The 57,671-nt window shown below is 63.2% G+C and carries 48 protein-coding genes (1 of these 48 running past the window's edge); 25 read left to right on the forward strand and 23 right to left on the reverse strand.

The window, feature by feature from the left end:
• Positions 1-185: 185 nt before the first annotated feature.
• Positions 186-1,250 (reverse strand): 23S rRNA (cytidine(2498)-2'-O)-methyltransferase RlmM, encoded by a 1,065-nt coding sequence (gene rlmM, locus JOY50_RS22010; RefSeq protein WP_197899409.1) that lies wholly within the window; start codon positions 1,248-1,250, stop codon positions 186-188.
• Between the two features lie 224 nt (positions 1,251-1,474).
• On the opposite strand from rlmM, the gene acnA reads away from it, so the two are divergent.
• Positions 1,475-4,216, forward strand: coding sequence for an aconitate hydratase AcnA (gene acnA / locus JOY50_RS22015; protein WP_132846556.1), 2,742 nt, complete (start codon positions 1,475-1,477; stop codon positions 4,214-4,216).
• Between the two features lie 179 nt (positions 4,217-4,395).
• Positions 4,396-5,961: a PAS domain-containing methyl-accepting chemotaxis protein gene (locus JOY50_RS22020; protein WP_028614034.1), complete on the forward strand. Its 1,566-nt coding sequence runs from the start codon at positions 4,396-4,398 to the stop codon at positions 5,959-5,961.
• 83 nt (positions 5,962-6,044) lie between these two features.
• Here JOY50_RS22020 and JOY50_RS22025 read toward each other — a convergent pair whose 3' ends face one another.
• From JOY50_RS22025 to JOY50_RS22045, 5 genes are all read right to left on the reverse strand, one after another.
• Positions 6,045-6,929 carry a pseudouridine synthase gene (locus JOY50_RS22025; protein ID WP_243055853.1) on the reverse strand — a complete coding sequence of 295 codons (885 nt, stop codon included), beginning with the start codon at positions 6,927-6,929 and terminating at the stop codon, positions 6,045-6,047.
• 51 nt (positions 6,930-6,980) lie between these two features.
• Complete coding sequence (locus tag JOY50_RS22030; RefSeq protein WP_016485613.1) at positions 6,981-7,289, reverse strand: hypothetical protein; 309 nt, start codon at positions 7,287-7,289, stop codon at positions 6,981-6,983.
• A gap of 65 nt (positions 7,290-7,354) precedes the next feature.
• Positions 7,355-7,786: a D-Ala-D-Ala carboxypeptidase family metallohydrolase gene (locus JOY50_RS22035; protein WP_132846558.1), complete on the reverse strand. Its 432-nt coding sequence runs from the start codon at positions 7,784-7,786 to the stop codon at positions 7,355-7,357.
• 109 nt (positions 7,787-7,895) lie between these two features.
• Complete coding sequence (locus tag JOY50_RS22040; RefSeq protein WP_019473185.1) at positions 7,896-8,135, reverse strand: glutaredoxin family protein; 240 nt, start codon at positions 8,133-8,135, stop codon at positions 7,896-7,898.
• Positions 8,136-8,208: 73 nt separating this feature from the next.
• On the reverse strand, positions 8,209-9,417 hold the full coding sequence (locus tag JOY50_RS22045) for an ammonium transporter (protein ID WP_026034646.1): 1,209 nt from the start codon (positions 9,415-9,417) through the stop codon (positions 8,209-8,211).
• A 312-nt stretch (positions 9,418-9,729) separates the two neighbouring features.
• On the opposite strand from JOY50_RS22045, the gene JOY50_RS22050 reads away from it, so the two are divergent.
• The 8 genes from JOY50_RS22050 (at position 9,730) to dacB (ending at position 18,803) form a co-directional block, all read left to right on the forward strand.
• On the forward strand, positions 9,730-10,044 hold the full coding sequence (locus tag JOY50_RS22050; RefSeq protein ID WP_019473187.1) for a YqjD family protein: 315 nt from the start codon (positions 9,730-9,732) through the stop codon (positions 10,042-10,044).
• Between the two features lie 9 nt (positions 10,045-10,053).
• Complete coding sequence (locus JOY50_RS22055; protein WP_019473188.1) at positions 10,054-10,428, forward strand: phage holin family protein; 375 nt, start codon at positions 10,054-10,056, stop codon at positions 10,426-10,428.
• Positions 10,425-10,754: a hypothetical protein gene (locus JOY50_RS22060; protein ID WP_019473189.1), complete on the forward strand. Its 330-nt coding sequence runs from the start codon at positions 10,425-10,427 to the stop codon at positions 10,752-10,754. The genes JOY50_RS22055 and JOY50_RS22060 overlap by 4 nt, the downstream gene beginning before the upstream one ends.
• Positions 10,755-10,901: 147 nt before the next feature.
• Positions 10,902-12,233, forward strand: a complete 1,332-nt coding sequence (locus tag JOY50_RS22065; protein WP_132846559.1) for a deoxyguanosinetriphosphate triphosphohydrolase — start codon at positions 10,902-10,904, stop codon at positions 12,231-12,233.
• 284 nt (positions 12,234-12,517) lie between these two features.
• Complete coding sequence (locus JOY50_RS22070; protein WP_019473191.1) at positions 12,518-13,135, forward strand: response regulator transcription factor; 618 nt, start codon at positions 12,518-12,520, stop codon at positions 13,133-13,135.
• 8 nt (positions 13,136-13,143) lie between these two features.
• Positions 13,144-16,773, forward strand: coding sequence for an ATP-binding protein (locus tag JOY50_RS22075; RefSeq protein ID WP_243055855.1), 3,630 nt, complete (start codon positions 13,144-13,146; stop codon positions 16,771-16,773).
• A 41-nt stretch (positions 16,774-16,814) separates the two neighbouring features.
• Positions 16,815-17,159 carry a YggL family protein gene (locus tag JOY50_RS22080; RefSeq protein WP_016500779.1) on the forward strand — a complete coding sequence of 115 codons (345 nt, stop codon included), beginning with the start codon at positions 16,815-16,817 and terminating at the stop codon, positions 17,157-17,159.
• Between the two features lie 186 nt (positions 17,160-17,345).
• The gene (gene dacB / locus JOY50_RS22085; RefSeq protein ID WP_132846561.1) at positions 17,346-18,803 is read left to right on the forward strand and encodes a D-alanyl-D-alanine carboxypeptidase/D-alanyl-D-alanine-endopeptidase; all 1,458 of its coding nucleotides are present in this window, start codon (positions 17,346-17,348) and stop codon (positions 18,801-18,803) included.
• Between the two features lie 127 nt (positions 18,804-18,930).
• On the opposite strand, the gene JOY50_RS22090 is transcribed toward dacB, so the two are convergent.
• Both JOY50_RS22090 and rlmKL read right to left on the reverse strand, forming a co-directional pair.
• Complete coding sequence (locus tag JOY50_RS22090; protein WP_243055857.1) at positions 18,931-21,324, reverse strand: diguanylate cyclase; 2,394 nt, start codon at positions 21,322-21,324, stop codon at positions 18,931-18,933.
• A gap of 94 nt (positions 21,325-21,418) precedes the next feature.
• The gene (gene rlmKL, locus JOY50_RS22095) at positions 21,419-23,611 is read right to left on the reverse strand and encodes a bifunctional 23S rRNA (guanine(2069)-N(7))-methyltransferase RlmK/23S rRNA (guanine(2445)-N(2))-methyltransferase RlmL (RefSeq protein WP_019472916.1); all 2,193 of its coding nucleotides are present in this window, start codon (positions 23,609-23,611) and stop codon (positions 21,419-21,421) included.
• A gap of 561 nt (positions 23,612-24,172) precedes the next feature.
• Here rlmKL and rmf point away from each other — a divergent pair.
• Positions 24,173-24,388: a ribosome modulation factor gene (rmf, locus tag JOY50_RS22100; protein ID WP_003248687.1), complete on the forward strand. Its 216-nt coding sequence runs from the start codon at positions 24,173-24,175 to the stop codon at positions 24,386-24,388.
• Between the two features lie 96 nt (positions 24,389-24,484).
• On the opposite strand, the gene JOY50_RS22105 is transcribed toward rmf, so the two are convergent.
• Positions 24,485-25,510, reverse strand: a complete 1,026-nt coding sequence (locus tag JOY50_RS22105; RefSeq protein WP_016500784.1) for a quinone-dependent dihydroorotate dehydrogenase — start codon at positions 25,508-25,510, stop codon at positions 24,485-24,487.
• 145 nt (positions 25,511-25,655) lie between these two features.
• Here JOY50_RS22105 and JOY50_RS22110 point away from each other — a divergent pair, with 145 nt between their 5' ends.
• From JOY50_RS22110 to cobA, 5 genes are all read left to right on the forward strand, one after another.
• Entirely contained in the window at positions 25,656-26,870 is a 1,215-nt protein-coding gene (locus JOY50_RS22110) for a CmpA/NrtA family ABC transporter substrate-binding protein (protein WP_138737357.1), read from the forward strand.
• Positions 26,871-26,881: 11 nt separating this feature from the next.
• Positions 26,882-27,457, forward strand: coding sequence for an ANTAR domain-containing response regulator (locus tag JOY50_RS22115; RefSeq protein ID WP_016714854.1), 576 nt, complete (start codon positions 26,882-26,884; stop codon positions 27,455-27,457).
• A gap of 252 nt (positions 27,458-27,709) precedes the next feature.
• Entirely contained in the window at positions 27,710-28,921 is a 1,212-nt protein-coding gene (locus JOY50_RS22120) for a NarK/NasA family nitrate transporter (protein WP_132846564.1), read from the forward strand.
• A gap of 9 nt (positions 28,922-28,930) precedes the next feature.
• Positions 28,931-30,601: a bifunctional protein-serine/threonine kinase/phosphatase gene (locus JOY50_RS22125; protein WP_132846565.1), complete on the forward strand. Its 1,671-nt coding sequence runs from the start codon at positions 28,931-28,933 to the stop codon at positions 30,599-30,601.
• Between the two features lie 27 nt (positions 30,602-30,628).
• On the forward strand, positions 30,629-31,369 hold the full coding sequence (gene cobA / locus JOY50_RS22130) for a uroporphyrinogen-III C-methyltransferase (RefSeq protein WP_138737358.1): 741 nt from the start codon (positions 30,629-30,631) through the stop codon (positions 31,367-31,369).
• Positions 31,370-31,550: 181 nt separating this feature from the next.
• On the opposite strand, the gene JOY50_RS22135 is transcribed toward cobA, so the two are convergent.
• The 8 genes from JOY50_RS22135 to ppsA all read right to left on the reverse strand — a co-directional run bounded on the left by JOY50_RS22135 (position 31,551) and on the right by ppsA (position 39,767).
• Positions 31,551-32,585: an OmpA family protein gene (locus tag JOY50_RS22135; RefSeq protein WP_019472922.1), complete on the reverse strand. Its 1,035-nt coding sequence runs from the start codon at positions 32,583-32,585 to the stop codon at positions 31,551-31,553.
• 111 nt (positions 32,586-32,696) lie between these two features.
• Positions 32,697-33,263, reverse strand: a complete 567-nt coding sequence (sigX, locus tag JOY50_RS22140; RefSeq protein ID WP_003248665.1) for an RNA polymerase sigma factor SigX — start codon at positions 33,261-33,263, stop codon at positions 32,697-32,699.
• Between the two features lie 113 nt (positions 33,264-33,376).
• Positions 33,377-34,201, reverse strand: coding sequence for a mechanosensitive ion channel family protein (locus JOY50_RS22145; RefSeq protein ID WP_016485593.1), 825 nt, complete (start codon positions 34,199-34,201; stop codon positions 33,377-33,379).
• 2 nt (positions 34,202-34,203) lie between these two features.
• A complete protein-coding gene (locus tag JOY50_RS22150; RefSeq protein WP_012271268.1) occupies positions 34,204-34,476 on the reverse strand; it encodes a hypothetical protein in 273 nt (90 codons plus the stop codon).
• An 87-nt stretch (positions 34,477-34,563) separates the two neighbouring features.
• A complete protein-coding gene (locus JOY50_RS22155) occupies positions 34,564-35,559 on the reverse strand; it encodes a zinc transporter ZntB (RefSeq protein ID WP_019472923.1) in 996 nt (331 codons plus the stop codon).
• Between the two features lie 27 nt (positions 35,560-35,586).
• The gene (rraA, locus tag JOY50_RS22160; protein WP_003248652.1) at positions 35,587-36,078 is read right to left on the reverse strand and encodes a ribonuclease E activity regulator RraA; all 492 of its coding nucleotides are present in this window, start codon (positions 36,076-36,078) and stop codon (positions 35,587-35,589) included.
• A 219-nt stretch (positions 36,079-36,297) separates the two neighbouring features.
• Positions 36,298-37,290, reverse strand: a complete 993-nt coding sequence (locus tag JOY50_RS22165) for an alpha/beta fold hydrolase (protein WP_243055858.1) — start codon at positions 37,288-37,290, stop codon at positions 36,298-36,300.
• 101 nt (positions 37,291-37,391) lie between these two features.
• Positions 37,392-39,767, reverse strand: a complete 2,376-nt coding sequence (gene ppsA / locus JOY50_RS22170) for a phosphoenolpyruvate synthase (protein WP_132846569.1) — start codon at positions 39,765-39,767, stop codon at positions 37,392-37,394.
• Positions 39,768-39,946: 179 nt separating this feature from the next.
• Here ppsA and JOY50_RS22175 point away from each other — a divergent pair, with 179 nt between their 5' ends.
• Complete coding sequence (locus tag JOY50_RS22175) at positions 39,947-40,765, forward strand: pyruvate, water dikinase regulatory protein (RefSeq protein ID WP_012271263.1); 819 nt, start codon at positions 39,947-39,949, stop codon at positions 40,763-40,765.
• Positions 40,766-40,932: 167 nt separating this feature from the next.
• Here JOY50_RS22175 and JOY50_RS22180 read toward each other — a convergent pair whose 3' ends face one another.
• The gene (locus JOY50_RS22180; RefSeq protein ID WP_243055859.1) at positions 40,933-45,798 is read right to left on the reverse strand and encodes an NAD-glutamate dehydrogenase; all 4,866 of its coding nucleotides are present in this window, start codon (positions 45,796-45,798) and stop codon (positions 40,933-40,935) included.
• A 273-nt stretch (positions 45,799-46,071) separates the two neighbouring features.
• Between JOY50_RS22180 and JOY50_RS22185 the strand changes: the two genes are divergently transcribed.
• Positions 46,072-46,425 carry a hypothetical protein gene (locus JOY50_RS22185; protein WP_132846571.1) on the forward strand — a complete coding sequence of 118 codons (354 nt, stop codon included), beginning with the start codon at positions 46,072-46,074 and terminating at the stop codon, positions 46,423-46,425.
• A gap of 173 nt (positions 46,426-46,598) precedes the next feature.
• Here JOY50_RS22185 and JOY50_RS22190 read toward each other — a convergent pair whose 3' ends face one another.
• Positions 46,599-47,504 carry a LysR family transcriptional regulator gene (locus tag JOY50_RS22190; RefSeq protein WP_132846572.1) on the reverse strand — a complete coding sequence of 302 codons (906 nt, stop codon included), beginning with the start codon at positions 47,502-47,504 and terminating at the stop codon, positions 46,599-46,601.
• A gap of 123 nt (positions 47,505-47,627) precedes the next feature.
• Here JOY50_RS22190 and lysA point away from each other — a divergent pair, with 123 nt between their 5' ends.
• The 4 genes from lysA to JOY50_RS22210 all read left to right on the forward strand — a co-directional run bounded on the left by lysA (position 47,628) and on the right by JOY50_RS22210 (position 53,112).
• Entirely contained in the window at positions 47,628-48,860 is a 1,233-nt protein-coding gene (lysA, locus tag JOY50_RS22195; protein ID WP_138737360.1) for a diaminopimelate decarboxylase, read from the forward strand.
• Between the two features lie 213 nt (positions 48,861-49,073).
• A complete protein-coding gene (locus JOY50_RS22200) occupies positions 49,074-49,574 on the forward strand; it encodes a sigma-70 family RNA polymerase sigma factor (RefSeq protein WP_016500801.1) in 501 nt (166 codons plus the stop codon).
• Between the two features lie 5 nt (positions 49,575-49,579).
• Positions 49,580-50,515, forward strand: coding sequence for a FecR domain-containing protein (locus JOY50_RS22205; protein ID WP_138737361.1), 936 nt, complete (start codon positions 49,580-49,582; stop codon positions 50,513-50,515).
• Positions 50,516-50,625: 110 nt separating this feature from the next.
• Positions 50,626-53,112 carry a TonB-dependent receptor gene (locus tag JOY50_RS22210; RefSeq protein ID WP_138737362.1) on the forward strand — a complete coding sequence of 829 codons (2,487 nt, stop codon included), beginning with the start codon at positions 50,626-50,628 and terminating at the stop codon, positions 53,110-53,112.
• A gap of 61 nt (positions 53,113-53,173) precedes the next feature.
• Here the strand turns inward: JOY50_RS22210 and JOY50_RS22215 are convergent, their stop codons facing one another.
• Complete coding sequence (locus tag JOY50_RS22215) at positions 53,174-53,437, reverse strand: hypothetical protein (RefSeq protein WP_132846576.1); 264 nt, start codon at positions 53,435-53,437, stop codon at positions 53,174-53,176.
• A 216-nt stretch (positions 53,438-53,653) separates the two neighbouring features.
• On the opposite strand from JOY50_RS22215, the gene JOY50_RS22220 reads away from it, so the two are divergent.
• Positions 53,654-54,082: an NUDIX domain-containing protein gene (locus tag JOY50_RS22220; RefSeq protein ID WP_132846577.1), complete on the forward strand. Its 429-nt coding sequence runs from the start codon at positions 53,654-53,656 to the stop codon at positions 54,080-54,082.
• Here JOY50_RS22220 and JOY50_RS22225 read toward each other — a convergent pair.
• The 3 genes from JOY50_RS22225 to JOY50_RS22235 form a co-directional block, all read right to left on the reverse strand.
• Complete coding sequence (locus JOY50_RS22225) at positions 54,079-55,005, reverse strand: LysR substrate-binding domain-containing protein (protein WP_138737363.1); 927 nt, start codon at positions 55,003-55,005, stop codon at positions 54,079-54,081. The genes JOY50_RS22220 and JOY50_RS22225 overlap by 4 nt on opposite strands.
• A 126-nt stretch (positions 55,006-55,131) precedes the next feature.
• Complete coding sequence (locus tag JOY50_RS22230; protein WP_138737364.1) at positions 55,132-55,404, reverse strand: DUF3077 domain-containing protein; 273 nt, start codon at positions 55,402-55,404, stop codon at positions 55,132-55,134.
• 4 nt (positions 55,405-55,408) lie between these two features.
• Positions 55,409-55,666, reverse strand: a complete 258-nt coding sequence (locus JOY50_RS22235) for a hypothetical protein (RefSeq protein WP_138737365.1) — start codon at positions 55,664-55,666, stop codon at positions 55,409-55,411.
• Between the two features lie 521 nt (positions 55,667-56,187).
• Between JOY50_RS22235 and JOY50_RS22240 the strand changes: the two genes are divergently transcribed.
• Both JOY50_RS22240 and JOY50_RS22245 read left to right on the forward strand, forming a co-directional pair.
• Positions 56,188-56,898: a helix-turn-helix transcriptional regulator gene (locus tag JOY50_RS22240; RefSeq protein WP_138737366.1), complete on the forward strand. Its 711-nt coding sequence runs from the start codon at positions 56,188-56,190 to the stop codon at positions 56,896-56,898.
• Positions 56,899-57,001: 103 nt separating this feature from the next.
• Positions 57,002-57,671, forward strand: partial view of an efflux transporter outer membrane subunit gene (locus JOY50_RS22245; protein WP_138737367.1) — the 5' end (the start) only. Its footprint extends 746 nt past the window's final position; the window shows 670 of its 1,416 coding nt (coding positions 1-670); the start codon lies at positions 57,002-57,004; its stop codon lies off the right edge, out of view.

A 57,671-nucleotide genomic window follows, 5' to 3' on the forward strand; every position in this document is an offset into this window, starting at 1 on the left:
CTTGCTCCCGGGAGGACCGCGCTGCAGGCCCCATCCTGGGGCCCAGCGCTTGACGGGCATCCATGCCCGTCACCTCCCTTCGCAAGCCCTGCGCTCGGCCTCCTGAAGTCGCAATCTGCGTCGCCTGGACTATCGCGCGTTCAGAAGCAAAAGCCGAAGCAAGAGCAAAGCGATAGGCGCGCTGATCAGCGCGGTTTCAGATCGAGCCGGCGCAGGTGGCAAGTCACTTCCTCACGGTCGTGGTACAGCTGCTTGCAGGCAATCGACACCCTGATCTTGCGCGCCTTGAACGTCGCCTCCATGCGGTCGAGCAGCCGGCGCACTTCGGCATAGCGCTGCTTCATCGGCAGTTTCAGGTTGACCACTGCCTCGCGGCACAACCCCTCGCCCAACCAGGTTTCGATCAGCGAGGTGGTGCGCGCCGGCTTCTCGACAATGTCGCACACCATCCAGTCCACCGGCTGCTTTGGCTGCCAGGTAAAACCATCAGCCATCAGGTGCTGAACCAGGCCGGTGTCCATCAGACTTTCGGCCATCGGGCCGTTGTCGATGGCGGTCACCAGCATGCCACGGCGCACCAACTGGTAAGTCCAGCCACCCGGCGAAGCGCCCAGATCAACGCCGGTCATGTCATCGCCCAGGCGCTGGTCCCACTGCTCGCGCGGGATGAACTGGTGCCATGCTTCTTCCAGCTTGAGCGTCGAGCGGCTGGGTGCCTCGCGGGGGAATTTCAGGCGCGGAATGCCCATGGGCCACAGGGCACTGTTGTTGGCCGGGGCAACGCCGGCGAACACCCGCCGGCCGCTGATGAAGGTGAGCAGCAGGCGTGGGCGGCTGGCGTCGTCAACCAGGCGGCCGGCCTTTTCCAGCGCCTTGCGCAGCGGCACTTCGAACTTGCGGCAAAAGGTAGACAATTCCTTGCCTTCGTTACTGTCCAGCACTTCCAGCCACAGGCTGCCGAACACAGGCAAATCGGCCAGCTCCGCCAGCAGCACACTGATGCGGTCAGTTTCCGGCAGTTCGACATAACCGCCCCGGGCCCACTGGCGCGGGAAAATCAGCTCGTTGAAACGCAGCGCCCCCATCAGCCGCTCGGCGCCGCCTTCTTCGGTACAGACAAACTCGGCGCTGGCACTGTGCGGCTTGCCTTTGGCATAGCCCGCAATGCCCAGGCGGGCGGCATGTTCGCTGATTTCGGCGCACACCTCGCCCTCGAAACCGGGCCGGCAATGCATGAACAGGGTATTCATCTCTCACTCCACTACGGCTGGCGCGCAACAGGCGCCGGCAGGGCGGCGATAATAAAGGAAGTTCGGAACCTGCGACACGCCCCGCCGGTCCAGAAAAGGGTCAGGGGCCGCAAAGCGGTCTAACCTGACCACTCAGCCAGGTCCGTACCGTGCGGATCGACACAGAGCGGTGACACCGGCAGACCTTGAGTATTTGCCGGGCACCGGCGCAGAAGGAGTTGGCAATGCCCTCGCTCGATAGCCTGAACACCCTCAAGCCCCTCCAGGTCGGGAACCAGACCTACCACTATTTCAGCCTTACCGAGGCCGCCCGCCAGTTGGGTGACCTGCAACGCCTGCCCATGTCGCTGAAGGTGCTGCTGGAAAACCTGCTGCGCTGGGAGGACGGCCATACCGTCACCGGCGACGACTTGCGCGCCATCGCCCAGTGGCTGAGCGAGCGGCGCTCTGACCGCGAGATCCAGTACCGCCCGGCGCGTGTGCTGATGCAGGACTTCACCGGCGTGCCGGCCGTGGTCGACCTGGCCGCCATGCGCGCGGCAATGGCCAAGGCCGGCGGCGACCCGCAGCGGATCAACCCGTTGTCACCGGTGGACCTGGTGATCGACCACTCGGTAATGGTCGACCATTACGGCACCCCAAAAGCCTTCGGCGAGAACGTGGATATCGAAATGCAGCGCAACGGCGAGCGCTATGCCTTCCTGCGCTGGGGCCAGAGCGCCTTCGACAACTTCCGCGTAGTACCGCCGGGCACCGGCATCTGCCACCAGGTCAACCTGGAGTACCTGGGCCGCACGGTGTGGACCCGTGAAGCCGATGGCCGCACCTACGCCTTCCCCGACACCCTGGTCGGTACCGACTCGCACACCACCATGATCAATGGCCTGGGCGTGCTCGGCTGGGGTGTCGGCGGCATTGAAGCAGAGGCGGCCATGCTCGGCCAACCCGTGTCGATGCTGATCCCCGAGGTAATCGGCTTCAAACTGACCGGCAAGCTGCGCGAAGGCATTACCGCCACCGACCTGGTGCTGACGGTAACGCAGATGCTGCGCAAGAAGGGTGTGGTGGGCAAGTTCGTCGAGTTCTATGGCGACGGCCTGGCCGAACTGCCCCTGGCTGACCGTGCGACCATCGCCAACATGGCACCGGAATATGGCGCCACCTGCGGTTTCTTCCCGGTTGACCAGGTGACGCTGGACTACCTGCGCCTGTCGGGCCGACCAGACGCGACTGTGCAACTGGTCGAGCAGTACTGCAAGGCCCAGGGCCTGTGGCGCCTGCCGGGGCAGGAGCCGTTGTTCAGCGACAGCCTGGAACTGGACATGCACGAGGTCGAAGCAAGCCTGGCCGGGCCGAAACGGCCGCAGGACCGCGTGGCGCTGGGCCAGGTCAGCCAGGCCTTTGACCATTTCATCGAACTGCAGCCCAAACCGCTGGCCAAGGAAGTCGGCCGCCTGGAAAGCGAGGGCGGCGGCGGCGTGGCGGTGGGCAACGCCGACCAGGCTGGCGAGATCGACTACAGCCATGGAGGCCAGACTCACACCCTGCGCGATGGCGCCGTGGTGATTGCCGCGATCACCTCGTGCACCAACACCTCCAACCCCAGTGTGATGATGGCGGCCGGGCTGGTGGCGAAAAAGGCCCTGGAAAAAGGCCTGCAACGCAAACCCTGGGTCAAGAGCTCTCTGGCGCCGGGCTCCAAGGTGGTCACCGACTACTTCAAGGCAGCCGGGCTCACCCCCTACCTCGACCAACTGGGCTTCGACCTGGTCGGCTATGGCTGCACCACCTGCATCGGCAACTCCGGCCCGCTGGACGAAGCGATCGAGCAAGCCATCGGCAGCGCTGACCTCACCGTGGCCTCGGTGCTGTCGGGCAACCGCAACTTCGAAGGCCGCGTGCACCCGCTGGTCAAGACCAACTGGCTGGCCTCGCCACCGCTGGTAGTGGCTTACGCGCTGGCCGGCAGCGTGCGCCTGGACCTGACCCGCGACCCGCTGGGCACAGGCAAGGACGGCCAACCGGTGTACCTGAAGGATATCTGGCCAAGCCAGCAGGAAATTGCTGCGGCCGTGGCCAAGGTCGATACCGCGATGTTCCACAAGGAATACGCTGAAGTGTTTACCGGCGATGCGCAGTGGCAGGCCATCGAGGTGCCACAGGCTGCCACCTACGTATGGCAGGCCGACTCAACCTATATCCAGCATCCGCCGTTCTTCGACGACATCGGCGGGCCGCCGCCACAGATTGCCGACATCCACGGTGCGCGGGTACTGGCGCTGTTGGGCGACTCGGTGACCACCGACCATATCTCACCGGCTGGCAACATCAAGGCCGACAGCCCTGCCGGGCGCTATCTGCGCGAGAAAGGCGTGGAGCCACGCGATTTCAACTCCTATGGCTCGCGGCGTGGCAACCATGAAGTGATGATGCGCGGCACCTTCGCCAACATCCGTATCCGCAACGAAATGCTGGGCGGTGAGGAAGGCGGCAACACCTTGCACGTGCCCACGGGCGAGAAGATGTCGATCTACGACGCGGCCATGCGCTACCAGCAGGAAGGCACCCCGCTGGTGGTGATTGCCGGCCAGGAGTATGGCACCGGCTCGAGCCGCGACTGGGCGGCCAAGGGTACCAACCTGCTGGGCATCAAAGCGGTGCTGGCGGAGAGTTTCGAGCGCATTCACCGCTCCAACCTGGTGGGCATGGGCGTGCTGCCGCTGCAGTTCAAGGCCGGCCACGACCGCAAGCAACTGGTGCTGACCGGCAAAGAGCGGATAGATGTGCTGGGCTTGGACGGCGCGCAGATCCGCCCGGGCATGAGCCTGCCGTTGCGCATTACCCGCGAAGATGGGCAGCAGGAACAGATCGAGGTGCTGTGCCGGATCGATACCCTGAATGAGGTGGAGTACTTCAAGGCCGGTGGAATTCTGCACTATGTGTTGCGACAGATGATCGCTGGCTGAGGCTGGGAGATTCGGCTGCAGATTTGCGGCGCTCTCGAGACCGAGCGCCGCCCGCGCGGCGCTCGATTTCACAGGCGCCAGAGCTCCAACGACGAACCAACCCCAGCCCCATTAAATAATCATTCAATAAAACCAGTGGCTTGCCGATACCTGTCCAAAGCCCTGCGGACTATCACCCCATGCGTAACAACCAGCCGATTACCCAGAGAGAACGGACTTTCCCTGCCCAGCAGCGGTTGATCTCCACCACCAACGCCAAGGGCGTGATCACCTACTGTAACGATGCCTTCATCGACATCAGTGGTTTCACCCGCGAAGAGTTGACCGGCGCGCCGCATAACCTGGTACGCCACCCCGACGTGCCGCCTGCCGTGTTTGCCCATATGTGGCAAACCCTGAAGCAGGGCCAGCCGTGGATGGGCATCGTCAAGAACCGCTGCAAGTCCGGCGACCACTACTGGGTCAACGCCTATGTCACACCGATTTACGACAACAACCAGGTTGTCGGTTTCGAGTCGGTGCGGGTCAAGCCAACCGCTGAGCAGATTCGCCGCGCCGAAGCACTCTACCAGCGCATCAACCAGGGCAAGCCAGCGGTACCTCGCAGGGACAAGTGGCTGCCGGTGCTGCAGGACTGGTTGCCTTTCATCCTGATCAGCCAGGTGGGCTTCCTGATCGGCAACTGGCTGGGCCATTCCTGGGGCTTTGCCTTGGCTGCCGGGCTATCCGTACCCCTGGGCCTGCTGGGCTTGAGCTGGCAGCAGCGCGGCCTCAAGCGCCTGTTGCGCCTGGCCGAACAGACCACCTCCGACCCGCTGATCGCGCAGATGTTCACCGACAGCCGTGGCGTGCAGGCGCGTCTGGAAATGGCCATGCTCAGCCAGGATGCCCGCATGAAAACCTGCCTGACCCGCTTGCAAGACAGTGCCGAACACCTCAGCGACCAGGCGCGCCAGTCCGACGCCCTGGCGCACAAGAGTTCCTCTGGGCTGGAGCGCCAGCGGGTAGAGACCGAGCAGGTCGCCGCCGCCGTCAACCAGATGGCCGCCACCACCCAGGAAGTGGCCAACCACGTACAGCGCACCGCCGACGCCACCCAGGAAGCCAACCGCCTGACCAGCCAAGGCCGGCAGATTGCCGGGGAAACCCGCGAGGCCATCGAACGCCTGTCGGCAGCGGTGGGCGAAACCGGTCAGACGGTCACCCAACTGGCCAAGGACAGCGACGAGATTGGTGGTGTGGTCGATGTGATCAAGGGCATTGCCGACCAGACCAACTTGCTGGCACTGAATGCGGCCATCGAAGCGGCGCGTGCCGGTGAAATGGGCCGTGGCTTTGCCGTGGTGGCCGACGAAGTGCGTCAGTTGGCCCAGCGCACTGCCGAGTCCACCGGGCAGATCCACGGCCTGATCGCCAAGCTGCAACAAACCGCCAGCAACGCCGTGCTGACCATGGAAACCGGCCACCGCCAGGCGCAGGAAGGCGTCGACCGCGTGATGCAGGCTGACGAGGCACTGGTGGGGATCAGCGAAGCGGTGGCCAACATCACCGACATGGCCACCCAGATTGCCGCCGCGACCGAAGAGCAGACTGCAGTGGCCGACGAAATCAGCCGCAACATCAGCACGATTGCCGAACTGGCCGACCAGACCGCCGAACAGGCGCAGCATTCGGCGCTGCTGAGCGAGGAACTGACCAGCACGGCGGGTAGCCAGTATTCGCTGGTGGAGCGGTTCAACCGCTAACGCTCGCGACCTGGCACTCCACCGCTGCCGGTGTTCGCAGGCATGCCCGCTCCCACAAGGACCGCGCATGCCTGCTGTCTGTTTTACCAATCCAGCCGCAGGCGGCTCTCGAAATAGCGCTCTTCGCCGCTCAACGGGTCCTCGAAACGCAAGCTCTGCGCCAGCAGTTTCAGCGGCCGCTGGTAGTCATCCTCTGCATTAACCAACTGCGGATAGAACGGGTCATTGCAGATCGCCGCCCCCAAGGCTGCCATGTGCACGCGCAACTGATGGGTCTTGCCAGTCACTGGCGAAAGCCCGTAGCGCCACAGCTCGCCGTTCTTTTCCAGCACCTCGGCCAGGGTTTCACTGTTGGCGTCACCGTTCACCTCATGCATACGGAAAAACGGCTCGCCATGCACCAGGCGGCTTTTGTGCACCAGTGGAAATGCATGCTGCGGCATAGCCGCCGCAATGGCCTGGTAGCGCTTGTCGATGCGCCGTTCAGGGAACAGGCGCTGGTAGGCGCTGCGGCTGTGCGGGTTGGCGGAAAACAGCACAAGCCCGGCGGTGTGCCGGTCAATGCGGTGCAACGGCACCAGGTGCGGGTTATCCAGGCTACGGATCAGGCGGCGCAGCAAGGTCTGCTCGACGTATTCACCGGTTGGCGTCACCGGCAGGAAATGCGGCTTGTCTGCCACCACCAGGTGTTCATCCGCGTGCAGTACCACCTCCTGCACCGGGATCGGCCGCTCGTTCGGCACTTCGCGGAAGTAGTGCAAACGCATGCCACGCTTGTAGGGTAACTCGGCGGCAACCGCCCGGCCCTCTGCATCCAGCACCCGGCCACGGGCAAAACGGTCGAGCCACTGAGCGCGGTCGATGGCCTTGAAATGGTCGCACAGGCAATCGAGCACCGTCGCCCAGTTACCGGGGGGCAGGCACACCGTGCTGGCTTGCTGGCGGGCGGGGTCGAAGGGCGCGGTCATGGCAGGGCTCGAAACATTCACGGCCGCGCATTATCGCCCAAGCACGCGCCCTCAACCAGCCTGGACTATCGCCTCGCTGCGTTCCTTCAGCCAGCGCAGCACCTGCACCGGCTCCCAACGGCCTGGGTCGTAAAGGGCATAGAGCAACCCCTGGTAACCCACCACATCCAGCCCTCGGTGATAGCCGGCACGCTGGAACAAGGCCTCGATCTCGGCGAAGCAGGTATTGAAATGGACTTTACCGAACGGCGTGCGGTCGTCGGTCACCAGGCCTTCGAGGCGCAGTTCCAGAACGGCGTCAGCCACCCGATCCACGGGCATGCGGTTGACGCTGTACTTGAGTTGCTCGACGTTGAGCATGGCTTTACCTCGATACTGTATTTATATACAGCATACGAACATCCCCTTGCCGCCGTCAATCCGCTTCATTGCAGCCCCGCCAGGTAGCCACGGCCTTTGCGCATGGTCAAAACCTGCCGACGCGGCATGCCCCGGGCCACCGACAGATGCACCCATCTGTCGAACTCCAGGATGAGCTGATCGAACGGCACGGCGCTGTCGCTGATCCTGCGCACGGTTTCCCGAGGGCTGACTTCAACTACCGTGAAGTCAGCCGCCAGCCCTTGTACATGCTGGCTGTTGGTGGCGCCGCCGATCAACCGGTTGACCTTCTCGCTGCGAAAACCGCTGCTGACGATGATCGGCGCGCCGAACAGTGCGCGCACCTGCTCCAGCGCACCACACAGCAATTGCAGGTTGGCCCTGGCTTCAGGGGGCGGGTTGTTATCGAATCCGTCCCTGGCGGCGAGCTGGGAAACGGTCATTTCATCGAGCGTGAAATGTGGAGTGATCAACATGGCGAACTATTCCGATGATGGGGAAGGTAACGGCGCCAGAGTGCGCCGGCACCTGATCATCAGCTCGCATCACCGATCATGGAGCAGGGTTGCAACTCCTCTGCTGCCCTCATTGCCCAAGGAACGCCACCACCTGTTCGGCATCGAACGGCCAGTGCAGCTCGGCGGCATTGTCGCAACGTCGCAACACCGGAATGATCAGGCCGTAACGTTCGAACAAGGGCTCGCTTTCGGCAATGTCGACCAGCTCCACCAGCAGGCCATGATCGACGAAAGGCATCAGCACAGCCTCGGCCACTTCACACAGGTGGCAGCCGAGGGTACCGAACAGTTGGCATTCAGGCAGCATGGGGCAGGTCCCGGTTTGGCATGCAGAGAAACCTATTCTAGGTCTGTCGCGCGCGTCATGCACCTGACCTGGCTCAATCCTGGCTGGTAGCGCCGATGCGGTGCAGCGACAAGTCAGCACCTTGGAACTCCTGCTCGTGGCTCAAGCGCAGCCCATGCAGCGCCCTAATTGCGCCATACACGGCAAAGCCGCCGGCCAATGCCACCACCACGCCCATCAGGCTGCCCAGCAACTGGCTGACCAGGCTGACACCGCCCATGCCGCCCAGTGCCACCTGGCCAAAGATGCCGCAGGCAATGCCACCCCACACGCCACACAGGCCATGCAGTGGCCACACGCCCAGCACGTCGTCGATCTTCCAGCGGTTCTGCGCTGCGGTGAAGGTCCAGACGAACAACGCGCCGGCCACCAGGCCGGTGGCCAGTGCGCCAATCGGGTGCATCAGGTCGGAGCCGGCGCAGATCGCCACCAGGCCGGCCAACGGCCCGTTGTGCAGAAAGCCTGGGTCGTTACGCCCGGCCAGCAAGGCCGAGAGGGTGCCACCGACCATGGCCATGAGCGAATTGATCGCTACCAGGCCGCTGACGCCTTGCAGCGTCTGGGCACTCATCACGTTGAAGCCGAACCAGCCGATGATCAGAATCCACGACCCCAACGCCAGAAAGGGAATGCTCGACGGCGCAAACGCCACCAGACGGCCGTCGCGGTAGCGCCCACGGCGCGCGCCCAGCAGCAACACCGCCGCCAGGGCTAGCCAGCCGCCCATGGCATGCACCACCACCGAGCCTGCAAAATCGTGGAAAGGCGCACCGAAGCGGGCCTGCAACCAGGCTTGCAGCCCCAGGTTGCCATTCCACACCACACCCTCGAAGAACGGGTAGATAAACGCCACGATTAACGCCGTGGCACACAATTGCGGCACAAAACGCGCGCGCTCGGCGATGCCCCCGGAGATGATCGCCGGGATCGCCGCAGCGAACGTCAGCAGGAAGAAGCACTTGACCAGCGCATAGCCATGGTCAACTGCCAGCGCCGCTGCCGGCTGGAAGAAATGGACACCGTAGGCTATCCAGTAACCGATAAAGAAATACACCAACGCCGAGATGGCAAAGTCGCTGAGGATTTTGGACAAGGCGTTGACCTGGTTCTTGTGGCGTACCGTGCCCACCTCAAGGAACGCGAAGCCGGCGTGCATGGCCAGCACCAGAATGGCGCCCATGAGAATGAACAGAGTGTTGGAACCGTGGACCAGGGAGTCCATTGCGCTGTGCATGTTTTCCATGAAATAGGCAGACCTGCTGAAAAGGCACCAGGACAGTTCAAGAACCTGCATCCCTGCACCGAATCGGTGCCAGCCCCCTGCCCTGTTTCGGTGACCGGGTCGGAGCCTGCGTGGTTTTTTCTTGGGTTTGTCGTGGATTGGGTTAAGGTTTATCGGTACCCGCTGCGCTAGCGCCCTGAATCGGCGCAACAGCTGCCAGCGGCGCCCCGCAACGTGGCAATGCCTTAGCAAGGCCCATACCAGCACCGGCACTTGAACCTTCGGCGCGTGCTATTACTCGAACTACCATCACTCATCGACAGGGAGAGGCCCATGGCCAGCAAATCGGCAAAGACTGCACAAGAGATTCTGATGGCTGACTTCCAGGCGTTGGTACGCGACACCGAGAGGTTGCTGGCCGACACTGCCAACCTGGCCGGCGACCAGGCCGACGAATTGCGCGAACAGATTCACGACCGCCTGACCCAGGCCCGCGAAACCCTGCAACTGACCCAGGACTCGGTGCGCCAACGCGGCCAGGCTGCGCTGGGCAGCGCCGAGCAGTACGTGCAGGAAAACCCGTGGCAGGCGATCGGCATCGCGGCCGGCGTCGGCGTGTTGATCGGCCTGCTGGCCAACCGGCGCTAAGGGGTTCCCATGGAGAATGACGCCAACGGCGCCGGCGCCTCGGGCAAGCGCCTGGGCGCGGCTGCGCTGGGGCTGCTGCACAGCCATATCGAACTGTTCGGCATCGAGCTGCAGGAGCAAAAAGGCCGCACCTTGCGCCTGCTGCTGTTCGCAGGCCTCGCCTTGGTGTTCGCCCTGCTGCTGCTCACAGCCCTTTCCGGGTTGTTGCTGGTGCTGCTGTGGGACAGCTACCGCCTGGCCGGCATCATCGGCCTGTGCGTGTTCTATGGCCTTGCCGCGCTGTACTGCGGGTTGCGCCTGAAGGCAGCGGTGTTCGACGAATCGTCGCCATTCGGGGCCACCCTCGAAGAACTCGCCAAGGACCGGGAGCGCCTGTTGCCATGAGCCTGCCACAACTGCCAAACACCCGTAACCCGCGCGAACTGCGCAAAGCACTGCTGCGCCTGCGCATGGAAATGCACCGCCAGGAAATCCGCCATGAGTCCGGGCAACTGATGGAGCCGCTGCGCCGCGTGCGCGGCATGGGCAGCTCGCTGCACGAAGGGCTGGGGATCAAGCACGCGCCTCTGTGGGGGATTGGTGCCGTGGTGGCGATGGGTTTCCTCACCGGCAAGGGCGTGCGCAGCGGTAACCTGGCGCGTCTGGTGCGCCTGGGCGGCAGCCTGCTGCCGCTGGTGCGCCTGTACCTGCAAGGCAACCGCCGCCCCTGAACACTGCACGTTCCTTTGCAGGAGCAGCCTTGTGCTGCGAAGAGGCCGGCCCGGCGACACACGTGTATCGATCAAACGGGCCTCTTCGCAGCACAAGGCTGCTCCTACAGGATATGCTGCTTCCTTCGATCCACAGGAGAATGCGCCTTGGACTGGCACACCCTGCTCACCCGCGAACGCCTGGGTAAAGCCCTCTACAGCGCCGATGAACTCGGGCGCAGCCCCTTCCACAAAGACCATGACCGCATCATCTTCTCCGGCGCCTTCCGCCGCCTTGGGCGCAAGACCCAGGTGCACCCGGTTACCAGCAACGACCATATCCACACGCGCCTGACCCACTCGCTGGAAGTCAGCTGTGTCGGTCGCTCGCTGGGCATGCGCGTCGGCGAAACCCTGCGCGACAACCTGCCGGACTGGTGCGCCCCCAGCGACCTGGGGATGATCGTGCAGTCAGCCTGCCTGGCCCACGACATCGGCAACCCACCCTTCGGCCACTCCGGCGAGGACGCCATCCGCCACTGGTTCCAGCAGGCCGCCGGGCGTGGCTGGCTGGATGACATGAGCGACGACCAGCGGGCAGACTTTTTGAATTTCGAGGGCAACGCCCAGGGCTTTCGCGTACTCACCCAGCTGGAGTATCACCAGTTCGACGGTGGTACCCGGCTGACCTATGCCACCCTCGGCACTTACCTCAAGTACCCCTGGAGCGCACGCCACGCCGACGCCCTGGGCTACAAGAAGCACAAATTCGGCAGCTACCAGAGCGAACTGCCCCTGCTGGAACAGATCGCCCGCAAGCTGGGCATGCCGCAACTGGAAGAGCAGCGCTGGGCGCGCCACCCGCTGGTGTACCTGATGGAGGCCGCCGATGACATCTGCTATGCGTTGATCGACCTGGAAGACGGCCTGGAAATGGAGTTGCTGGAATACGCCGAAGTCGAAGCGCTGCTTCTTGACCTGGTCGGTGAAGACCTGCCAGAAACCTACCGCCAGCTCGGCCCGCGCGATTCCCGTCGGCGCAAGCTGGCGATTCTGCGTGGCAAAGCTATCGAGCACCTGACCAACGCCGCCGCCCACGCGTTCGTCGAGCAACAGCAGGCATTGCTGGCCGGGCACCTGGCGGGCGACCTGGTGGAGCACATGCACGGCCCGGCCAAGCGCTGCGTGCTGCAGGCCAAGGACATGGCACGCAACAAGATCTTCCAGGACAAGCGCAAGACCCTGCACGAAATCGGTGCCTACACCACCCTGGAGATTCTGCTCAATACCTTTTGTGGCGCAGCGCTCGAACAGCACGGCGGGCGCACCCCGTCGTTCAAGAGCCGCCGGGTACTGGACCTGATCGGCAACAATGCACCAGACCCGCATGCCTCGCTGCACAGCGCCTTCCTGCGCATGATCGACTTCATCGCCGGGATGACCGACAGCTATGCCAGCGAAATGGCCCGGGAAATGACCGGGCGCTCCAGCCCAACCTGAAGCACGCCGGTGCAGCCCTGGGCCTTGAGCCAGTGCTGCACCGCGCAATGCAGGAAACTTCCTACATATACTGATGGCCAATTAAACAGCATGTATAAACGCCCATGAAAAGTTACCAATCACGCTTTGACATTGGGCCAATCACACAAATTTCGTAGCCCGTTTTGTTTTATCCTGTAAGCCATTTCCCATATGGGGCCAATCGCCCTTCCACGCATGCCCGATGACTTCCAACTGCGTTAAGGTGCCGGTTGTCCCCTCAATCGCCCGCAGGGAAGTTGAACATGCATTCCATATTTATTGTCGACGACCATCCTGTCATCCGCCTGGCCGTCCGTATGTTGCTGGAAAACCAGAATTACAAGATTGTCGGCGAGTCGGACAATGGCGTGGACGCCATGCAGATGATTCGTGAAGCCGCTCCCGACCTGGTCATCCTCGACATCAGCATCCCCAAGCTAGACGGGCTGGAGGTGCTTTCCCGCTTCCAGGCCATGGCCCTGCCATTGAAGGTTCTGGTATTGACCGCCCAGTCTCCCGCATTGTTTGCCGTGCGTTGCATGCACTCCGGCGCCGCAGGCTATGTGTGCAAGCAGGAAGACCTGAGCGAACTGCTCAGTGCTATCAAGGCGGTACTGGCCGGCTACAACTATTTCCCCAGTCAGGCAATAAAACACAACCAGGCAGCCGATACCGAGCTGCAACTTTTCCGCCAGGTGAATGACCGCGAACTGATGGTACTGCAACTCTTCGCCCAAGGCCGCAGCAACAAGGAAATTGCCAAGGGCATGTTCCTCAGCAGCAAGACTGTCAGCACCTACAAGAAGCGCCTCATGCACAAACTTCAGGTCAGTACACTGGTTGACCTGATCGAAATAGCCAAACGCAACGCGCTGGTCTGAGGGTGATCATGCCGCGCCCTATCGCTCGCCTGCTGCTCGCCTTGCTGCTGCTCAGCGGCGTAGCGCAGGCCACCTATCACGAAGCCTCGTCCTACACGTTACTGGCGCGGTCATCGGCCACGCCGACCCAACCCATGCTCACCGCCGAACAACGGCAATGGCTCGAAGGCCGTCAGGAACTGGTACTGGGTACGTCGGCTCCGGACTACCCGCCGTTCGACATCACCAGTGGCGGCCGCGACTATCAGGGCCTTACCGCCGAGTACGCGAGCCTGATCGGCGCGGCCCTGCAGTTACCCGTGCGGGTGCTGCGCTTCCCCAGCCGGCAGGCGGCAGTAGAGGCGCTCAGGCATGGTGATATCGACCTGCTTGGCAGCGCCAATGGCTACGAAGCGGCCAGCGACGGCCTGGCGCTGTCGCATCCGTATGCCGTTGACCAGCCGGTGCTGGTAACACGCGAAGACGAAAGCCGGGCGCTCGACATGGACCTGGCCGGCCTGCGCCTGGGCATGCTTTACCATTACCTGCCCAAGCAGGAGGTACGCAGCACCTATCCCATGGCCGAGGTGCTGGCCTTTGGCTCCTCCAGCCAAGCCTTGAACGCCGTGGCGTTCGGCCAGGCCGACGTGTACATCGGCGATACCATTTCCACCCACTACCTGCTTAACCGCAGCCACCTGCCGCGCCTGCGCATGGCCGATTTCGGCCAGCACGAGGCCGTCGGCTTCGGCTTTGCCTTGCGCCAGCAGGACACGCAGCTGCTGGCACTGGTGAACGCCGCGCTGGACAGCCAGACCCCGGGCCTGCGCGCCAGCATCTTCAAACGCTGGAGCGCCGGCAGCGACCTGCTGCTGACCGACCGCAAGCTGCAACTGACTGACGCCGAGGAACAATGGCTGCAAGATCACCCGGTAATGCGCGTGACGATCGATGATACGGCTGCGCCGCTATCGTATTTCGATGGCTCGGGGCATTTTCGCGGCATCACCGCCGACCTGCTGGAGTTCATCAGCCTGCGCACCGGCTTGCGTTTTGATGTGCAGCGTGCCAGCGGCATCGCCGACATGATCGCCCGCCTCAAGGATGGCCGCGCAGATGTGATTGCCGCACTGGCCACTGGCGGGGTGACCGAAGGCCTGCAGGTCAGCCGGCCCTACCTGGAAAGCGCCTTCGTGCTGGTCGGCCGCAAGGACGATACGGCCCTGAGCACACTGGAGCAGTTGCAGGGGCATCGCGTGGCCATTACCCGATACAGCGCCATGGACGCCATGCTGTCGCGGCACTATCCGAACATCGGCTGGGTCGAGACCGAAAGCGCGTTCTATGCCATGGCATTGCTCAACAGCGGTGCCGTGGACGCAGTGATCACCACGTTGATCGACGCCAACCATGCCTTGGCCAGCAACCCTGGGCTGGTCATCCGCACCACGGTCGGCAGCGAGCCCGCCAACTTCGCCATGGCCACCAGCACCCCGTCACAGGCAATGCTGTCGATCCTCGACAAGGCGTTGCTGAGCATCTCGCCCGAAGAGCTGGGGGTGATCAACAACCGCTGGCGCGGCTTCGGCCAGCACGACGATGGCAACGGCAAAGACTACAGCCAGCTTGCGCTACAAGTGGTGCTGGGCATGGTCGCGCTGCTGTTGCTGGCCTTGCTCTGGAACGCCCGCCTGCGCCTGCAGATCCGCCAGCGCCAGCGCGCCGAACGGGCACTGAACGACCAACTGGCGTTCATGCGCGCCCTGCTCAACGGCACGCCCCACCCCATGTACGTGCGCGACCGCGAGGGCTGCCTGCAAAGCTGCAACTACAGCTACCTGGAAGCTGTGCAGGCCCGCTCCGACGATGTCATCGGCAAACAGCTGGACGGCAGCCTGTTTGCCGACGAAGAGCAGACTCGGCAGATCCAGGCCGACTACCTGAAGGTCATGGCCGCAGGCTCGCCGTTGATCATGGACCGGCCACTGCGGATCAAGGGCCGCGAAATGACCATCTATCACTGGATACTGCCATACCGCGACTCGCTGGGCGAAGTGCAGGGCATCATCGGCGGCTGGATCAACATCAGCGAGCGCCGCCAGTTGGTCATGGAGCTGCGTCAGGCCAAGCAGCAGGCCGACGATGCCAACCGCGCCAAGAGCACCTTCCTGGCCACCATCAGCCATGAAATCCGCACCCCGATGAATGCCGTCATCGGCATGCTCGAACTGGCAGTCAAGCGCGCCGACCAGGGCCGGGTGGACCGCAGCGCACTGGAGCTGGCCCACCATTCAGCCAAGGACCTGCTGGGCCTGATCGGCGATATTCTGGATATCGCGCGCATCGAGTCCGGGCACTTGTCCCTGGCCCCGGAGGCCGTCGACCTTGCAGCACTGGTCGAATCGGTAGGGCGTATTTTCGAAGGGCAGGCGCGCCAGAAAGGCCTGGCCCTGGAGGTAATGATTGCACCGGCCGCGCGCTGCCACGCATTGCTCGACCCCCTGCGTTTCAAACAGGTGTTGTCCAACCTGGTGAGCAACGCCATCAAGTTCACCGAGCATGGCCAGGTTCGCATCTGCGTCGGCCTGCTGGATAACGGCAACACCATGCCTGCCGTGCTGGAACTGGAAGTACGCGACAGTGGCATCGGCATCCATGCCGACGACCTGCAACGCCTGTTCAATCCGTTCATCCAGGCCAACCCGCATAGCCAGGGCGCCCGCGCGGGTACAGGGCTGGGCCTGGCGATCTGCCGCAGCCTGTGCGAAATGATGGGCGGCAGCCTGACCATCAAGAGCCTGGAAGACGTTGGCACCCAGGTGCGCCTGAAGATGCCGCTGCAGCGGATTGACGCCGCTCCGCTCCCAGCGCCGCAGTTCGAACACCTCGAGGTGCCTGACCGGCGGCTGAACGTGCTGGTGATCGACGACCACCCGGCCAATCTGCAACTGATGGCGCAGCAGCTCGGCTACCTGGGCCTGCAGCACGCCAGCGCCCGCGATGGCCGCGAAGGCCTGGCCGCCTGGCGCGCAGGCGACTTTGATGTGCTGGTGCTCGACTGCAACATGCCGCACATGAACGGATACCAACTGGCGACCGCCGTCCGGGCCGAAGAGGGCCATGGCAAGCGGCTGCGCTGCACCATTCTCGGCTACACCGCCAACGCACAGCCAGAGGTGCGCCGCCAGTGCCTGAGCGCCGGTATGGACGACTGCCTGCTCAAGCCGATCAGCCTGGGTACCCTCAGCCAGCGCCTGGCGAGCATTCGCCCGCGCCGCCAGCAAAAGCCCCGGCGCACGCTTTACTATCTGGACGGCCTGGCTGCAGTGGTCGGGCATGACCCCGCCGACCGCCAGCGCTTCCTGCAGGCCTTGCAGCAAAGCCTGCAGGCCGACCTGGCCAGCTTGATGGCGCTGCATCCGGAGCATGACAGCGACGCCATTGCCGAGCAGGCCCACAAGGTGCTGAGTGCCGCCCGCATGCTGGAAGCCCCGGACCTGATGCAGGCCTGCGAGGCGCTGGAGGCCCGCGGCCTGCCCACCCACCAGTTGCGCCTGCGGCGCCAGGCACTGGCGCGGCACATGTGCCGTGTAGAACGGGCTCTGGCCAAGGAACTGGCCACCGACGCGTGCACTCAGGCAGGCAGCCAGACGTGTTAACTGGTAGACTGCGCGGCGTTATTACCTAAGAGGATTGTTTCATGGCCACAAACCGCTCCCGTCGTCTGCGCAAAAAGCTGTGTGTCGACGAGTTTCAGGAATTGGGCTTCGAGCTGAACCTGGAATTCAAGGAAGATCTGGATGACCAGGCAATCGATGCTTTCCTCGATGCGTTCCTGGAAGAAGCGATGGACGCCAACGGCCTGGACTATGTAGGCGGTGACGATTACGGCCTGGTGTGCTCGGTCAAACGCGGCTCGGCCAGCGAAGAACAGCGCGCTGCCGTTGAAACCTGGCTGAAGGGCCGTAGCGAACTGACCAAGATCGAAGTCAGCCCGCTGCTGGACGCCTGGTACCCGGAAAAGCCGATCAACAAGGCTGAGTGATACCTGCCTGGCTTGATCGCTGAAAAGGCTGCCCTTGCGGGTGGCCTTTTTTATTGGCGGTGCTTTTCCGTCGAACGTGGCGCATCGTCGCTACGCTTGGGGCATAATGCGTACTCTTTCGTCGTGGGGCCATCATCTCTTACAGCCCCAATGCCCTTTTCCCTCGCCGCAGGGTATTTATCCATTATGATCAAAACGCTTCGTCCCTTCGTTCTTGCAAGCCTGCTGTTGCCACTCGCATTCCCCAGCCAGGCCGCCGCCGTCAATACCACCCTGCCCGCCAAAGTGCAGCAGGCGCTCAAGGCCAACAAGCTGCAAGACACAGCCCTGTCGCTGGTAATGCTGCCGCTGGACGGCCCCGGCACGCCGACCGTGTTCAATGCCGATGTTTCGGTAAACCCGGCCTCGACCATGAAACTGGTCACTACCTATGCTGCCCTCGAACTGCTCGGCCCCACCTTTCAGTGGAAAACCGAGTTCTATACCGATGGCACCCTGAGCAACGGCGTGCTCAATGGCAATCTGTACCTCAAAGGGGGCGGCGACCCGAAGCTGAACATGGAAAAGCTGTGGCTGCTGATGCGTGACCTGCGCGCCAATGGCGTGCGCACCATCACCGGTGACCTGGTGCTGGACCGCAGCCACTTCGTGCAACCCAACCTGCCGCAGTTCAACGATGACGGCGGCGATGAAAACAAGCCGTTCCTGGTCAAGCCCGATTCGCTGCTGGTCAACCTCAAGGCCCTGCGCTTCGTGGCCCGCAACGATGGGGGCAAAGTCACCGTCGCGGTCGAGCCACCGATTGCCAGCATCCGTATCGACAACCAGGTCAAGGCGGTGGCTTCGAAGCAGTGCACAGGCGATGTGCGCTACAACCCGGTGCCCCAGGCCGATGGCATCAGCGTAACCGTTAGCGGCCAACTGGGTGACGGCTGCAACTCGCAGACCTACCTGTCGCTGCTCGACCACGCAACCTACGCCGCCGGTGCCGTGCGCGCGATCTGGACCGAGCTGGGTGGCAGCATCCAGGGTGGCGACCGCATCGAGAACGTGCCCAAGAGTGCTCGTCTGCTGGCGCGCGCCTTCTCGCCAGACCTGGTGGAAGTGATCCGCGACATCAACAAATACAGCAACAACACCATGGCCCAGCAGCTGTTCCTGAGCCTTGGCGCGCAGTTCCGCACCGATGCCGACGGCGACGATGCCCGCGCCGCGCAGCGCGTAGTGCGCCAATGGTTGGCGAAAAAGGGCATTACCGCGCCGCACCTGGTGATGGAGAACGGCTCTGGCCTGTCGCGTGCCGAGCGGGTCAGCACCCGGGAAATGGCCCAGATGCTACAGGCTGCCTGGAAGAGCCCCTACGCTGCCGAGTTCATGAGTTCGATGCCGCTGGTAGGCATGGACGGCACCATGCGCAAGCGCCTGAAGCGCACCGCCATGACCGGTGAGGGGCACATCAAGACCGGCACGCTGAATACCGTGCGGGCGATTGCCGGCTTCAGCCGCGACAGCAACGGCCACACCTGGGCGGTGGCGGCGATTCTCAACGACCCAAAACCGTGGGGTGCTTCGCAAGTGCTCGACCAGGTCCTGCTCGACCTGTACCGTCAGCCGAAGCTGGCCGGTAGCACCGCGGCCAACTGATTGGCTGTCCGTACCGGCGCTTTCGCGGCTAAAGCCGCTCCCACAGGATCTTCACAGCACTTGAGGCCTGTGCAGTACCTGTGGGAGCGGCTTTAGCCGCGAAAGGGCCGGCACAGACAACTGGCAGCTAACAGGCCGACTCCCCCTCCACCCGGTCCCGCCCGGCCTGCTTGGCCGCATACACCCCCGCATCTGCGCGTAACAGCAAGGTATCGGCCCCTTCACCCGGCCGCCAACCCGCGACGCCGAAACTGGCGGTCACCCTGCCCACACCCTCGACCGGCACCATGCGCACCCCTTGCCACAACTCAAGCGCCAGCAGCCGCGCCTGCTCGGCATCACTGCCCGGGCACAGCACCATGAATTCTTCCCCGCCCAGCCGGCAAAACACATCGGTACGCCGCAAACGCTGGCCAATACGCTGGCACAAGCTGCGCAGCACACGGTCGCCCATGGCATGACCGAAACGGTCGTTTATGCATTTGAAGTGATCGATGTCCAGCATGATCACGGCCAACGCCAGGCCGTCGCGCTGGGCGCGTTCCAGTTCGACCTTGAGCCGCTCCTGGAAGTAGCGGCGGTTATGGATACCCGTCAGCGAGTCGGTCACCGACAACGCCCTCAATTCCTCCTCCACGCCCTTGAGGTCGGAGATATCCGTCAGGTAACCATGCCACAGGGTACAGCCTTGTTCCCCCACCTCCGGCGTCGCTTCGCCCCGCACCCAGCGTAGCCCGGCTCGCGGCAGGCACACCCGGTATTCCTCGCGCCAGGGCGCCAGGTGCTCGGCCGAGTAACGCACCGAGCGGCGCACACGGTCCAGGTCATCGGGGTGGATGCGCTCGAACACCCGCGTGGCATCCTCACGCAACTGCTGCAGGTCGACTTCGTAGATATCGAACAGGCCTTGGCTGGCATAGGGGAAGCACGAATGCCCGTCGGCATCCAGACGATACTGGTAGATACCGCCCGGCACCTCGGCACTGAGTTTTTCCAGCAGCCGGTCGCGCGCTGCCAGCGCCTCGTGTACCCGACGCCGCTCCGTGACATCGATGCAGATGGCCAGGTAGCCAACCCACAAACCCTGTTCATCCAGCATGGCGGTAACCAGCATGTTGGCTACCAGCTGGCTGCCATCGGCGCGCAACAAGGTCCACTCCCCAGGCTCGGCGCCATGCGCTTGAACCGTTTCGGCGAACATAGCCTGGCCACCGGCAATCGGGCGGCCATAGCGCAGGCTCAGCGCATGAGCGCGCAGGCTCAGTTCTTCGGGCAGCACCAGGTGTTCAAGGTGCAACTGGCCGATCGCCTCGCTGGCCGGGTAACCGAACATACGCTCTGCACCGGCATTGAAGGTACTGACCACACCCTTGAGGTTGGTGGCAACGATCGCCACCTGGGTCGCCGCGTCCAGCACGCCGCGTAGCTGGTTGTGGGTGCCTCGCAGCGACTGCTCGCTGACCCGCAGCTCGGCGGTGCGCTGCTCGACCAGCGCCAGGGCGCGCTGGCGCTGGCTGAACAGGCTGTACAGCAAGGCGCTGAGCAGCAGGCTCAACAACCCACCCAGCAGCACGACCGCCAGCACTGCCGACGAACGATTGGCCTGCACGAACGCCAGGCTCGGCAGGATGCTCAACTGGAAGTGGTGATCGGCCAGGTGCAACAGCTGATTGCTGGCCAGCGACAAGGGGGCGACCTGGTTCAGCGAGTCGAACATCACTTCCGGCCCCTGCAACCCGGAGGGATCAACGATACGCACCACCAGGTTGTCATCCGCCGCCACTGGCCGCCCATCACTGACCAGCTCGCGCATGCTCAGCAAGGCCGTCACATAGCCTACTGCTGCGCCATGCGGATTAGCGTCGGAAAACACCGGCGCCACCAGCAGCAAGCCACGCGCGTATGAAGGGATCTCGTACATGGCCAGGGGTTCGGACACCGCCATGCTGCCAGGCCCGAGTGCCCGTGCCAGGGCAGCCTGGGATGCAGCCTGGCCGGCAAGGTCCAGCCCATAGGGCAGCCCTGGCATTTCACCAGATTGGGTATACAGCACAGGGAAGTAATGGTCGCGCAGCGGCGCGGGGCGCCACTGGCCTTGTGCATCCTGGTCTCGGATCACATAGCCCGGGCCTGAATGTTCACTGGCATGGCGCTCGAACTCGGCGCGTTGCGCGGCTTCGACACGCGGCGCCCAGGCGTAGGCCAGGGTGCGCTGCAGCAATGGCCGGGCGTAACCGTCAAATTCGAGCGGGGTGACTTCGTTGGAAAAGCTGAAGAACCGCCGCAGGCCGTCCAGGCGCTGCTGCTGTTCATCAAAACGCTCGGCAATGCGGCTGAAGCGCTCGCTGGCCAGCAACTCGAAACGCTGGCGCAACTGCTGTTTGTAGAAACCATGCGCGGCAAGCGACAAGGCGGCCGTCAACAGGCCGCCCGCCACCAAAGCCACCAGCGCCAGCGCCCAGGCGGACACCGCTTCTGTGCACAGGCCAGATAACCGCGCACGCACGCCACACTTTGACATACACCCATCTCGTCACGTCAGCGTCCTGCGGATTATCTTGCCCTGCCCTCATTTATAGCTATTGGCCATTAGCCGCGCAATGTACCTCGTCGGCTCAACGCAATTGCAGGCGCCAGGCGCGGTGGATCCGGTTGTTACGGGCAAAGTCCGGGTCCAGCGTCTGGGCGGTGATTTCCTCCACGGCATAGCGCGCCATCAGGTGCTCGTCGAGCTGGAACTTGCGGAAGTTGTTGGAGAAGTACAACACGCCATCCGGCGCCAGGCGAGCCATGGCCAGGTCCAGCAGCTGCACGTGGTCACGCTGCACGTCGAACACGCCTTCCATGCGCTTGGAGTTGGAGAAGGTTGGCGGGTCGATGAAGATCAGGTCGTAGCTTTCGCGATTAGCTTCCAGCCACGCCATCACATCGCCCTGCTCCAGGCGGTTGCGCTCGGAGAAGCCATTGAGCGCCAGGTTGCGCCGCGCCCAGTCGAGGTAGGTTTTTGACAGGTCGACACTGGTAGTGCTGCGTGCGCCGCCCTTGGCCGCATGCACCGAAGCCGTGGCGGTGTAGCAGAACAGGTTGAGGAAACGCTTGCCGGCAGCCTCGCGCTGGATGCGCATGCGCATGGGGCGGTGGTCAAGGAACAGCCCGGTGTCCAGGTAGTCGGTGAGGTTGACCAGCAGCTTGACGCCACCTTCGTTCACTTCCTGGAAGCGGCCCTCGGTGGCCTGGCGCTCGTACTGGCGGGTACCACTCTGGCGCTCGCGGCGCTTGAGCACCACGCGCTGCGGCGAAATGCCCAGTGCCTGGGGGATAGCCGCCAAGGCATCGAGCAGGCGCGACTGGGCCTTCTCCGGATCGATCGAACGTGGCGCGGCGTACTCTTGCACATGCACCCAGTCGTGGTACAGGTCGACCGCCAGGGCGTACTCGGGCATGTCTGCATCGTACAGGCGGTAGCAGTCAACCTGCTCGCGGCGGGCCCACTTGCCCAGTTGCTTGAGGTTCTTCTGCAGGCGGTTGGCAAACATCTGCGCCCCTTCCGACAGCCGCGCCGGCTCACTGGCTACCGGCGCTTGCTCACGGATTTCGGCGTTGTCAGCCTGCGCTTCGCGGCGCTCACCGGTCACGAACTGGTCGGGCTGCACCTTGAACAGCAGCAGCTTGCACGGCAAGGCACCGTTCCAGAACGCGTACTGCTTGTGGCTGCGAATACCCATGCGCTTGCCCAACTGAGGCGCGCCGGTGAACACCGCCGCCTCCCAGCCCATGCAGGCTTGGCGCAGGCGCTCGCCCAGGTTCTGGTAGAGGTACAGCAGGCTGGCTTCGTCACCCAGGCGCTCGCCATAGGGCGGGTTGCTGATGACCAGGCCTTTCTGGTTCTGGTCCGGGCGTGGCTCGAAGGTGCTGACCTCGCCTTGATAGATCTTTACCCAATCGCCCAAGCCGGCGCGCTCGACGTTGTTGCGGCCCGGCTGGATCAGTCGCGGGTCGGCCTCATAGCCACGGATCCACAGCGGTGGCTTGGCCAGGCCGGCCTGCGCACGCGCCTGCGCCTCGTCGTGCACCTTGCGCCACAGCGCCGGCACGTGGCCGAGCCAGGCAGTGAAGCCCCAACGCTCACGCTTGAGGTTAGGCGCGATATCGGCAGCGATCATCGCCGCTTCGACCAGGAAGGTACCCACACCGCACATCGGGTCGGCCAGTGCGCCACCTTCGGCGGCAATGCGCGGCCAGCCCGAGCGGATCAGCACTGCTGCCGCCAGGTTTTCCTTCAGCGGCGCAGCACCTTGCTGCAGGCGATAGCCGCGCTGATGCAGGCTGTGGCCGGACAGGTCGAGGGAAAGAATGGCCTCGCCACGGTCCAGGCGCAGGTGCACACGCACGTCAGGGTCGATCTTTTCCACCGACGGGCGCAGGCCTTCGCGGTTGCGCAGCTTGTCGACGATCGCATCCTTGACCTTCAGCGCACCGAAGTGGGTGTTGTCGATGCCCGAGCCATGGCCGCTGAACTCCACCGCCAGGGTGCCGTCGGCTGCCAGGTGGTCGGCCCAGTCAACCGCGTTGACGCCGTCGTAAAGGTCGTCGGCATTCTTCATGGTGAAGCGCTTGAGCACCAGCAGCACCCGGTTGGCCAGGCGCGACCATACGCACAGGCGGTAGGCGGTTTCCATGTCGGCAGCGCCGCGGATGGCCGAGGTGTGCTCACGCACCTCGTCAAGGCCAAGGCCCTTGGCCTCCTCGGCAAGCAGGCTTTCAAGGCCTTTAGGGCAGGTGAGGTAGAGTTCGAAACGGTCCGACATGAGTATTCCAGAGCCTTGGGCTATTTGACTGACGAGGCGACGCATCGCCCCGCGAAGTTTGCCCGCATGCCTTTCCAGCAGACGTGCGGGTGGCCATTTGCGGCACATAAGCGTGCTGCGAAGGGCCGGGCCACCTGACCGATCCGTGCTCGGCCCAGTGGCAAAGACAGCTTAGATCATCAGGCAGTACAAAAAATTCTGACGACGCCGGGGCCGCTGTGACCCTTCGTCGCATTTAAAATTATTTCTGTCACCCGCGAGCAGCGCTGGCGAAATGACGTCAATGATCAGCAAACCCTGATCATAGCGGGCCAAACCTCAAATAAGGTTAAGTCGCATTTATTTACTTATCCCCTGACCCTATGAAAGGTTACGTGCTTATGACAAATCGATCATTCACACCGTGACTCGCATTCGTTAGAACTGGTCTCAGGCCGCTTCGCAACGAGGCGGCACTTTCAGCTCGCCACGCCGGCAGCGAGCGCAAACCGGCAGAACGACTCTGCCCGGCCTCAGTGAGGCCGACGGGACATTACAGTCAACAAGTGAGGGCAACACCCTATGAGAAGACTTAAGCGTGATCCGTTGGAAAGAGCATATTCACGTGGCTACCAATACGGGGTCACCGGCAAATCCCGCGAACTTTGCCCTTTCAATCTTCCTTCTGTTCGCCAAGCCTGGATCAACGGCTGGCGCGAAGGTCGCGGTGATAACTGGGACGGAATGACTGGCACCGCTGGCATCCATAGACTCAACGAAAATCACGCCGTTGGCTGATCGAGGACACTGAATTCGATTTACCATGCACGCCCCATCCGGGCGGCGGGCGAAGGCCCAGGGGCCCCTTGAAGGGGCCCTTTTTTTGCCTGCCGATCAAACCCGTGGCATTGCCGCGATAGCGTCCACCGCCTCACGGATCAGTGCCGGCCCCTTGTAAATGAAGCCCGAGTAGATCTGCACCAGGCTCGCCCCGGCGGCGATCTTCTCGGCAGCGTGACGGCCTTCGGTAATGCCACCGGCAGCAATGATTGGCAACTTGCCGCCCAGCTCGCCTGCCAGCACCTTGACGATGTGGGTGCTCTTTTCAAGCACCGGCGCGCCCGATAGGCCGCCCGCCTCGCCACCATATGGCAGCCCCTCGACACCTTCACGCCCCAGCGTGGTGTTGGTAGCGATTACCGCATCCATACCCGATTCCATCAGCGCGGCTGCCACCAGTGCGGTTTCTTCGTCGCTCATGTCCGGGGCGATCTTGATGGCCAGCGGCACGCGCTTGCCATGGGTCGCAGCCAGCTGCTCACGGCGCACGGCCAGGGCATCGAGCAACTGCTTGAGCGAATCACCAAACTGCAGGCTGCGCAGGCCCGGGGTGTTTGGCGAGCTGACGTTGACGGTGATGTAGCTGGCGGCGGTGTACACCTTGTCCAGGCAGATCAGGTAGTCATCGACGGCACGCTCGACCGGGGTGTCGAAGTTCTTGCCGATGTTGATGCCCAGCACGCCGCTGTAGCGCGAGGCTCGTACCCGGTCGAGCAGGTTATCGACACCCAGGTTGTTGAAGCCCATGCGGTTGATGATGGCCGTGGCCTCCGGTAGCCGGAACAGCCGTGGCTTGGGGTTGCCCGGCTGCGGGCGCGGGGTGACGGTGCCGATCTCGACAAAGCCGAAGCCCAGCTGGGCAAAACCGTCGATGGCCGCGCCGTTCTTGTCCAGGCCGGCAGCCAGGCCCACCGGGTTGGCGAAGTTCAAGCCCATGACCGAAACCGGCAAGGCCGCCGGCTGCTTGCACAGCATGCCGTTGAGGCCAAGGCGGCCACCGGCACCGATCAGGTCCAGGGACAGGTCGTGGGAAGTTTCCGGAGAAAGCTTGAACAGCAGCTGGCGGGCCAGGGTATACATGGGCAGGCAAGGCTCGGGGTAAGTGAGGGGGCGATTATAGCCACCGTGGCGCTGGCAGGACAGCAAATCATGGGGCCACTGCAGCCCTGGCACATCGGTTGCACCGGTTTGGCTCACAGCCTAATCAGTACAGGCGAGGAACCTTGTGAATACTGCACCCCGAGTAACGCCCCTGGCCTGGGTCAACGGCAGCGATGCGCCCGAGAAACATAGCCTGAACATCGGCTACATGGCCCTGACCGACTGCGCCTCGGTGGTGGTCGCGGCCACCCAGGGTTTCGCCCAGCAGCACGGCCTTACCCTCAACCTCAAGCGCCAGGGCTCCTGGGCGGGGCTGCGCGACAAGCTGGTCAGCGGCGAACTGGACGCCGCGCACTGCTTGTATGGCCTGGCCTACGCCGTGCATCTGGGCATTGGCGGCGTACCGGCCAGTGACATGGCGGTGCTCATGGGGCTGAACCAGAACGCCCAGGCCATCAACCTGTCCCCTGCCCTGCAACGCAAAGGCGTGACCAACCCTGAAGCATTGGCGCGGCTGGTGCACCAACATGGCGCGCGCCTGACCTTCGCCCAGACCTTCCCCACCGGCACTCACGCCATGTGGCTGTATTACTGGCTGGCCAGCCAGGGCATCCACCCGCTACGCGACGTCGACAGCGTGGTGGTGCCACCGGCACAGATGGCCGCACATATCCAAGCCGGGCGCATCGACGGCTTTTGCGTGGGCGAGCCCTGGGCCGCCGATGCGGTTGCCAAGGGCCAAGGCTTCACCCTTGCCACCAGCCAGTCGATCTGGCCGGACCACCCGGAGAAGGTCCTGGCCTGTGCCCGCGTCTTCGCCGAACAGTACCCCAACAGCGCCCGCGCCCTGATCAAGGCAATCCTCGCCGCCAGCCGGTTCATCGAGCAAAGCCCGGAAAACCGCCGCAGCACCGCGCAACTGCTTAGCGGCAGCGCCTATCTGGATACGCCGCTGGAGCGTATCGAGCCACGCCTGCTCGGCAACTATCAGGATGGCCTGGGCAACCACTGGCAGGACCCGCATGCCCTGCGCCTGTTCGACCACGGCCGGGCCAACCTGCCGTACCTGTCCGACGGCATGTGGTTCATGACCCAGTTCCGCCGCTGGGGCCTGCTGCGCGAAGACCCCGACTACCTCGGCGTGGCCCGCCAGGTACAGCAGCTGGCCCTGTACAGCGAGGCAGCGCAAAGCCTTGGCGTGGCCTGCCCTTCGCTGCCGATGCGCAGCAGCCTGCTGATCGACGGTACCCGCTGGGACGGCAGCGACCCCTACAGCTATGCCCGCAGTTTCAGCCTGCACGCACTGGGCGACCTGCCCGATGCCCGTGTCGGCGCGTGAGGGGGACCAACATGTTGCGCATCCTGCTGATCGACGACACCCAAAACAAACTCGGCCGCCTCAAGGCAGCGTTGATAGAGGCCGGCTTCGAGGTCACCGAAGCCCCAGGCCTGACCATCGACCTGCCTGCCTGCGTCGAAACGGTGCGCCCGGATGTGGTGCTGATCGACACCGACTCACCGGACCGCGATGTGATGGAACAGGTGGTACTGGTCAGCCGTGACCAGCCGCGCCCCATCGTGCTGTTCACTGACGAACATGACCCTGGGGTAATGCGCCAGGCGATCCAGGCGGGGGTTAGTGCCTATATTGTCGAAGGCATCCATGCCGCCCGGCTACAGCCGATTCTGGATGTGGCCATGGCCCGCTTCGAAAGTGACCAGGCACTGAAGGCACAGCTGCTGGCACGCGACCAGCAACTGGCCGAACGCAAACGCATCGAGCAGGCCAAGGGTTTGCTGATGAAGATGAAAGACTGCAACGAAGAACAGGCCTACACCCTGATGCGCCGCCAGGCCATGAGCCGGCAGCAGAAGCTGATTCAGGTGGCAGAGCAGATCATTGCCATGCACGAAATGCTGGGCTGAGGTGCTCGGCATGAGATTTTTGGCGCCTGCCAGATCGAGCGCCGCGCGGGCGGCGCTCGATCTCACAGGCGCAGAAAATGTCATGCCGGCCGCCCCCATAAGTTGGCCCATCTCTTGCTGAACAAACAGCACCGGTAGCCAACGGCGGTTGCCCCACTTAAATCCCGACAAAGACGTCGCTCTCCCCTCCACCTTAGTGGAGCGGGTAGCGGCGTCTTTTTCGTTCCGTTGCTTTGCCGAGTGAGGTGTTCGATGAGTACCAGCTTCTGGAAATCCGGGCATGTGCCCACGCTGTTCGCTGCGTTCCTGTACTTCGACCTGAGCTTCATGGTCTGGTACCTGCTGGGCCCGATGGCGGTGCAGATTGCCGGTGACCTGCAACTGAGTGCACAACAACGGGGCCTGATGGTAGCCATGCCGATCCTGTCCGGGGCGATCCTGCGCTTTGCCATGGGCGTGCTGGTCGACCGCCTGTCACCCAAGACCGCAGGGTTGATCGGCCAGGTGGTGGTCATCGTCGCGCTGGCGGCGGCTTGGCACTTCGGCGTACACAGCTATGAACAGGTGCTGCTGCTGGGCTTGTTCCTCGGCTTTGCCGGCGCTTCGTTCGCCGTGTCGCTGCCGCTGGCGTCGCAGTGGTACCCGCCGCAACACCAGGGCAAGGCCATGGGCATTGCTGGCGCCGGCAATTCCGGCACGGTGTTCGCCGCCCTGCTGGCCCCGGCGCTGGCCGCCGGCTTTGGCTGGAACAATGTGTTCGGCTTTGCGCTGATTCCGTTGACGCTGGCGCTGGTGGTGTTCGCCTTGCTGGCACGCAACGCTCCAGAACGCCCCAAGCCCAAAGCAATGGCGGACTACCTCAAGGCCCTCGGCGACCGTGACAGTTGGTGGTTCATGTTCTTCTACAGCGTCACCTTCGGCGGCTTCATTGGCCTGGCCAGCGCCCTGCCTGGCTACTTCAGCGACCAATACGGCCTGAGCCCGGTCACCGCCGGCTACTACACCGCTGCCTGCGTGTTCGCCGGCAGCCTGATGCGCCCGCTCGGCGGCGCCCTGGCCGACCGCTTCGGCGGCATCCGCACCCTGCTGGGCATGTACAGCGTGGCCGCCATCTGCATTGCCGCAGTCGGTTTCAACCTGCCTTCTGCGGCTGCCGCACTGGCGCTGTTCATCAGCGCCATGCTTGGCCTGGGCGCTGGCAACGGCGCGGTATTCCAGCTGGTACCACAACGCTTTCGCCAGGAAATCGGCGTGATGACCGGGCTGATCGGCATGGCCGGTGGCATCGGTGGTTTCCTGTTGGCCGCCGGGCTTGGCACCATCAAGCAGCACACCGGCGATTACCAGCTGGGGCTGTGGCTGTTCGCCAGCCTGGGCCTGCTTGCCTGGTTTGGCCTGCACGGCGTGAAACAGCGCTGGCGCACCACCTGGGGCTCGGCTGCAGTCACTGCAGCGCGGGTCTGAGGCACGCCCATGAGCCTGCAACTGAGCTTTGCCCAGGCCAGCGCCACCGGGCCGCGCGAGGAAAACCAGGACGCCCTGCGCCTGGTTACCCCGGCGCCAGAGCTGGCCGCCAGCAAGGGCTACCTGTTCGCCCTCGCCGACGGCGTCAGCCAATGCGCCGATGGTGGCCTGGCGGCACGGGCCAGCTTGCAGGCGCTGGCCCTGGACTACTACGCCACCCCTGCCACCTGGAGCGTGGCCCAGGCCCTCGACCGCCTGCTGCTGGCCCAGAACCGCTGGCTGCGCGCCCAGGGCAGCGGCCAGCCATTGCTGACCACCCTCAGCGCATTGGTGCTGCGGGGTCGGCGCTTCACCCTGGCCCATGTCGGCGACTGCCGTGTGTACCGCTGGCACGGCGGGCACCTGCAGTGCCTGAGCGAAGACCATGTGTGGGACCAGCCGGGCATGCAGCATGTGCTGAAACGCGCGATGGGCCTGGACCAACACCTGCTGGTGGATTACCTGGAAGGCGAGCTGCAGGCAGGTGAGTGCTTCCTGCTGCTCAGCGACGGGGTCTGGGCCAGCCTGGGCGACCAGCACATCCAGGCTGTGCTGCGTGAGCAGCCAGACCTGCAGCTGGCCGTCGACACGCTGGTTGCCAGTGCGCACCTCAATGGCAGCCAGGACAACGCCAGTGCCTTGCTGGTGCAGGTCGACCAACTGGGCACGGCCAACCTCGGCGACACCCTGGCACAGCTGCAGCAATGGTCGGTACCCGGCCCGCTGCGCGAAGGCCAGGTGATCGATGGCTGGCACACCGAACAGCTGCTGTCCCACAGCCGTCAGTCTTTGTTATACCGGGTGCGCGACGGCCAAGGTCAAGCCTGGCTGCTCAAGACCCTGCCTGCCGCACGCGAGCAGGAGCCGAAGGCGGCGCAAGGGCTGTTGCTGGAGGAGTGGTTCCTGCGCCGGGTCGCTGGCCGACATTTCCCCGAGCTGCATGCTGCCAGCCAGCGCCAACACCTGTACTACGTGATGCGCGAATACCCCGGCCAAAGCCTTGCGGCGCTGCTGGCCGAACACGGCCCACTGCCCTTGCCGCAGTGGCTGGAAATGGCCCGGCAACTGCTGCAGGCGGTCGGTGTGTTGCACCGGCGCAACCTGCTGCACCGCGATATCAAACCGGACAACCTGCACCTGGGCAATGATGGCCAGCTGCGCCTGCTGGATTTCGGCCTGGCCTACTGCCCAGGCCTGTCCGAAGACCCGCTGCACGACTTGCCCGGCACACCCTCGTACATTGCCCCGGAAGCGTTCGATGGCCAGCCGCCCAGCCCGCGCCAAGACCTGTATGCCGTGGGCGTGACGCTGTACCACCTGCTGACCGGGCACTACCCGTATGGCGAGGTGGAAGCCTTCCAGCGCCCGCGCTTCGGCCAGCCAGTCAACGCCGCACGCTACCGCCCCGACCTGCCGGAATGGCTGCAGCACAACCTGCAGCAGGCGGTGGCCGCCGACCCGGCGCAACGCTTCGAAACGGCCGAACACTGGTTGCTGCTGCTTGAACGCGGCGACCGCCAGGAACTGCCCAGCCGGCCACGGCCACTGCTGGAGCGCGAGCCGCTGAAGGTGTGGCGCACGCTGGCCTTGCTGTCTTTGCTGTTCAACCTGATTTTGCTGCTCAGCCTGCTAAAAGGCTGAGTGCACCCTGCCGATGAGGAATACCCGATGAATGCAAAAGTCTGGCTGGTGGGTGCTGGCCCTGGTGACCCTGAATTGCTCACCCTCAAGGCCGTGCGTGCCCTGCAGCAAGCAGCCGTGGTGATGATCGACGACTTGGTCAACCCGGCAGTACTTGAACATTGCCCCCAGGCCCAGGTGATCGCCGTGGGCAAGCGCGGCGGCTGCCGCTCCACACCACAGGCGTTCATCCAGCGCCTGATGTTGCGCCATGCTCGACAAGGGCGTTGCGTGGTACGGCTCAAGGGCGGTGACCCGTGCATTTTTGGTCGCGGAGGTGAGGAGGCGCTATGGCTGCAGGGGCATGGCATCGAGGTGGAGCTGGTCAACGGCATCACGGCGGGCCTGGCAGGCGCCACGCAATGCGGCATTTCGCTGACTTCACGCGGTGTCAGCCGCGGGGTGACGCTGGTGACAGCGCACACCCAGGACGACAGCGAGCTGAACTGGACGGCTCTGGCACAGGGAGGGACGACGCTGGTGGTGTACATGGGGGTGGCGCGACTGGAGCAGGTACGCCAGGGCTTGCTGGAGGGCGGAATGGCGCCGGGGATGCCGGTGGCGATGATCGAGAATGCCTCGATGCCGCAACAGCGGGAGTGCAGGAGCGATATATCGGGGATGGTTGAAGATGCGCAGGCGTTTGGCTTGCGTAGCCCAGCGGTGCTGGTGATCGGGGAGGTGGTTGGGCAGCAGATGGCTCAGGACCTGGTAGCAGTCGCCGGGTGATTCACTGCCTGGTACGGCCTCTTCGCGGGTAAACCCGCTCCCACAGGTACTGCAGTGCTGCTGAAGCGGGTGGAGCCCCTGTGGGAGCGGTTTTACCCGCGAAAAGGCCGGCACACGCGACACAAAAAACAGGCAAAAAAAACCCGGCCGAGGCCGGGTTTTTCATGAAACATCAGGCCAATTACTTGGACTGAGCTTCTACCTGAGCTTCAACGCGACGGTTGACAGCACGGCCTTCTTCGGTGGCGTTGTCAGCAACCGGACGGGTTTCGCCGTAGCCTACCGAGTCAACACGGGTAGATTCTACGCCGTACTGCTGGGTCAGGACTTGCTTGACAGCGTTGGCACGACGCTCGGACAGCTTCTGGTTGTAAGCGTCTGGACCCACGGAGTCAGTGTGACCTTCAACCACGGTGGTGGTTTGTGGGTACTGCTTCATGAAGTCAGCCAGGTTCTTGATGTCGCCGTAGCTGTTTGGCTTGACGACCGACTTGTCGAAGTCGAACTTGACGTCCAGCTCAACACGAACGACTTCGGCAACAGCCGGGCAGCCGTCGGCGTCAACGGTAACGTTGGCCGGGGTGTCTGGGCACTTGTCGACGTTGTCGCAAACGCCGTCGTTGTCGGAGTCGGAGCAGACTTCAGCAACTGGAGCCGGAGCGACTTCGGCTTGCTTCGGGCTACCGCCGAAGTTCAGGCCAACACCAACGCTTGGGGCCCACTCGGTGTCGCCCTGGTCGATGTTGTACTGAGCTTCTACGCCGGCACGGGCATAGAACATGTCGGTGATGTACCACTTGGCGCCAGCGCCAACGTTGGCGAAGGTGGAGTGGTCACGACCGCCACGGCCGGTCTGGCCCAGCGACTGGTGCGAGAAACCAGCGGAAACGTACGGACGGATGGCGTCATACGGGTTGTTGAAGTGGTAAACGGCGTCCAGGGCGGTGTTCGAGCCCTTGATGTTCTTGCCGTCTTCGCCACGAGCGTTGTGAACTTCGTCGTAACCCAGGCGCAGTTCAACGTCGTCGGTCAGGAAGTAACCGATCGAGCCGCCGAACAGGTTGCCGTCGTTCTTGAAGTCACGCTGGCTGTCGAAGAACTCTTTCTTGTAGAAGCCTTCGACTTCCACAGCGCCTGTGCCTTGTGCCATAGCGCCAATCGAGGTAGCGGCTACGAGCGAACCAATGGCCAAGCCCAAGGTGTTTTTCAATTTCATCCGTTAAATCCCCATCTGGTGATAGTTAAGCAGTCCCACCACAAACAAGGGGGACAACTCGACGGCAAGTCTAGCAGAACTCGCCGGTTCGTTAGAGATATTTGCACGCCACTAAGTTTCATCGAGGCCAGCAAATTTCTCACGAAGCTTGTCTAGCGCACGCTTGTAACGCATTTTCGTCGCGCTCAGGCCCATGTGCATGATGTCTGCAATTTCCTGAAATTCAAGCTCTGCGACAAAACGCAGCACCAGAATTTCCCGGTCAATCGGGTTCACATGCACCAGCCATTTGTCCAGCCCGCCTTTTTCTTCCGGCTTCGGTGCCTTGTCTTCGGACGCCTCTTCAACAGGGTCCAGGCTCAAGGCATCCATCAACCGGCGTTTACGGCGCTCCTTGCGGTACTGGGTAATGCACTCGTTGTAGGTGATGCTGTAGAGCCAGGTCTTGAACTTGGATTTACCCTCGAAGTTCTTCAGCCCGTACAGCACCTTGAGCATCACTTCCTGACAGACATCGTCCGCGTCACGGTCGTTCCCCAAATAACGCGCACAGACGTTGAACAGGGTCCGCTGATAGCGCCGCATGAGCTCCTCATAGGCGCGGGTAACGTGGTACAGCTCCTCATGCGAACGCGCCACCAACTCTTCGTCGGTGAGCTCGCGGGGGTCATAACGCATGGGCGGCGAATGAACTTTATTCAAAACGGATCTGGCCGACAGTCAGGTCAATGACGCCGCGCGACCCCGTGGGTCGAATTTCGCGGCGGCATACATTAACAGCTTTTGTGCGGTTAGCGGCTATTGACGCGCTGCTCAAGCAACTCGCGATTGGACAGCGACACCAGTTCGCCATCATCGGTCAGCAGCGTTGTCTTGACCGTGCCGATTTCCTCGATATGCCCTTCGACCTCTCCAATCCGCACCTGCTGGCCGACCTGGTAGAGCTCGCGCACGTAAATCCCGGCCAGGATCTGCCCGGCAATTTCACGGCTGCCAAGGCCCATGGCCAAGGCTACAGCCAGACCAACGGTAATCAGCCCGATGACGATCACGTGGTTCAGCAGGTCGGTTTTCACCTCCAGCTGGCTGATGGCGACCGAGATGCTGATGATGATCACCAGGCCCTGGGTGATACGCCCAAGGCCCGCCGAATACTCCAGGCCGATGCCTTCGGCGGCGCCGCGCACCAGGCCGTTGGCCACCTGTGCCAGCAGCACGCCGACCAGCAATACCAAGGCCGCACCGAATACTTTTGGCAGGTACAGGGCGAGCATGTCGAGGGTGGCCGAAACCCGCTCCAGGCCCAGCGACTCAGCGGCCGAGACGAGGAAGATGAGCAGCACGAACCAGTAGACGATCTTGCCGATCAGGGTCGAGATCGGCACCTGGATGCCGACCCGGCCGAGCATCTTGGTGAGGCCGGTGCCCGCCATCAGGCGGTCCAGGCCAAGCTTGGCCAGCAGCTTGGACAGCAGCGTGTCTAGCAGCTTGGCCACCACGAAACCGAGCAGCACCACGACCAGCGCGCCGAACAGGTTGGGGATGAAGTTCGCTACCTTGGTCCAAAGGGCGGTCATCGCGGTGACCAGGCTCTGGGTCCAGAGATCGAGTTCCATATTCAATCGGCCTTATCTGCTTTGCTGCCGGTGGCAGCGTTGCGGGAAGAGTGTCGACGCACCGGCGCGACATGCGCCGAGCCATTATTGACGGCAATCAGCAGCGCCTGGCACCAGCGGCCAAGCAGGCTGAACAGATCACCCGCGCCAACCTGGCGGTTGGCAGTTTTCAGCACGCGCCCCAGGCAGGCGGCGTCATCCCGGTCATCCCGGTCATTGCCGGAGGGTGACGCCTTGAGCAGGTCACGCAGGGATTCTTCAAACGGATCGTGCATGGGCACCTCGCGCAGTGTCAGCAAGAGACGAGATGGCCGGGCAATGGGTCACACATCCCATTGGGACGAATGTTTCAAAATGAACGCCTAGACCCATCGCAACCGCCGGAACATCCACCACTGCCCCACCGCCAGCCCCAGCACGACGATGCAGGCAAACAGGAAGCCATAGGGGTTTTCTGCCCCCGGGATACCGCCGACATTGATGCCCAGCAGCCCGGTAACGAAACTCATGGGCAGGAAGATGCAGGTGATGATGCCAAAGCGGTACATGGTGCGGTTCATCCGCTCGCTGCGCCGGCGGTCTTCGCTTTCCAGCACCAGCGCGGCACGCTCGCGGGTCAGTTCCAGCTCTTCGAGGTAGCGGATCAGGCTGTTGTTCAGCTCGTTCCAGTAATCGGCATCGGCATCGGCAAACCAGCTCCACTTGCTGCGCGACAGCTGGGCGTAGATCTCCCGCTGCGGGGCCAGGAAACGCCTCAGGCCGGCAGCACGGCGACGGATCTGCTGCAGGCTGCCGTTCTCCGGGGTGTACCGTTCGTCGGCTTCGACCTTTTCTTCTTCCAGGTCGACCAGTTCGGACAGGTCGCTGACCAGGCCCTGGACCTTTTCGGTCAGCAGTTCGCCCATCAGCAGCAACAGTTCGGAAGCCGACTTCGGCCCCCTGCCCTGCTCCAGCAACTGAAGAATTTCGTCACTGGCGCGTAGCGGCCGCAAGCGCAGCGATATGACCCGCTGCGCCTGGGCGAAAATGCGCACCGAGACCATGTCTTCGGGCTCTGCGCCCGGGTTGAGGTTGACCCCACGCAAAAACAGCAACAGCTGTTCGTCAGCCATGGGCAGCAGCCGCGGCCGGGTGTTTTCTTCCAGCAGCAGCTCGCAGGCGAACTCGCTCAGGCCGCTGTCACGCAGCAGCCAGGTGCGGGTTTGTGGATGGCTGCGGTCCCAGTGCAGCCACAGGCTCTGCTCCGGTTGCAGCTGCAAGTCGTCCAGTTCGGTACGGGCAATCGAGCGCGCGCCGCCTTTACCATCGAGCACCAGGGCATGCACCAGCCCCCACTGCGCGTTGTCTTCCTCGAACATCAAAGCTCCATCAGCGCGTGCGGCGCATCACTCCGGCATTTTCAGCGGGCTTGGCGAGACCAGCACGCCATTGTTGTCGGCATACACATACTCGCCCGGGCGGAAGGTTACCCCGGCAAAGGTCACCACCACGTTGAGGTCGCCGATACCGCGCTTGTCGGTTTTCATCGGGTGGCTGGCCAGGGCCTGTACGCCGACGTCGGTCTGGATCAATACATCCACGTCACGCACGCAGCCGTAGATCACCAGGCCTTCCCAACCGTTTTTGGCGGCCTTTTCGGCCAGCATGTCGCCGAGCAGCGCCCGGCGCAGCGAGCCACCACCATCGACCACCAGCACCTTGCCCTTGCCGTCGAGCTCTACCTGCTCCTTGACCAGCGAGTTGTCCTCGAAGCACTTGATGGTGACGATCTGACCGCCGAACGAATCACGGCCGCCAAAATTGCTGAACATCGGTTCCAGCACTTGTACCAGGTCCGGGTAGGCGTCACACAGGTCGGGCGTTACGTAATGCTGCATGGGAGGCTCCTGTCAGTCACAACGAAAGCGGGTATCGGCCAAGGCTACACCTTGGAGGCTGTCGTAGTCATCCGGGACCGGGCAGTCATTTGTATTCATCCTGTACCGGCCCTATCGCCGGCAAGCCAGCTCCCACAAGAACACTACTGCCCTCAAGGCCTGTGGGGTACTTGTGGGAGCTGGCTTGCCGGCGATAGGGCCATTACAGGCAATCCAAAACTAACTGACCACCACCGGCTCTGCGACCACAGTGGACGCATGCACCGGCAACAGCGGGTTGCGCAACCAGCGCTCCACCAGCGGCCACACCTGCACCTGCGCAGCCTTGCTCACCAGCATGTCGACATGGCCGAAGGCATCGAAGCCTTCTTCACCCCCCAGCCGCAGGAACTGCTTGCGCTCACCCCCCAGCTGCTCGAACAGCTTGCGGCAGGCCCATACCGGGTCCTGGAAGTCCCCCGCGCCCGCCACCGCCAGCAGCGGCACATCCACCTCTGCCAGCCCCGCCCACCAGTCGCTCTGCTTGTCGCCAAAGCGCCCGAACAGGCCGTGCCAGCGCATGCTCTCAAGCGCCAGGCCGATCGGCTCATCCTCTGGCCCACGCTTGAAGCGCGGCCCGGATATCTGCCCCCAGCGCTTGAGCAGCAGCTTCGCGCCCCAGGCCAGCGGTGGCACTTTCAACGGCCAATAGACGCGGCTGATCTGGGTGCCGAACAGTGCCACGCTGGCCACCTGCTCGGCAGCCAGAAAACCACCGCCCAAGGCTGCCGCCAGGGTAGTGCCACCGAGGGAGTGGCCAACCCAGTGCGGCGCATGGCCCGACTGCTCGCGCACGAACGCGGCAATCAGTGGCAGGTCATCACGGGCATAGGCGGCAACGGTGTTGTGCTGCCAGGCGCGGTTACGCGGCGACAGGCCGTGGCCGCGCATTTCCGGGATCCACACATCGAAACCGGCACGGGCCAGATAGGCGCCCAGGCCAACCCCTTTGGGCGAATACCAGAAACGCCGATTGGAAAAACTGCCGTGCAGGAGAATGACCGGCACACCCAAGGGCTGCCCCTGGTCGGCAATGCCCAGACGGGTGAGGGCAAGCTCGACGCTAGGGTCAGGGCTGTTGCCAGCCTTGATCCGGTACACGTCTTCGCTGAGATCGCCGCGCCGCTCGGCACTGAGCAGGGCCACGGGAAATAGAGTGCTGCTGCTTTGCATAAGGTTGCTTGGTGCACAAAAAAGGGCGGGAACCATCACTGGAGCACGCCCTGGAAAAACCAGGCGGGGGTACGCCAGACGTCCCCCCGCGTTTTACTGCGTCAGGCCGCGCCCTGGCCCTCGGCCAGGAAGAACCAGGTCTCGAGTACCGAGTCCGGGTTCAGCGACACGCTTTCGATGCCCTGCTCCATCAGCCACTTGGCCAGGTCTGGGTGGTCCGATGGGCCCTGACCGCAGATACCGATGTACTTGCCTGCCTTGTTGCACGCGGCAATGGCGTTGGCCAGCAGCTTCTTCACCGCAGGGTTACGCTCGTCGAACAGGTGGGCGATGATGCCCGAGTCACGGTCCAGGCCCAAGGTCAGCTGGGTCAGGTCGTTGGAGCCGATGGAGAAGCCGTCGAAGTACTCAAGGAACTCTTCAGCCAGAATGGCGTTGGACGGCAGTTCGCACATCATGATCACGCGCAGGCCGTTGTCGCCGCGAGCCAGACCGTTTTCGGCGAGCAGGTCGACGACTTGGCTGGCTTCGCCCAGGGTACGCACGAACGGCACCATGATCTCGACGTTGGTCAGGCCCATCTCGTTGCGCACACGCTTCAGTGCACGGCACTCGAGCTCGAAGCAGTCACGGAACGATTCGCTGATGTAACGCGAAGCACCGCGGAAGCCCAGCATCGGGTTTTCTTCTTCTGGCTCGTACAGCTTGCCGCCGATCAGGTTGGCGTACTCGTTGGACTTGAAGTCCGACAGCCGCACGATGACCTTTTTCGGGTAGAAGGCCGCAGCCAGGGTGCTGATGCCCTCGACCAGCTTCTCGACATAGAAGCCGACCGGGTCGTTGTAGCCAGCAATGCGTTTGTCGACGCTGTCCTTGAGCTCCGGTGGCAGACCTGCGTAGTTGAGCAGCGCCTTGGGGTGCACACCGATCATGCGGTTGATGATGAATTCCAGGCGCGCCAGGCCAACACCGGCGTTGGGCAGCTGGGCAAAGTCGAAGGCACGGTCCGGGTTGCCGACGTTCATCATGATCTTGAACGGCAGCTCCGGCATGGCATCGACCGAGTTCTGCTTGATGTCGAAGCCCAGCTCGCCTTCGAAGATGAAGCCGGTGTCGCCTTCGGCGCAGGACACCGTCACACCCTGGCCATCTTTGAGCACCTGGGTGGCGTTGCCGCAACCGACCACGGCCGGAATACCCAGTTCACGGGCGATGATCGCCGCGTGGCAGGTACGGCCACCGCGGTTGGTAACGATGGCACTGGCGCGCTTCATCACCGGTTCCCAGTCCGGGTCGGTCATGTCGGAGACCAGCACGTCGCCCGGCTGGACCTTGTCCATTTCCGAAACGTCGTTGATCACGCGGACCTTGCCGGCGCCGATGCGCTGGCCGATGGCACGGCCTTCGACCAGCACGGTGCCCTTTTCTTTCAACAGGTAGCGTTCCATGACATTGGCGCTGGAGCGGCTTTTTACCGTTTCCGGGCGTGCCTGCACGATGTACAGCTTGCCGTCGTCACCGTCCTTGGCCCACTCGATGTCCATCGGGCGCTGGTAGTGCTGCTCGATGATCATGGCCTGCTTGGCCAGCTCGCTGACCTCGGCATCGGTCAGGCAGAAGCGAGCGCGTTCGGCGCGGTCGACTTCGACGGTCTTGACCGAACGGCCGGCCTTGGCTTCTTCGCCATAGACCATCTTGATCGCCTTGCTGCCCAGGTTGCGGCGCAGGATGGCCGGGCGGCCGGCCTGCAGGGTGTGCTTGTGCACGTAGAATTCGTCAGGGTTGACCGCACCCTGCACCACGGTTTCGCCCAGGCCGTAGGCACCCGTGATGAACACCACGTCGCGGAAGCCCGATTCGGTGTCCAGGGTGAACATGACGCCGGCGGTGCCGGTTTCGGAACGGACCATGCGCTGCACGCCGGCAGACAGGGCGACCAGCTTGTGGTCGAAGCCCTGGTGCACGCGGTAGGCGATGGCGCGGTCGTTGAACAACGAAGCAAACACTTCCTTGGCCGCGCGGATCACGTTATCGACGCCGCGGATGTTGAGGAAGGTTTCCTGCTGGCCGGCGAACGAGGCATCTGGCAGGTCTTCGGCCGTGGCCGAGGAACGCACGGCAACGGCCATGTTGTCGTTGCCGGCAGCCATTTCGGCGAAGGCGGTTCGGATTTCCGAATCCAGACGTGCCGGGAATTCGGCTTCCATGACCCACTGGCGAATCTGCGCGCCGGTCTTGGTCAGGGCGTTGATGTCATCCACGTCGAGCGCGTCGAGCGCGGCGTGAATCTTGTCGTTCAGACCACTCTGTTCGAGAAAATCGCGGTACGCCTGCGCCGTAGTGGCAAAGCCGCCCGGCACCGATACACCAGCACCGGCAAGGTTGCTGATCATCTCGCCCAGGGATGCGTTCTTGCCCCCCACATGCTCTACATCATGGACGCCGAGCTTATCGAGGGAAACTACGTACTCTACCAAGGTGATCTCTCCACTAACTGTGTTGGAAAAGCTCAAAAAGGCGCCCGCCTGTCTTCGGTGACTTGGCCGGGCGTTTGTGGCCTGTACCTGGAAAATAAGTGAGAATGCCGACAGCCGCATTCGGCAAACCGAACTTATCATATCCAAGAAACGTCATCAGCTTAAGGCCTAGATCGCAAATGAAACGAACCGCGTTCTTCATCTCCGACGGCACCGGTATCACTGCCGAAACCCTGGGCCAGAGTTTGCTCGCGCAATTCGAGAGCATTCCGTTCAACAAATTCACCCGTCCGTACATCGATTCGCCAGACAAAGCGCGGACCATGGTCCAGCAAATCAACGCCGCCGCCGAGCGTGACGGTGTACGCCCGATCATCTTCGACACGATCGTCAACCAGGACATCCGGGAGATCCTGGCGACCTCGAACGGCTTCATGATCGACATCTTTTCTTCGTTTTTATCCCCGCTTGAACAGGAATTGACCGCCCATTCGTCGTATTCCGTGGGCAAATCGCACTCGATTGGTGGCAACTCCAACTACATGGAACGCATCGAGGCAGTGAATTTTGCCCTGGATAACGACGACGGTGCGCGCACCCACTACTACGACAAGGCCGACCTGATTCTGGTGGGTGTGTCCCGCTGCGGCAAAACCCCCACCTGCCTGTACATGGCCATGCAGTTCGGCATCCGCGCCGCCAACTACCCGCTGACCGAAGACGACATGGAGCGCCTGCAATTGCCGGCGGTGCTGAAAAAGCACCACAACAAGCTGTTCGGCCTGACCATCGACCCCGACCGCCTCACCGCCATCCGCCACGAACGCAAGCCCAACAGCCGCTATTCCAGCTTTGCCCAGTGCGAGTTCGAAGTGCGTGAGGTAGAGAGCCTGTTCCGCCGGGAGAACATTCCCAACATCAATTCCACGCATTTTTCGGTGGAAGAGATTTCGGCCAAGATCCTGGTTGAAAAAGGCGTAGAGCGTCGGTTCAAGTAAGCCTGTACCGGCCTCTTCGCGGGTAAACCCGCTCCCACAGGGACCTCACTGCACTCAAGCCTTGTGATACCCCTGTGGGAGCGGGTTTACCCGCGAAAGGGCCAGCCCAGGAATACAAAAAAGCCCCGGCATTGCTGCCGGGGCTTTGTTTTACCTCACCATAAGGATCAGGACGGCACCACCGTCGCCTGCCCGCTCATGGCCAGGTCGACCAGCTCGCGGTTGGCCACCGCGTACATCGCATAGTCGGTACCCGTAGCATTGCGCAAGTCGTCCAGCATGGCACGCCAGCGCTCCACCATTACCCGGTGCTGCTCGGCCCACAGCGCCACACGGGCGTCCATGTCATCCGGCGCATCGGCCATCTGCAGGACCGAAATGGTGATCGCCCGCTGCTGCAGGTCGATGTCGTCGCGGAAGGCTTCGCGGGCCAGCGCCTGCCAGTTGTTCTCCACCGGCAAGTTGCTGATTTCCTGCAGGTACCAGGTCAGGTCCAGCGCGCTGCCCACGGCGAAGAACGCCTTGGCCACCTGTGCCGGGTCGTGGCCGGTGACGTCGGCCGCTTCGATGATCGGCAGCAGGGTGTACAGGTGGCTGGTACCCGCCACCATGCGCGCCAGCAGCTCTGGCACACCGGCGTCGACAAAGCCCTGGTAGCGCACCATCCAGCGTTCGCGGGTGGGGCCTTCGAGCAGTTCATCAAGCTTGAGCCCAAGTTGCGCGATCTTCGGCCCGAAATGTGCGGTATCACGCCCAGCGTCCTGCTCGTTGCGGCGGCTGCGCAGGAACCAGCGCGTGGCACGGCGGCCCAGGCGCATCAGTTCGTCCATCAGGGTGAGCTGGACTTCTGCCGGCACCTGGTAGTCCAGTGCCTCGATCTGGCGGAACCAGTGCGGCAGGTGGAAGATGTCGCGCACGATCACATAGGCCCCGGCCACGTTGGCCGGGCTCATGCCAGTCGACTCCTTAAGGCGCTGGACGAAGGTGATACCCATGTTGTTGACCAGGTCGTTGGCGATCTGGGTGCTGACAATTTCACGCTTCAGGCGGTGGCGGCGCATGGAGTCGGCAAACTTGCTGACCAGCGACGGCGGGAACGCAGTTTCCATGTCGCGGGTCAGGTAGTCGTCGTCCGGCACCAGCGACTTCAGCAGCTGTTCCTTGAGGTCGATCTTGCTGTACGAGATCAGCACCGACAGCTCGGCGCGGGTCAGGCCCTGGCCGGCGGCCAGGCGTTCGGCCAGCTGCTCTTCGGACGGCAGGAACTCGATGGCACGGTCCAGCTTGCCACGGGCTTCCAGGTCGGCCATCAGGCGTTTGTACTCGGCGATCCGCTCGCGGGCACGGCGGGCCGCCAGCGACAGCGCCTGGGTCTGCTTGTAGTTGTTGCCCAGGACCAGGGCGCCCACTTCGTCGGTCATGCTACCGAGCAGCTGGTTGCGCTGCTTCTCGGTCATGTCGCCACCCTGCACCACTTCGTTGAGCAGGATCTTGATGTTGACCTCGTGGTCGGAGCAGTCCACGCCGCCGGCGTTGTCGATGAAGTCGGTGTTGGTGGCGCCGCCGTTCAGGCCGAACTCGACCCGGCCGAGCTGGGTCATGCCCAGGTTGCCGCCCTCACCCACCACCTTGCAGCGCAGTTCGTTGCCGTTGACCCGCAGCGCGTCGTTGGCCTTGTCGCCGACATCGGCGTGGCTTTCAGTGCTGGCCTTCACGTAGGTACCAATGCCGCCGTTCCACAGTAGGTCGACCGGCGCCTTGAGCAGCGCGTTGAGCAGCTCGGTCGGGGTCAAGCGGTCGGCTTCAATCGCAAAGCGCTCTTTCATCTGCGGGCTGATGGCGATGCTCTTGGCACTGCGCGGGAAAATCCCGCCGCCTTCGGACATGATGCTGGTGTCGTAATCGCTCCAGGCAGAACGCGGCAGGTCGAACAGGCGCTTGCGCTCGGCAAAGCTGGACGCAGGCTCCGGGTTCGGGTCGATGAAGATGTGCAGGTGGTTGAAGGCCGCCACCAGTTGCAGCTTGTCGGACATCAGCAGGCCGTTGCCGAACACGTCGCCGGCCATGTCGCCCACGCCAATCACGGTGATCGGGTCTTCCTGCACGTTGATGCCGCGCTCGCGGAAGTGGCGCTGCACGCCGACCCAGGCGCCGCGGGCGGTAATGCCCATCTTCTTGTGGTCGTAGCCGGCGGAGCCGCCCGAGGCAAAGGCATCGCCCAGCCAGAAGCCGTAGTCGATGGCGATGCCGTTGGCGATGTCGGAGAAGGTTGCCGTGCCTTTGTCAGCCGCCACCACCAGGTACGGGTCGTCGTCATCGTGGCGCACCACGTTGGCCGGTGGCACCACGCCGCCGTCCTTGAGGTTGTCGGTGATGTCGAGCAGGCCGGAAATGAAGATGCGATAGCACGCCACGCCTTCTGCGGCGATCTCGTCACGGCTGCCACCCAGCGGCAGCCGGCGCGGCAGGAAGCCACCCTTGGCGCCAACCGGCACGATGACCGAGTTTTTCACCTGCTGGGCTTTCACCAGGCCCAGTACTTCGGTACGGAAGTCTTCCTCGCGGTCGGACCAGCGCAGGCCGCCACGGGCGACGTTGCCAAAGCGCAGGTGCACACCCTCGACGCGCGGTGAATAGACGAAGATTTCGAACTTGGGCACCGGCTTGGGCAGTTCGGGGATCAGCTTGGGGTTGAACTTGAAGCTGAAGTACGACTTGTTCTGGCCGTTGGCATCCGGTTGGTAGAAGTTGGTGCGCAGGGTGGCCTTGATCAGGTCCAGGTAGCGGCGCAGGATGCGGTCTTCGTTGAGGACCTGCACGTCGTCCAGCGCGGTCAAAATCGCTTGTTCCAGGCGCTGCTGCTTGTCGTCCAGGTCGTCCTGGGTAAGCTTGCGTGCCAGGTAGAAGCGAGTCTTGAACAACCGGGTCAGCTCGCGGGCGATGTCGGTGTGGTTGTTCAGGGTGCTGGCAATGTAGCCCAGGTCAAAGCCCAGACGGATCTGCTTCAGGTAACGGGCGTAGGCGCGCAGCAGCGCCACGTCACGCCATGGCAGCCCGGCGGTGAGCACCAGGCGGTTGAAGGCGTCGTTCTCGGCATCGCCGCCCACGATGTGGATGAAGGCGTCCTGCAGGGTGTCGTTGAGCTGCTGGATATCCAGGCTCAAGCCTTCGCTGTAGGTGAAGGCGAAGTCATGGATCCAGTACTCGCGGCCATTGGCATGGCGCAGGCGGTACGGGAACTCGCCGAGCACGCGCAGGCCAAGGTTTTCCAGGATCGGCAGCACGTCAGACAACGCCAGTGGCGTATCGGCGTGGTATAGCTTGCAGTGCAGGATGCGCTCGCCAACCTGGGTCAGTGGCTGGTAGAAGCTCATCGCCAGCGGCTTGCTTTCCGACAGGTTCAGCACGTGCTGCAGGTCGACCACTGCCGAGTGCGCGGCGAAGCGCTCACGGTAGCCGGCCGGGAAGCCTTTGGGGAAATCGGCCAGGATGTTGGTGCCCTGGGCTTCACCGAAGTTCTCGACCACCAGCGTCGAATAGTCGTCATGCCACGAGCGACAAGCCTGGATCACTTCGCGTTCCAGCTGCTGCGGGTCGATGTCGATGCGGTTTTTCGGGTCTACCCGCAAAATCAGCTGCACGCGTGCCAGCACCGACTCGGAGAAGAAGGTCCAGAACTCGCAGTCGCTGGCCTTCAGGCGCTCCATCAGCACCTGCTGGATTTTCTGCCGCACTTCGGTGGAGTAGATCTCCCGCGGGACGTAGGCCAGGCAGTAGCAGAAGCGACCGTACGGGTCCTTGCGCAGGAACACGCGGATCTTGTTGCGCTCCTGGATCTGCACGATCGCCATGACGGTGGTGAACAGCTCGTCGATTGGCGTCTGGAACAGGTCGTCGCGCGGCAGCACTTCCAGCACCTGCGCCAGTTCCTTGCCCAAGTGGGCCTTGGCGTCGAAGCCCGAGCGGCGCTCGACTTCGGCCACCTTCACGCGGATATATGGAATGGCATGCACGCTTTCGCCATACACCGACGAGGTGTACAGGCCCATGAAGCGGTGTTCCTTGATGACTTTGCCGTCGGCGTCCAGCTGGCGGATCGACACGTAGTCCGGGTAGGCCGGGCGGTGCACGCGGCTGGGCAGCGCGGCCTTGGCAAACGACAGCAGCAGCGGTTCGTTGAGGTAGGCCACTGCGTAGTCTTCGATGCGCAGCTCTTCGGCCGTCAGGCCCACGCGCAAGCGGCGCGGCAGGCCGAGGAACGACTGCTCGTCGTAGACCATCTGGCCGCCGTCGGCGTCGCGCTTGACGGTGAATTCTTCATAGCCCAGGAAGGTGAAATGGTTGTCCAGCAGCCACTCCAGGAACGCTTTGACCTCGCCCTTCTCGTTCTGGGCTGGGCCAAAGGCGGTCTGTTCCACCTGCGCCACCACTTCACGCAGCTTGGCCTTCATCGGTTCGAAGTCGGCCACGGCCACCCGTACTTCGGCCAGCACCTGCTCGATCTCGCGGGTCAGCACGGTCAGCTCGGCAGCATTGGCGCAGCGGTCGATCTCCAGGTACATCAGCGACTCATGGCGCACACCTTCGCCGTGGGTGCCCTTGGGCAGCAGTTCCAGCAGCTCGCCCTTGGCGCCACGGCGCACGCTGAGCACCGTGGTCTGCAGCGTGTGGATGCTGTAGCCGCGGCGGTTGAGCTCGGTACGCACCGAGTCGACCAAAAACGGCAGGTCGTGGTGCAGCACCTCGACCACGGTATGGGTCGACTGCCAGCCATTGCGTTCGTAATCGGGGTTGTACACCCGCACTTGCGGGTATTCGGGGTCGAAACGCTCGATGATGCGCCAGGCTGAGAGGGTGCAGCCGGCCAGGTCGGAAAGCCTGCGCTGGGTGAGTTCGTCCAGAGAGATGATGCCGAAGAACTGCTCGGCGAACAGCGCCACTTGTGGCAGGGACTGTTCGCTGATGTGCTGCGCCAGGGCCGCTTGCAGTTGATGCTGGAAGTCGGCTTTGCTGGCTGCGGTGAAGAACGCCATCTGTGGTACTCCGCTTGGGCTTTGTAATAGTTGAAGCGTCGCTGCGTGCGCCGTGTACGGATCAACGATAGCCAACCCGTGGCATGGCGGACGGTAAAACCAGGCGTTGAACGTGCGCGGGCACGCCCAGGGCTCGCCGAAGCTTAACGACTGATCGGTCATCAACGCTTGCAGCGCTGCGACAATTTCGGTCAAGGGGCGGTAACTTTACGTTTATGCCTGTACGCAAGACTGTCAGAATTCCCTTCCGTTTCCTTTGATCCGAGCCTGCTCATGCAAATCAACACCGCCTTGCTGTTCGCCACCCCTTGCGATGACGAGGAAGACAACATGGCGACCCTGTGCTGCCACAGCGACAAGGGTCAGATGTTCCTGCTTACCCGCTACCCCGACGAAGACACCGTGGACCTGACCCTGGATGACGAGCCGTCGACGCTGGACGGGCTGAAGGTGACGCTGAGTGCCAAGCGCCTGCTGATCGAAGTGGCGGCCGGCGACCAGGATGCGCTGAAGGGGGACGAGGTGCTGGAGATCAACCTCACCAGCGACCTGAGTGACATGGACGAAGTGAAGCAAACCCTGCAAAACATCCTGAACGGGACCGGGACCTTCGTCTGCGAACTCTGAACCGCAGATTTCACATAGAGCCCACCTGTGTTGCCTGTACCGGCCTCATCGCCGGCAAGCCAGCTCCCACACCGAACACCTCTGCCTCAAGCCATGTGCAGTACCTGTGGGAGCTGGCTTGCCGGCGATGAGGCCGGTACAGGCAGCACAAAACCCCTTAGGAGAGTCAGGCGCTAGCGCAATGCTGCCTGCATTTCTTGCGCCTGCACCCGCAGCGCCTCGCAAAACGGCTCTACCGCTGCCGATGCCGGCCGGTGGTCGGGGCGTATCAGCATGACCTGATAGGGCACCGACACCCGCAACCTGCGGATCGGCAACCCCCCATGGGCCGCCTCCAGACCGCTCAGCGGGTTGATGATCGCCACCCCAAGGCCTTGCCTGACCATGGCGCACACCGAGGCGGCACTGGTGGTCTCGATCACCGTGCGGCGGTTCACCCCCGCCGCGCGAAAGTGCTGATCCAAACGTTGCCGGTAGGTGTCCAGGCTGGCCAGGTTGATGAAGTCGACCTCGTGAAAGTCGCTTAGCTCCAGCTCGGCCTTGGCCTGCAACGGGTGATGCTCGGGCAACACGCACACCATGTTGGCGCTGAACAGCAGTTCGCCATAAGCGCCGCGCGGTATCTGTTCGACCTCCGTCAGGCCAAGGTCATGCTGCTGGGCAACCAGTGACTCCTCCAGCAACGGCGATTCCTGCGCCACGATGCTCACGCTCACACCGCGGTGCTGCTGATGGAAGCGCTGGCAGGCCTTGGGCAGCAAGGTCTGGGAGAACAGCGGCAGGCAGGTGATGGCCAGCCGTCCCTGCTCGAAATTGCGGATGGCCTGGGCAAAGCGATCAATGCGCTCCAGCCCGACGTAGGCGCGCTCGACCTCTTCGATCAACAGCAGCGCCTGGGCCGTCGCCACCAGGCGCCCTCCCTCGCGCTCGAACAGGTTCAGGCCAGTCACCTGCTCCAGCCGCGCCAGCTCGCGGCTAACGGTTGGCTGCGAGGTGAACAGCAGGCGCGCCGCACCGGTGACACTGCCGGCGGCCATGATGGCGCGGAACACTTCGATGTGGCGGACGGACAGTTTCACGGCAGCACCCGGTGAGTCGACAATTGGTATATCAGATATGAATGACTGGCAGAAAAATAGCTATTTTTCTGAATTCCCGCTTTGATTCATCCTCGTGGCCTTCCTTATACGAGTAGCGCCACCATGACCGCACCCTTCACTCTTCTGGCAGAGGCTGTTCGCCAGCACGGCTCGCCGCTGTGGGCGTACGACGCCAGCACCATCGCCGAGCGTGTCGAGCAGTTGAACGTATTCGACACCGTGCGCTTCGCCCAGAAAGCCAACCCCAACCTGCATGTGCTACGCCTGATGCGCGCCCATGGCCTGGTGCTGGACGCCGTGTCGCTGGGCGAGATGGAGCGGGCCTTCGCCGCGGGTGCGAGCGTGGACGGTGACCCTGCCGGCGTGGTGCTGACCTGCGACGCGCTGGACCGGCCAACCCTGGAGCGGGTGGTGGCAGAAAAGATCGAAGTCAACGCCGGCTCCATCGACATGCTGCACCAACTGGGTGAGCGCTCGCCCGGCCACCGCGTGTGGGTCCGCATCAACCCGGGCTTCGGCCATGGCCACAGCCGCAAGACCAACACCGGCGGCGAAAACAGCAAGCACGGCATCTGGCACGAAGAGCTGGACGAGGCCCTCGCGTGCATCAAGGCCCATGGCCTGCACCTGGTAGGCGTGCACATGCACATTGGTTCCGGGGTGGACTACCAGCACCTGGAACAGGTGGCTCGCTCGATGATCGAGCTGATCGGCCGCCTGGGCGTGGACATCGAGGCGTTCTCCATCGGCGGCGGGCTGTCCACCCCTTACCGCAGCACCGACAAGCCGGTCGACCTGCACCGCTACGCCCACACCTGGGCGGTGGCGCGCAAGGAAATCGAAGCAATGCTGGGCCACCCCGTGCGCATGGAAATCGAGCCAGGGCGCTTCCTGGTGGCGGAGTCTGGCTACCTCGTGGCTGAAGTGCGCGCCGTCAAGCAAGTGGGCCGCAATACCTTCGTCATGATCGACGCCGGCTTCAACGACCTGATGCGCCCGGCGATGTACGGCGCTTACCACGGCATGACCCTGCTCGACGCCAACGGCCAGCCTGTGGACCGCCCACGGCAGCCGACCGTGGTGGCCGGGCCGTTGTGTGAATCGGGTGATGTGTTCACCCAGGACGACCAGGAACTGACCCCACAGGACCTCCCTCAGGCACAGGTGGGCGACCTGCTGGTGATTCATGATGCCGGCGCCTATGGTGCATCGATGTCGTCGAACTACAACAGCCGGCCATTGCTGCCGGAGTTTCTGATCGAAGACGGGGCGCTGCGGATGATTCGCCGGCGGCAGACGGTGCAGGACCTGCTAGAGCTGGAAGCGGGTTTCTAGCCATCGCATTAATGAGGGCTGCCTTGCAGCCCATCGCCGGCAAGCCAGCTCCCACAGGTATATCGCAAACCTCAAGCGTTGCGCGCCCCTGTGGGAGCTGGCTTGCCGGCGATGGGCCGCAAGGCGGCCCCAATGTCACAAACCCTGCTTGCAATCAACCTGCCCTAACACGACAATGCGATCAATTCCCATTAATATTGCGGTCTTGACGCCATGTCGACGCTCGATCCCCAGGCCCTGCACCAGCTGTACAGCGAAAACAACAGCTGGCTGAAGGGCTGGCTGCGCGCCCGCCTGGGCAACGCCGCCGATGCTTCCGACCTGGCCCACGACACGTTCTTGCGGGTAATGACCGCACGTAATCCGTTGCCGATCCGCGAGCCGCGCAGCTACCTCAGCGCTATCGCCCGCGCGCTGCTGATCGACAAAGCCCGCCGCCGCGCCATCGAAAAAGCTTACCTGCAAGCCCTGGCCCTGCGCCCGGAGCCGGTAGAGGTATCGCCGGAGGTGCGCTTGTCCATCATAGAAATGCTGGTGGCCGTGGACACCCTGCTCGACGAACTCGGCGCCAAAACCCGCGCCATCTTCCTCGCCGTTCAACTCGAAGGCCTGACCTACGGTGCTGCGGCCGAGCGCTTCGGCGTGTCGGTTACCACCGTGAAGAACCATCTGATCAAGGCGATGACCCGCTGCCTGCTGGCAGTCGAAGGCTAAGGGCGATGGATCTCAAGACACTCGAAGCCGCTGCCACCTGGTATGTGCAGCTCAACGATGGCGACAGCGACGAGACCCGCACCCAGGCATGGCGGCAATGGCTGCAGGCCAGCCCACAGCACGCTGCCGCCTGGGCGCGGGTGGAAAAACTGCAACAGCAGTGGGCCATGGTGCCGCCGCAGGCGGCGCTGTCCAGCCTTGGCGCGGCCCAGGCGCAGCGGCGTGACGTGCTGAAAGTGCTGGGCCTGCTGGTGGCCATGGGTGGTGGCAGCTGGCTGGCCGCCGAACAGCTACCCTATCGTGCCCTGCTGGCCCAGCAACGTACCGGCAGCGGCGAACGACGCACCCTGCAACTGGCGGACGGCTCGCAGCTCGAGCTCAACGTGGGTACCGCGCTGGATGTACGCTATGACACGAAGGTGCGGGCGATTCAGCTGTACCAGGGAGAAATACTGGTCAGGCCGGTCAGCGACGTGCAGCAGCGCCCGTTCATCGTGCACACCGAGGACGGCAGCATCCTTGCCCGCAGCAGTGAGTTCAGCATCCGCAAACTCGCGCAGCAGACGCGCGTCGGGGTGCTGCAGGCCAGCGTCGAGGTTCGCCCGCAACGCCACGTTGAGCGGCGGCTGCAACTGCAGGCCGGGCAGCAGGTGAGTTTTGACCAGGATGACTTCGCCATCCCTCACGCCCTGCCCGTCGATTCGACTGCCTGGCTGCAGGGCATGTTGAGTGTGAACGACTGGCGCCTGGGTGACTTCATCGAAGAACTGGGGCGTTATCGGCCAGGTGTGCTGCGCTGCGCCTCGTCGATCCAGGCCATGAGCATTTCCGGCGCGTTCCGCATCGACGACACCGATATAGCCCTGGCCAACCTGCCAAAAACACTGCCCGTGAAGCTGCGCTACCTCAGCCGCTATTGGGTGAGTGTGGAACCCGTCTGAGCCACTGCGAAAAAACTTTCGCCGCAATCTTGCTGATTTCGATTCTCGTCCGTCCCTGACACAAGCCGCGACGACAGCGACTTTCTGCCATGACACGGAAGGATCACGCAATGCCCCATCTGCACCCCACCCCTGCAACCAAGCTGAGCCAGGCCGTGCGCCTGGTGCTGTTCGGCATGTCCCTGGCCAGCGCGCCGGGGCTGCTGCTGATGCCTGCCCAGGCCATGGCCCAAAGCCAGACCGCCTACCACGTCCCTGCCGGCCCGTTGGGCAATGCCATCACCCAGTTTGGCGTGCAGGCGGGCGTGACCATTTCGTTCGACACCGCACAAACGCGCAATCTGAGCAGCGCAGGCCTGGAAGGCAGCTACAGCGTCGAGGAAGGGCTGATCCGCCTGCTGGCCAACAGTGGCTTGCAGGCGCAGCGCCAGGGCAATGGCGGCTATGTGCTGATGCCTGCAGACAACGGCTCGGCGATGGAACTGGGGCCGATGAACATCGACGCCAACCGGCTGGACGCAACCAGCGAGGGCACCCAGTCGTACACCGCCCACGCAGTGACCATCGGCAAGGGCGTGCACACGCTGAAGGAAACCCCGCAGTCGGTCACCGTGATGACCCGCAAGATGCTCGACGACCAGAACCTCAACACGCTGGAACAGGTGCTGGACAAGACCCCGGGCATCACCGTGTACGACTCGCCCATGGGCGGCAAGTACTTCTACTCCCGTGGTTTCAACCTGGACGGCCAGTACCAGTACGACGGCGTGCCGCTGGACGTGGGCGGCAACTACGTGCAGGCCAACAGCTTTTCCAGCGACATGGCGTTCTACGACCGCGTCGAAATCCTCAAGGGCGCGGCCGGCATGATGAAGGGCTCCGGCTCTTCCGCCGGCGGCGTCAACTTCGTGCGCAAACGTGGCCAGGAACAAGCCGCCACCACCGTCACCCTGTCTGCCGGTAGCTGGGACAACTACCGCGGCCAGGTGGATGTAGGCGGCCCGTTAAACGAGTCAGGAACCGTGCGGGGGCGCGCCGTGGCGTCGCTGCAGGACCGCCAGTACTTCTATGACACAGCCAAGCGCCAGGACCAGATACTGTACGGCGCCATCGACTGGGACGTCACCGCCGACACCACCCTTGGTTTTGGCCTGGCCTACGAGGATGTCGATGCCACACCGTGCTATTCCGGCCTGCCACGCTACGCCGATGGCAGTGACCTGAAGCTGTCGCGCTCCACCTGCCTGGGGGCCAGCTGGAACGACCTGCAAAGCCAGCGTGTTACCGGTTTCGCCGACCTCAAGCACCGCTTCAACGAAGACTGGACGCTGAACTTCGCCTCGATCTACACCCACAACAACCAGGACATCGAATACGCCTACTCCGAAGGCACGGTACCGGTCGGCGCCAGCACCGCCAGCATGAACGTGCGCGCCGGTCGTTTCGACTACGACCAGGACGACTACGGCTTCGATAGCTATGTCGATGGCAAGTTCGAGGCGTTCGGCCTGCAGCACGAGCTGATCATCGGCGCCAACGCCAGCCGGCAGAAAACCCATGACTATTTCGCGCTTATGCTGCTGAACGCCAAGCAGGACCCGTTCAATCCGACCGCGAACTTCCCACAACCGTCCAAGGGCGATTACCTGGTCAACCCGACCCGCGGCGGCAGCGTGCCAACCGACTCCACCACCACCCAGTACGGCACCTACGCCAACCTGCGCCTGAAGCTTGCAGAGCCGCTGACCCTGGTGCTGGGCGCGCGGGTCAGCTGGTACCGCAACAAGAGCGACTCCTATACCCAGCTCTACGATTACTGGGTACATAACCGCAGTGAAGAAAACGGCCAGGTCACGCCGTTCGCCGCCGTGTTGTACGACCTGAACGACCAGTGGACCGCCTACGCCAGCTACGCCGACATCTTCCAGCCGCAGAGCGACAAGGTGAATGCCGAGCGGCAGGCGTTACAGCCCAAGACCGGTGCCAACTACGAGATCGGCATCAAGGGCGAGCTGCTTCACGGCGCGTTGAACACCTCGTTCAACCTGTTCCGCACCATCGAGAATCACCGCGCGGAAACCGACTACAACGAAGCCTGCCCGTCAGGCGACGGCTATTGCTACACCGACAGCGGCAAGGTGCGTGCGCAGGGTTTCGAGGCCGAGATCAGCGGCTCGCCGATCGAGCGGCTGCAGCTGCTGGCGGGTTACACCTACACCCAGACCAAGTACCTGAGTACCATCGAAGACACAGACCCCACCGAGCTGACCTTCACCTCCAGCTTCATCCCACGGCACATGCTGAAGGTGTGGGGTGACTACCAGCTGGGCGGTGCACTGGAGCGCTTCACCGTCGGCGCCGGCCTGAACAGCCAGAGCGAGAACTTCCGTACCACCGGCACTACCCGCGTCGAGCAGGCGGGCTACACCGTATGGAACGGCCGCGTGCAGTACCGCATCGACCCGAACTGGACGGTCGCGCTAAACGGCAACAACCTGTTCGACAAGAAGTACTACGCCACCATCGGTGCGCCGGCCTGGGGCAACTTCTATGGCGAACCGCGCAACTTCATGGTGACCTTGCAAGGGGCGTTCTGATACCCACGTAGCGCCTTGCGCCCACTATGAAGGGGAGCAAGGCTTGTGGGGCAGCGCGCCATCAAAGGCAAACGTGTTCCAGCACCTGGTCGATACCGTCCAGATCATAGATCCAGCCCAACGGCATGTCTGCCTGGGTGGGGCCAGGTGTAAGCACCATCAGATCGCGGACGCCATGCAGCATCAGCGGCAGGGCCGAGCTGGCAGGCGCCAGCAATACACCCCGCTTGCGGTTGACCGACCAAGGCTCGGTGAAGGCTTTGCCTTGGCCGAAACGGAAGGTCAGCGGCCAGCTGTCGATCGACGCTGCCGACGGCGCCAGCATGTGCGGCAATGCATCGAGGCTGATGCCCCCAAAAACAGCAGCAAAATGCTATCAGTCAACCCTGAATGCCTTGCACTAGACGCCGCTGTAAGCTGGGCAGAAAACCGGCATTGGTCACTCGGCCGAATGCGCCCCGCATGCCCTTGTAGGAGCGGCCTTGTGTCGCGATGGGCCGCGTCAGCTCACTGATTGTTTTAGCAGATAGGGAAATCGCTCATGCGCCCGAACAAGGCTTGCCCAGTAGTCCTTTCATCCACGTTGCCTGCGAAAATTCTGCTGCTCCGCCACCCCTTGGCTGGCGTGCAACTGGTCAAAGGCACCATCGAACAAGGCGAGGCGCCGGCCGCGGCTGCCTTGCGTGAATTGAGCGAGGAATCAGGCATCACCAAAGCCACGGTCAAACAAGACCTGGGCTGCTGGGATGCTAACCATCTTGGGCAAGTGTGGTCGTTTCACCTGTGCCAGGTGGAAGATGCCCTGCCCGAGCACTGGTCTCACCAGACACAGGATGACCATGGCCACCTGTTCACATTCTTCTGGGCAGCATTCGACGATCTGCCCTATAACGATTGCCATCCAGTCTTTCAGCGAGCGTTGCTGCATTTGGGAAAAGCCCTGGAGCACTCGCACAGTGATCGCGGCTAAAGCCCGATCGCCACTTCACGCTCGCCGCTCATGTAATGCTGCAGGCGGCTGCGCAACCAGCGTTCGGCCGGGTCGCTGTCGGTGGTGCTCAACCAGACCATGGCCAGCTCCAGCGCAGCCGTCTCGAACGGCAGCGTCTCGGCCTGCAGGTTGCCCCAGCGCTCCATACCTTGCGCGGCATAGTCCGGGCAGCAGGCCAGCAGGTCGGTCCCGGCCAGAATCGCCGGCAACGAGCTGAACTGCGGCACCGACAACACCACCTTGCGTTCGCGACCGATCTCTTTCAACCAGTCATCAACCACACCCTGCGTATTGGCGGTGGGCGATACCTGAACATGCGGGCGGGCGCAGAACTCATCCAGCGTCAGTGGTGCGGCTGATTTGTCGGCCCGCACCACCCTGCCCTGCATCGTGCGCAGCACCTTGCGCTTGGCGTTGGCCGGCAGCCCCTTGGTCTGGCTGATGCCGACCGTCACATCGCCTGCTGCCAGCAAGTCTGGAATGCGCCAGTAATCCACATGCTGCACGACCACCACCACATTCGGCGCCTCCACCCGCAGCGCCCGCAGCAACGGCGGCAACAGCCCCGACTCGACATCATCGGACAAACCGATGCGGAAGGTCATCTTGCTGGTGAGCGGGTCAAAATCATGGGACAGGCTGAGGGCTATGGACATCGCATCCAGGGCCGGGGTGAGGTACTTGATGACCTCTTCGGCCCTGGCCGTCGGTTCCATGCGGTTGCCCACGCGGATCAGCAACGGGTCGTTGAACATTGCCCGCAACCTGGCCAGCGCGGCGCTGACCGTGGGTTGGGCGACAAACAGCTTTTCTGCGGCACGGGTGAGGTTGCGCTCCTGCATCAGGGCTTCGAACACCACCATCAGGTTGATATCGGCTTTGCGCAGTTCGTTGCGGTTCATCGGGGCTCCCGGCCATGGCCATGACGTGCGGACTCAATTCCAGCATCGATAGGGATTGCGGTCGAGTAAAAACCGGAAAACCCGATCGCAAAAAGGGCCGCAAAGCGGCCCCCCCAGGGTAGCCGTTCAGCGCGAGGTATTTTTGGTCAGTTCGACTTCGTTCATCAATGCCTTGGCCAACGCCGTGAGGTAATCGGCGGCGCCCAGGAATTTGTGGTCGTCCTCCATATCGCCTTCGCGCAGCAGATGCTTGATGTAGCTCAGCAGGATCGAAACTTGCTCATAGGCATCATCGATAGGAATGCCGGGCTGGACCCGCAGCAGATCCTTTGGCGGGTTGCCGACTTCGAGGAAGGTTTCTGCGCCGATGGTGACGATGACCTTGGGTTCGTCTGCCATGGTTTCACTCCTCTTCCTTTTGGCCGAACAGCCGTGCATGCGAATGTGTTACCAGCGAATGGGCGATTTCAGTTGCATGCAGGGCGTTACCCAGGCCGGCATCGCCAGCGTGGCTGCGGCAATGTTCGTCGAGGGTTTCGATGACGCCGCGTAGCAGTTCGGTAACGTGCGCGAGGGCAAGGGGTGGGTAGATGTCGGATTTGGGGGTGAAGAAAGGGGTATAGATCGGGCGGCGGGGTGGATCGGGGACGAGCTTTTTCATGGCTATCACCTTTGTTCTGCTCAAGGAGACTGCCACTTCAATCTTTCTCACGGATTGTGGGTGGCAGCCGTGCGCGGGGTGAGAAACCGAGGAACAAAGGCAAAACTCGGCCAGGCCTGAGCCTGCCCGCGCGCGGCCGCCATAACGACGGAGCTTTGTATCAGTCGGGTTCTCACGCCCGGTCGCCGGAGCGACGCGAAAACGTTATCCCTGAGGTACTTCCCCGACAACAGCGATAGTTCAGCAGCACGCGTAGGATAATTCCTAAGCGGGTTGATTCTGAAGCATTTGGTTTCATGTTCAGAAATGTCTTACAGGGTATGGCTTTGAGGTGCCTGCCAAGGGATCGGGTCAGGGCCAACAGGTGCTTGCCGCGACATGTGCAGCGCCTACAAGATCGAGCGCCGCCCGGGCGGCGCTCGATCTCGCAGGCGATGAATAATTGCGCCGAACCGCCAACCTTCGCAATCAAGCATCAATAAACCGCCGTATAATCGGATCCAATACCGAGGATGCCCCGCATGCAAGCATTGGAAATGGACTACGGACACGGCGAGGAGGTGGCCAGCCACTGCCACGCCGAAGACCAGCTGATCTACGCCGCCAGTGGTGTGATGCGGGTCAGCAGCGAAGGTGGTAGCTGGGTGATCCCTGACGGGCATGCGTTGTGGATGCCCGCCGGGGTCAGCCATGCCATCCGCATGGAGGGCGTGGTCTGCATGCGCACCCTGCTGCTCGATGCGCGCATCGACCGCTGCCAGGTCATCGTGGTATCCGGCCTGCTGCACGAGCTGATCCTGGCTGCGTCACGCATGCTCGACCTGCGTGACGGCGAGCACGTGCGGGCACTGATCCAGCTTGAGTTGGCCACTGCCAGGCGCATCGATGCCTTTGTGCCGCTGCCGCACCAGGCGAGACTGCGCACCTGGTGCGAGCGCTTCCTGCAGGACCCGGCCCAGGACCTGACCCTGGAACAATGCGGCGCGCAACTGAACATGAGCGCCCGCAGCGTGGCACGGCTGTTCCAGCGCGAGGTGGGCATGTCGTATGGTGAATGGCGCGCCCGTGCCCGGGTGATGCTCAGCCAGCAGTGCCTGGCCGATGGCCAGCCGATTCTGAACGTGGCGCTGGAGCACGGCTACCAGAGCGCCAGCGCCTTTGCCGCCATGTTCAAGCGCATCCTCGGCTACGCGCCGAGCGATTGGCAAAACAGTACAGCGCGCGGGTACTGAGCCCCAGGTTGTCCCACTTGCGCGCAGGGTTGTCCCGCTTGCGGCAGCGGCGTGCGCCCCACCCTCGTTAACCTCGCATCACCACCCTTGAGCGACATGTGTGATGCCCTTACTGCACTCATTCCCCTTCCCTGCCCGGCTTGCCGCGCTTGGTATGCTCGGCGTACTGGCAGCGTGCACCCGGCAACCCGCACCTGCCGAGCCACCTGCAGCGCTGCTGGCCAACCCGCTGGCGAATGTGCCGGCCGGGGTCAGCCGGCAACCATTGCCCGAACAATGGTGGGCGCTATTCCAGGCCCCGCAACTTAACCACTGGGTACAGCAGGCCCTGGCGCACAATCAGGACCTGGCACAGGCCGAGGCCAACGTGCAGGCTATGCTGGCCGGGATAGCCGAGTTCGATGCCAGGCGCTGGCCGTCAACGTCGATGGGCTTTGCCGCCACCTATGGCAAGAGCGCCGATGACCAGACCCTGGCCGAGGCGACCGACAGCCACGCGCCGTCGCAATGGCAATTCAACCCAGGTATCGAGTTGGCCTATCAGGTGGATGTCTGGGGCCAGGTGCGCGCTGCCATCGATCGCGCCCGGGCCCAGGCCGAAGCCAGTGCTGCGGCGCTGGAGATGGTGCGCCTGCAGGTGGTCGCCCAGACCAGCCGTGCCTACATCGACCAGTGCGTCTACGCGGCGCGCCTGGACGAGGCAAGGCAGTCCTTGCAAACCCTCGACCACAGCGTGCAACTGAGCGAACGCCAGCGCCAGGCCGGCGTGGCCA

The sequence above is a fragment of the Pseudomonas sp. BP01 genome (assembly GCF_022760795.1).
In the GTDB taxonomy this organism is placed as follows: Bacteria; Pseudomonadota; Gammaproteobacteria; order Pseudomonadales; family Pseudomonadaceae; genus Aquipseudomonas; species Aquipseudomonas putida_Q.

Bases quoted from the DNA above. Each gene is read 5' to 3' on its own strand.
- rlmM (WP_197899409.1), bottom strand. From the start codon at position 1,250: ATGAATACCCTGTTCATGCATTGCCGGCCCGGTTTCGAGGGCGAGGTG.
- acnA (WP_132846556.1), top strand. From the start codon at position 1,475: ATGCCCTCGCTCGATAGCCTGAACACCCTCAAGCCCCTCCAGGTCGGG.
- JOY50_RS22020 (WP_028614034.1), top strand. From the start codon at position 4,396: ATGCGTAACAACCAGCCGATTACCCAGAGAGAACGGACTTTCCCTGCC.
- JOY50_RS22025 (WP_243055853.1), bottom strand. From the start codon at position 6,929: ATGACCGCGCCCTTCGACCCCGCCCGCCAGCAAGCCAGCACGGTGTGC.
- JOY50_RS22030 (WP_016485613.1), bottom strand. From the start codon at position 7,289: ATGCTCAACGTCGAGCAACTCAAGTACAGCGTCAACCGCATGCCCGTG.
- JOY50_RS22035 (WP_132846558.1), bottom strand. From the start codon at position 7,786: ATGTTGATCACTCCACATTTCACGCTCGATGAAATGACCGTTTCCCAG.
- JOY50_RS22040 (WP_019473185.1), bottom strand. From the start codon at position 8,135: ATGCTGCCTGAATGCCAACTGTTCGGTACCCTCGGCTGCCACCTGTGT.
- JOY50_RS22045 (WP_026034646.1), bottom strand. From the start codon at position 9,417: ATGGAAAACATGCACAGCGCAATGGACTCCCTGGTCCACGGTTCCAAC.
- JOY50_RS22050 (WP_019473187.1), top strand. From the start codon at position 9,730: ATGGCCAGCAAATCGGCAAAGACTGCACAAGAGATTCTGATGGCTGAC.
- JOY50_RS22055 (WP_019473188.1), top strand. From the start codon at position 10,054: ATGGAGAATGACGCCAACGGCGCCGGCGCCTCGGGCAAGCGCCTGGGC.
- JOY50_RS22060 (WP_019473189.1), top strand. From the start codon at position 10,425: ATGAGCCTGCCACAACTGCCAAACACCCGTAACCCGCGCGAACTGCGC.
- JOY50_RS22070 (WP_019473191.1), top strand. From the start codon at position 12,518: ATGCATTCCATATTTATTGTCGACGACCATCCTGTCATCCGCCTGGCC.
- JOY50_RS22075 (WP_243055855.1), top strand. From the start codon at position 13,144: ATGCCGCGCCCTATCGCTCGCCTGCTGCTCGCCTTGCTGCTGCTCAGC.
- JOY50_RS22080 (WP_016500779.1), top strand. From the start codon at position 16,815: ATGGCCACAAACCGCTCCCGTCGTCTGCGCAAAAAGCTGTGTGTCGAC.
- dacB (WP_132846561.1), top strand. From the start codon at position 17,346: ATGATCAAAACGCTTCGTCCCTTCGTTCTTGCAAGCCTGCTGTTGCCA.
- JOY50_RS22090 (WP_243055857.1), bottom strand. From the start codon at position 21,324: ATGTCAAAGTGTGGCGTGCGTGCGCGGTTATCTGGCCTGTGCACAGAA.
- rlmKL (WP_019472916.1), bottom strand. From the start codon at position 23,611: ATGTCGGACCGTTTCGAACTCTACCTCACCTGCCCTAAAGGCCTTGAA.
- rmf (WP_003248687.1), top strand. From the start codon at position 24,173: ATGAGAAGACTTAAGCGTGATCCGTTGGAAAGAGCATATTCACGTGGC.
- JOY50_RS22105 (WP_016500784.1), bottom strand. From the start codon at position 25,510: ATGTATACCCTGGCCCGCCAGCTGCTGTTCAAGCTTTCTCCGGAAACT.
- JOY50_RS22115 (WP_016714854.1), top strand. From the start codon at position 26,882: ATGTTGCGCATCCTGCTGATCGACGACACCCAAAACAAACTCGGCCGC.
- JOY50_RS22120 (WP_132846564.1), top strand. From the start codon at position 27,710: ATGAGTACCAGCTTCTGGAAATCCGGGCATGTGCCCACGCTGTTCGCT.
- JOY50_RS22125 (WP_132846565.1), top strand. From the start codon at position 28,931: ATGAGCCTGCAACTGAGCTTTGCCCAGGCCAGCGCCACCGGGCCGCGC.
- cobA (WP_138737358.1), top strand. From the start codon at position 30,629: ATGAATGCAAAAGTCTGGCTGGTGGGTGCTGGCCCTGGTGACCCTGAA.
- JOY50_RS22135 (WP_019472922.1), bottom strand. From the start codon at position 32,585: ATGAAATTGAAAAACACCTTGGGCTTGGCCATTGGTTCGCTCGTAGCC.
- sigX (WP_003248665.1), bottom strand. From the start codon at position 33,263: ATGCGTTATGACCCCCGCGAGCTCACCGACGAAGAGTTGGTGGCGCGT.
- JOY50_RS22145 (WP_016485593.1), bottom strand. From the start codon at position 34,201: ATGGAACTCGATCTCTGGACCCAGAGCCTGGTCACCGCGATGACCGCC.
- JOY50_RS22150 (WP_012271268.1), bottom strand. From the start codon at position 34,476: ATGCACGATCCGTTTGAAGAATCCCTGCGTGACCTGCTCAAGGCGTCA.
- JOY50_RS22155 (WP_019472923.1), bottom strand. From the start codon at position 35,559: ATGTTCGAGGAAGACAACGCGCAGTGGGGGCTGGTGCATGCCCTGGTG.
- rraA (WP_003248652.1), bottom strand. From the start codon at position 36,078: ATGCAGCATTACGTAACGCCCGACCTGTGTGACGCCTACCCGGACCTG.
- JOY50_RS22165 (WP_243055858.1), bottom strand. From the start codon at position 37,290: ATGCAAAGCAGCAGCACTCTATTTCCCGTGGCCCTGCTCAGTGCCGAG.
- JOY50_RS22175 (WP_012271263.1), top strand. From the start codon at position 39,947: ATGAAACGAACCGCGTTCTTCATCTCCGACGGCACCGGTATCACTGCC.
- JOY50_RS22180 (WP_243055859.1), bottom strand. From the start codon at position 45,798: ATGGCGTTCTTCACCGCAGCCAGCAAAGCCGACTTCCAGCATCAACTG.
- JOY50_RS22185 (WP_132846571.1), top strand. From the start codon at position 46,072: ATGCAAATCAACACCGCCTTGCTGTTCGCCACCCCTTGCGATGACGAG.
- lysA (WP_138737360.1), top strand. From the start codon at position 47,628: ATGACCGCACCCTTCACTCTTCTGGCAGAGGCTGTTCGCCAGCACGGC.
- JOY50_RS22200 (WP_016500801.1), top strand. From the start codon at position 49,074: ATGTCGACGCTCGATCCCCAGGCCCTGCACCAGCTGTACAGCGAAAAC.
- JOY50_RS22205 (WP_138737361.1), top strand. From the start codon at position 49,580: ATGGATCTCAAGACACTCGAAGCCGCTGCCACCTGGTATGTGCAGCTC.
- JOY50_RS22210 (WP_138737362.1), top strand. From the start codon at position 50,626: ATGCCCCATCTGCACCCCACCCCTGCAACCAAGCTGAGCCAGGCCGTG.
- JOY50_RS22215 (WP_132846576.1), bottom strand. From the start codon at position 53,437: ATGCTGGCGCCGTCGGCAGCGTCGATCGACAGCTGGCCGCTGACCTTC.
- JOY50_RS22220 (WP_132846577.1), top strand. From the start codon at position 53,654: ATGCGCCCGAACAAGGCTTGCCCAGTAGTCCTTTCATCCACGTTGCCT.
- JOY50_RS22225 (WP_138737363.1), bottom strand. From the start codon at position 55,005: ATGAACCGCAACGAACTGCGCAAAGCCGATATCAACCTGATGGTGGTG.
- JOY50_RS22230 (WP_138737364.1), bottom strand. From the start codon at position 55,404: ATGGCAGACGAACCCAAGGTCATCGTCACCATCGGCGCAGAAACCTTC.
- JOY50_RS22235 (WP_138737365.1), bottom strand. From the start codon at position 55,666: ATGAAAAAGCTCGTCCCCGATCCACCCCGCCGCCCGATCTATACCCCT.
- JOY50_RS22240 (WP_138737366.1), top strand. From the start codon at position 56,188: ATGCAAGCATTGGAAATGGACTACGGACACGGCGAGGAGGTGGCCAGC.